At 74.5% G+C, this 57,671-nt stretch carries 46 protein-coding genes and 1 pseudogene (1 of these 47 running past the window's edge); 12 read left to right on the plus strand and 35 right to left on the minus strand.

The genetic code is table 11. The features are described from left to right. The first annotated feature begins 378 nt into the window (after nucleotides 1–378). Both QK440_RS07605 and QK440_RS07610 read left to right on the plus strand, forming a co-directional pair. Nucleotides 379–861: a universal stress protein gene (locus QK440_RS07605; protein ID WP_282792215.1), complete on the plus strand. Its 483-nt coding sequence runs from the start codon at nucleotides 379–381 to the stop codon at nucleotides 859–861. Nucleotides 862–952: 91 nt separating this feature from the next. Next, nucleotides 953–2,386, plus strand: a complete 1,434-nt coding sequence (locus tag QK440_RS07610) for an amino acid permease (protein WP_282792295.1) — start codon at nucleotides 953–955, stop codon at nucleotides 2,384–2,386. Nucleotides 2,387–2,401: 15 nt separating this feature from the next. Here the strand turns inward: QK440_RS07610 and QK440_RS07615 are convergent, their stop codons facing one another. Together QK440_RS07615 and QK440_RS07620 are read right to left on the minus strand one after the other, a co-directional pair. Further along, a complete protein-coding gene (locus tag QK440_RS07615) occupies nucleotides 2,402–2,614 on the minus strand; it encodes a hypothetical protein (RefSeq protein ID WP_282792216.1) in 213 nt (70 codons plus the stop codon). A gap of 314 nt (nucleotides 2,615–2,928) precedes the next feature. Next, nucleotides 2,929–4,215: a CapA family protein gene (locus tag QK440_RS07620; protein WP_282792217.1), complete on the minus strand. Its 1,287-nt coding sequence runs from the start codon at nucleotides 4,213–4,215 to the stop codon at nucleotides 2,929–2,931. 297 nt (nucleotides 4,216–4,512) lie between these two features. On the opposite strand from QK440_RS07620, the gene QK440_RS07625 reads away from it, so the two are divergent. Then, complete coding sequence (locus tag QK440_RS07625) at nucleotides 4,513–5,028, plus strand: hypothetical protein (RefSeq protein WP_282792218.1); 516 nt, start codon at nucleotides 4,513–4,515, stop codon at nucleotides 5,026–5,028. A gap of 167 nt (nucleotides 5,029–5,195) precedes the next feature. Then, nucleotides 5,196–5,825, plus strand: a complete 630-nt coding sequence (locus QK440_RS07630; protein WP_282792219.1) for a zf-HC2 domain-containing protein — start codon at nucleotides 5,196–5,198, stop codon at nucleotides 5,823–5,825. An 18-nt stretch (nucleotides 5,826–5,843) separates the two neighbouring features. Here QK440_RS07630 and QK440_RS07635 read toward each other — a convergent pair whose 3' ends face one another. Next, nucleotides 5,844–6,704 (minus strand): DNA-formamidopyrimidine glycosylase family protein, encoded by an 861-nt coding sequence (locus QK440_RS07635; protein WP_282792220.1) that lies wholly within the window; start codon nucleotides 6,702–6,704, stop codon nucleotides 5,844–5,846. A 177-nt stretch (nucleotides 6,705–6,881) separates the two neighbouring features. Here QK440_RS07635 and QK440_RS07640 point away from each other — a divergent pair, with 177 nt between their 5' ends. Further along, entirely contained in the window at nucleotides 6,882–7,067 is a 186-nt protein-coding gene (locus QK440_RS07640; RefSeq protein ID WP_282792221.1) for a hypothetical protein, read from the plus strand. Nucleotides 7,068–7,172: 105 nt separating this feature from the next. Here the strand turns inward: QK440_RS07640 and QK440_RS07645 are convergent, their stop codons facing one another. From QK440_RS07645 to QK440_RS07665, 5 genes are all read right to left on the minus strand, one after another. After that, nucleotides 7,173–8,063: an RNA polymerase sigma-70 factor gene (locus QK440_RS07645; protein WP_282792222.1), complete on the minus strand. Its 891-nt coding sequence runs from the start codon at nucleotides 8,061–8,063 to the stop codon at nucleotides 7,173–7,175. A 74-nt stretch (nucleotides 8,064–8,137) separates the two neighbouring features. Further along, nucleotides 8,138–10,246: a SpoIIE family protein phosphatase gene (locus tag QK440_RS07650; protein WP_282792223.1), complete on the minus strand. Its 2,109-nt coding sequence runs from the start codon at nucleotides 10,244–10,246 to the stop codon at nucleotides 8,138–8,140. A 65-nt stretch (nucleotides 10,247–10,311) separates the two neighbouring features. After that, entirely contained in the window at nucleotides 10,312–11,427 is a 1,116-nt protein-coding gene (locus QK440_RS07655; RefSeq protein WP_282792224.1) for a DUF6777 domain-containing protein, read from the minus strand. 218 nt (nucleotides 11,428–11,645) lie between these two features. Continuing rightward, nucleotides 11,646–12,563, minus strand: coding sequence for an ABC transporter permease subunit (locus QK440_RS07660; protein ID WP_282792225.1), 918 nt, complete (start codon nucleotides 12,561–12,563; stop codon nucleotides 11,646–11,648). Then, nucleotides 12,560–13,468 (minus strand): ATP-binding cassette domain-containing protein, encoded by a 909-nt coding sequence (locus QK440_RS07665; RefSeq protein WP_282792226.1) that lies wholly within the window; start codon nucleotides 13,466–13,468, stop codon nucleotides 12,560–12,562. Before QK440_RS07665 ends, QK440_RS07660 begins: the two co-directional genes overlap by 4 nt. A 134-nt stretch (nucleotides 13,469–13,602) precedes the next feature. On the opposite strand from QK440_RS07665, the gene QK440_RS07670 reads away from it, so the two are divergent. From QK440_RS07670 to QK440_RS07680, 3 genes are all read left to right on the plus strand, one after another. Then, complete coding sequence (locus QK440_RS07670; RefSeq protein WP_282792227.1) at nucleotides 13,603–14,814, plus strand: histidine kinase; 1,212 nt, start codon at nucleotides 13,603–13,605, stop codon at nucleotides 14,812–14,814. Between the two features lie 5 nt (nucleotides 14,815–14,819). Further along, nucleotides 14,820–15,512 (plus strand): response regulator transcription factor, encoded by a 693-nt coding sequence (locus QK440_RS07675; protein WP_282792296.1) that lies wholly within the window; start codon nucleotides 14,820–14,822, stop codon nucleotides 15,510–15,512. A 166-nt stretch (nucleotides 15,513–15,678) separates the two neighbouring features. Beyond that, complete coding sequence (locus QK440_RS07680) at nucleotides 15,679–17,121, plus strand: lipase maturation factor family protein (protein ID WP_282792228.1); 1,443 nt, start codon at nucleotides 15,679–15,681, stop codon at nucleotides 17,119–17,121. 75 nt (nucleotides 17,122–17,196) lie between these two features. Here QK440_RS07680 and QK440_RS07685 read toward each other — a convergent pair whose 3' ends face one another. Continuing rightward, nucleotides 17,197–17,610 (minus strand): MarR family transcriptional regulator, encoded by a 414-nt coding sequence (locus QK440_RS07685; protein ID WP_282792297.1) that lies wholly within the window; start codon nucleotides 17,608–17,610, stop codon nucleotides 17,197–17,199. 257 nt (nucleotides 17,611–17,867) lie between these two features. Here QK440_RS07685 and QK440_RS07690 point away from each other — a divergent pair, with 257 nt between their 5' ends. Next, complete coding sequence (locus QK440_RS07690) at nucleotides 17,868–18,692, plus strand: alpha/beta hydrolase (RefSeq protein ID WP_282792229.1); 825 nt, start codon at nucleotides 17,868–17,870, stop codon at nucleotides 18,690–18,692. A gap of 50 nt (nucleotides 18,693–18,742) precedes the next feature. Here the strand turns inward: QK440_RS07690 and QK440_RS07695 are convergent, their stop codons facing one another. The 5 genes from QK440_RS07695 to QK440_RS07715 all read right to left on the minus strand — a co-directional run bounded on the left by QK440_RS07695 (nucleotide 18,743) and on the right by QK440_RS07715 (nucleotide 26,684). Beyond that, nucleotides 18,743–21,760 (minus strand): glycoside hydrolase family 38 C-terminal domain-containing protein, encoded by a 3,018-nt coding sequence (locus tag QK440_RS07695; RefSeq protein ID WP_282792230.1) that lies wholly within the window; start codon nucleotides 21,758–21,760, stop codon nucleotides 18,743–18,745. A gap of 244 nt (nucleotides 21,761–22,004) precedes the next feature. Continuing rightward, nucleotides 22,005–23,276 (minus strand): glycosyl hydrolase, encoded by a 1,272-nt coding sequence (locus tag QK440_RS07700; RefSeq protein WP_282792231.1) that lies wholly within the window; start codon nucleotides 23,274–23,276, stop codon nucleotides 22,005–22,007. A gap of 159 nt (nucleotides 23,277–23,435) precedes the next feature. Next, the gene (locus tag QK440_RS07705) at nucleotides 23,436–24,365 is read right to left on the minus strand and encodes a carbohydrate ABC transporter permease (RefSeq protein ID WP_282792232.1); all 930 of its coding nucleotides are present in this window, start codon (nucleotides 24,363–24,365) and stop codon (nucleotides 23,436–23,438) included. After that, entirely contained in the window at nucleotides 24,362–25,339 is a 978-nt protein-coding gene (locus QK440_RS07710) for a sugar ABC transporter permease (RefSeq protein ID WP_282792233.1), read from the minus strand. The genes QK440_RS07705 and QK440_RS07710 overlap by 4 nt, the downstream gene beginning before the upstream one ends. 31 nt (nucleotides 25,340–25,370) lie before the next feature. Continuing rightward, nucleotides 25,371–26,684 (minus strand): extracellular solute-binding protein, encoded by a 1,314-nt coding sequence (locus tag QK440_RS07715; protein ID WP_282792234.1) that lies wholly within the window; start codon nucleotides 26,682–26,684, stop codon nucleotides 25,371–25,373. Nucleotides 26,685–27,016: 332 nt separating this feature from the next. Between QK440_RS07715 and QK440_RS07720 the strand changes: the two genes are divergently transcribed. After that, nucleotides 27,017–28,075 carry a LacI family DNA-binding transcriptional regulator gene (locus QK440_RS07720; RefSeq protein WP_282792235.1) on the plus strand — a complete coding sequence of 353 codons (1,059 nt, stop codon included), beginning with the start codon at nucleotides 27,017–27,019 and terminating at the stop codon, nucleotides 28,073–28,075. Between the two features lie 56 nt (nucleotides 28,076–28,131). Here QK440_RS07720 and QK440_RS07725 read toward each other — a convergent pair whose 3' ends face one another. The 13 genes and pseudogenes from QK440_RS07725 to QK440_RS07785 form a co-directional block, all read right to left on the minus strand. Next, a complete protein-coding gene (locus tag QK440_RS07725) occupies nucleotides 28,132–33,363 on the minus strand; it encodes a CHAT domain-containing tetratricopeptide repeat protein (RefSeq protein WP_282792236.1) in 5,232 nt (1,743 codons plus the stop codon). 653 nt (nucleotides 33,364–34,016) lie between these two features. Beyond that, nucleotides 34,017–35,366: an MFS transporter gene (locus QK440_RS07730; RefSeq protein ID WP_282792237.1), complete on the minus strand. Its 1,350-nt coding sequence runs from the start codon at nucleotides 35,364–35,366 to the stop codon at nucleotides 34,017–34,019. A 212-nt stretch (nucleotides 35,367–35,578) separates the two neighbouring features. Further along, a pseudogene (locus QK440_RS07735) lies at nucleotides 35,579–36,172 on the minus strand (helix-turn-helix domain-containing protein); the annotation flags it as partial. A 273-nt stretch (nucleotides 36,173–36,445) separates the two neighbouring features. After that, nucleotides 36,446–37,129 (minus strand): response regulator transcription factor, encoded by a 684-nt coding sequence (locus QK440_RS07740; RefSeq protein WP_282792238.1) that lies wholly within the window; start codon nucleotides 37,127–37,129, stop codon nucleotides 36,446–36,448. Next, nucleotides 37,126–38,364, minus strand: coding sequence for a sensor histidine kinase (locus tag QK440_RS07745; RefSeq protein ID WP_282792239.1), 1,239 nt, complete (start codon nucleotides 38,362–38,364; stop codon nucleotides 37,126–37,128). The genes QK440_RS07740 and QK440_RS07745 overlap by 4 nt, the downstream gene beginning before the upstream one ends. A gap of 23 nt (nucleotides 38,365–38,387) precedes the next feature. Further along, complete coding sequence (locus QK440_RS07750; protein WP_282792240.1) at nucleotides 38,388–39,119, minus strand: hypothetical protein; 732 nt, start codon at nucleotides 39,117–39,119, stop codon at nucleotides 38,388–38,390. Further along, complete coding sequence (locus QK440_RS07755) at nucleotides 39,116–39,619, minus strand: Tn3 family transposase (RefSeq protein ID WP_282792241.1); 504 nt, start codon at nucleotides 39,617–39,619, stop codon at nucleotides 39,116–39,118. Before QK440_RS07755 ends, QK440_RS07750 begins: the two co-directional genes overlap by 4 nt. A gap of 422 nt (nucleotides 39,620–40,041) precedes the next feature. After that, on the minus strand, nucleotides 40,042–40,215 hold the full coding sequence (locus QK440_RS07760; protein ID WP_282792242.1) for a hypothetical protein: 174 nt from the start codon (nucleotides 40,213–40,215) through the stop codon (nucleotides 40,042–40,044). A 443-nt stretch (nucleotides 40,216–40,658) separates the two neighbouring features. After that, nucleotides 40,659–42,167, minus strand: a complete 1,509-nt coding sequence (locus QK440_RS07765) for an SDR family NAD(P)-dependent oxidoreductase (RefSeq protein WP_282792243.1) — start codon at nucleotides 42,165–42,167, stop codon at nucleotides 40,659–40,661. Between the two features lie 75 nt (nucleotides 42,168–42,242). Beyond that, entirely contained in the window at nucleotides 42,243–43,877 is a 1,635-nt protein-coding gene (locus QK440_RS07770) for a wax ester/triacylglycerol synthase domain-containing protein (RefSeq protein WP_282792244.1), read from the minus strand. A 144-nt stretch (nucleotides 43,878–44,021) separates the two neighbouring features. Next, nucleotides 44,022–45,242, minus strand: coding sequence for a glucose-1-phosphate adenylyltransferase (gene glgC / locus QK440_RS07775; RefSeq protein WP_282792245.1), 1,221 nt, complete (start codon nucleotides 45,240–45,242; stop codon nucleotides 44,022–44,024). A 124-nt stretch (nucleotides 45,243–45,366) separates the two neighbouring features. Then, on the minus strand, nucleotides 45,367–46,575 hold the full coding sequence (gene glgA / locus QK440_RS07780; protein ID WP_282792246.1) for a glycogen synthase: 1,209 nt from the start codon (nucleotides 46,573–46,575) through the stop codon (nucleotides 45,367–45,369). Between the two features lie 37 nt (nucleotides 46,576–46,612). After that, nucleotides 46,613–47,263, minus strand: coding sequence for a (2Fe-2S)-binding protein (locus tag QK440_RS07785; protein ID WP_282792247.1), 651 nt, complete (start codon nucleotides 47,261–47,263; stop codon nucleotides 46,613–46,615). Nucleotides 47,264–47,592: 329 nt separating this feature from the next. Between QK440_RS07785 and QK440_RS07790 the strand changes: the two genes are divergently transcribed. Next, complete coding sequence (locus QK440_RS07790) at nucleotides 47,593–48,711, plus strand: DMT family transporter (protein WP_282792248.1); 1,119 nt, start codon at nucleotides 47,593–47,595, stop codon at nucleotides 48,709–48,711. A 141-nt stretch (nucleotides 48,712–48,852) separates the two neighbouring features. Here the strand turns inward: QK440_RS07790 and QK440_RS07795 are convergent, their stop codons facing one another. After that, nucleotides 48,853–50,205, minus strand: a complete 1,353-nt coding sequence (locus QK440_RS07795; RefSeq protein ID WP_282792249.1) for a transglycosylase family protein — start codon at nucleotides 50,203–50,205, stop codon at nucleotides 48,853–48,855. A 122-nt stretch (nucleotides 50,206–50,327) separates the two neighbouring features. Next, entirely contained in the window at nucleotides 50,328–51,299 is a 972-nt protein-coding gene (locus QK440_RS07800; protein ID WP_282792250.1) for an acetylxylan esterase, read from the minus strand. A gap of 386 nt (nucleotides 51,300–51,685) precedes the next feature. On the opposite strand from QK440_RS07800, the gene QK440_RS07805 reads away from it, so the two are divergent. After that, the gene (locus tag QK440_RS07805; RefSeq protein ID WP_282792251.1) at nucleotides 51,686–51,856 is read left to right on the plus strand and encodes a hypothetical protein; all 171 of its coding nucleotides are present in this window, start codon (nucleotides 51,686–51,688) and stop codon (nucleotides 51,854–51,856) included. A gap of 181 nt (nucleotides 51,857–52,037) precedes the next feature. Here the strand turns inward: QK440_RS07805 and QK440_RS07810 are convergent, their stop codons facing one another. The 6 genes from QK440_RS07810 to QK440_RS07835 form a co-directional block, all read right to left on the minus strand. Beyond that, a complete protein-coding gene (locus tag QK440_RS07810; protein WP_282792252.1) occupies nucleotides 52,038–52,643 on the minus strand; it encodes an HD domain-containing protein in 606 nt (201 codons plus the stop codon). Between the two features lie 704 nt (nucleotides 52,644–53,347). Continuing rightward, nucleotides 53,348–53,788 (minus strand): nitroreductase family deazaflavin-dependent oxidoreductase, encoded by a 441-nt coding sequence (locus QK440_RS07815; RefSeq protein ID WP_282792253.1) that lies wholly within the window; start codon nucleotides 53,786–53,788, stop codon nucleotides 53,348–53,350. Between the two features lie 33 nt (nucleotides 53,789–53,821). Continuing rightward, nucleotides 53,822–54,487: an aspartate/glutamate racemase family protein gene (locus tag QK440_RS07820; protein WP_282792254.1), complete on the minus strand. Its 666-nt coding sequence runs from the start codon at nucleotides 54,485–54,487 to the stop codon at nucleotides 53,822–53,824. A 17-nt stretch (nucleotides 54,488–54,504) separates the two neighbouring features. Next, a complete protein-coding gene (panD, locus tag QK440_RS07825) occupies nucleotides 54,505–54,930 on the minus strand; it encodes an aspartate 1-decarboxylase (protein WP_282792255.1) in 426 nt (141 codons plus the stop codon). A gap of 353 nt (nucleotides 54,931–55,283) precedes the next feature. After that, the gene (locus QK440_RS07830; RefSeq protein ID WP_282792256.1) at nucleotides 55,284–56,210 is read right to left on the minus strand and encodes an endonuclease/exonuclease/phosphatase family protein; all 927 of its coding nucleotides are present in this window, start codon (nucleotides 56,208–56,210) and stop codon (nucleotides 55,284–55,286) included. A gap of 284 nt (nucleotides 56,211–56,494) precedes the next feature. After that, nucleotides 56,495–57,671 carry the 3' portion of an ABC transporter ATP-binding protein gene (locus QK440_RS07835; RefSeq protein WP_282792257.1) on the minus strand. Its footprint extends 647 nt past the window's final position, so only the last 1,177 of its 1,824 coding nucleotides appear in the window; the start codon falls outside the window, past its right edge — the gene reads right to left on this strand; the stop codon is at nucleotides 56,495–56,497.

Consider the following 57,671-nt stretch of genomic DNA (forward strand, 5'->3'; position numbering starts at 1 on the left):
CGCAGCCGGTGGCCGCCGCGAGGCCGAGGGCGGCGGCCCCGCGGAGCAGCGCGCGGCGCCCCGGAGGCATCTGATCGTCTTTCATGACTAATGCCTCGCATGGCGGAAGGCCCGTGGGTCTCAGCAACACTGCGGGGGCGCGTGAATGCACCCGATGGGACCAGCGCGGATTTCGGGGCGGGTCCGCGGAGAGGTGCGGCGGTGGCGCGCGGGGCGCCCGGCGGGGACGGACCAGCGGCGGCGGACCAGCGGGGGCGGCGCGCAGCGGCCGCGCGGTGCGGCGGCGCCGCTGCTCGACGGGGTCCGTCAGGCACCGGGGGGCGTCGGGCCAGGAGGCCGCCGAAGTGCGGAACGGAGGGCTCCGATAGCCTCGGGAGCGTGACCGAAGAGCCCGCTCCGCACCCGTCCCCCGCGCCCCATCAGTTCGAACGCGGCACCGACGGCCCCAAGGTGATCGTCGTCGGCGTCGACGGTTCGGACCCCTCGCTGCGCGCCGCGGCCTACGCCGCGGGTCTGGCCCGGCGCCAGCGGGCGCTGCTCGCCGTCGTGTACGTGCAGCCGGTCCTCGCGGCGGGCGCCGCGCTCGGCGCGCCGGTCGCGGACACCACCGAGGCGATCGCGGAGAGCCTGATCGCCGAGATCCGGGACGCGGCGGAGCGCGTGAAGGACATATTCGACGTGCGCTGGGAGTTCCACACCTTCCGCGGCGACCCCTACAACGGCCTGGTCGCCGCCGCCGACGAGCTCACCGCGGACGCCGTGGTGGTGGGCGCCTCCGAGCAGGCCGGCCACCGCATCGTCGGCTCCGTGGCGGTGCGCCTGGTGAAGGCGGGGCGCTGGCCCGTCACGGTCGTGCCGTAAACCCGGGGCGCGTGGCGTCTTCCGCGCCCTCCGCGGCTGAGCCATCATGATCCGCCAGCAGCCGACCGTCAGCAGCGGAGAGGTGGGGCTCATGGCCGGACCAGGGGTGGGGCGGGGCGTGCTGCGCCGCAAGCCCATCGAGCACATCGAGGACACCGAGGCGGGCGGGGCGGGCACGGGGCTCACCCGCACCCTCGGCCTGTGGCAGCTCACCGCGATCGGGGTGGGCGGCATCATCGGCGCGGGGATCTTCACGCTGGCGGGCACCGTCGCCAACGAGAAGGCCGGGCCCGCGGTCCTGATCTCGTTCCTCGTCGCGGGCGTCGCGAGCGCCGCGGCGGCGTTCTCGTACGCGGAGTTCGCGGGCCTGATCCCGAAGGCCGGGTCGGCCTACACCTACGGCTACGCGGTGCTCGGCGAGCTCGCGGGCTGGTTCATCGGCTGGGACCTGCTCCTGGAGTACACGGCGATCGTGGCGGTGGTCGCGATCGGCATCTCCGGGTACTTCAACTTCCTCCTCGGCGAGATGGGCACCGAGCTGCCGACGTGGATGCTGGGCGCGCCGGGCACCGGCGACGGCCACAAGGTCGACCTGTTCGCGGCGCTGCTGTGCCTGTTCATCGCCTATCTGCTCACCCTGGGCATCAAGAACGCGGCGCGCTTCGAGATGGTCGTCGTGGTCCTGAAGGTCCTCGTGGTGCTCCTGGTCATCGGCGTCGGCTTCTTCCACGTCGAGACGGGCAACTACTCGCCGTTCCTCCCGTTCGGTGTCAGCGGCGCCTTCACGGGCGCGGCCACCGTCTTCTTCGCGGTCTTCGGCTACGACGCCATGTCCACCGCGGCCGAGGAGTCCAAGGACGCCCAGCGCCACATGCCGAAGGCGATCCTGTACTCGCTGGCGATCTCGATGGTGCTGTACGTGCTGGCCTGCCTGGTCCTGACGGGCATGCAGGACTACAAGGACATCGACCCGGAGAGCGGCTTCTCCTCGGCGTTCAAGGCGGCGGGGCTCGGCGGGCTCGCGGACGTGATCGCGGTGGGCGCGATCATCGGCATCCTCACGGTGATGTTCACGTTCATGCTGGGCTGCACGCGTGTGTGGTTCTCGATGAGCCGGGACGGGCTGCTGCCGAAGTGGTTCGCGAAGACCCACGCGACGCGGCACGTGCCGACCCGGGTGACGTGGATCGTCGGCGTCGCGTCGGCGCTGATCGCCGGGTTCCTGCCGATCGGCGAGGCGGCGGAGCTGACCAACATCGGCATCCTGCTGGCGTTCGTCGTGGTGTGCGTCGCGGTGATCGTCCTGCGTTACCGGCGTCCGGACCTGCCGCGCTCGTTCCGCTGCCCGGGGATGCCGGTGGTGCCCGCGATCGGGGTGGTCTTCTCGATCTGGCTCATCACGTTCCTGGAGTGGCAGACGTGGGCGCGGTTCGCGGTGTGGTTCGCGCTCGGTCTGGTCGTGTACTTCGGCTACTCGTACCGCAAGTCGGAGCTGGCGAAGGCGGCGCCGCCCGGCGACCGGTAGCCGTGGCGGGTGCGGTCAGGGGGTGAGGGCGTCCAGGACGCCGCTCACGAGGTCGCCCAGGGTGTCCAGGACCTCCCGCCCCAGGCCGGTCGGGGCGAGCATGACGGCCAGCACGAGCAGGATGAGGACGGTCAGCCGCTCGTCGGCCAGGCCGCGGAGCGACTTCCCGCGCAGGCGCAGCACGGCGATCACGACCAGCAGCAGCACCAGGTTGATGGTCAGGTCCACCGGCACGCCTCCCCTCGGGCGTGGCACCAGACGCCAGCCTTGCCCTTCCTGGATAGCCGAGATCCGGCGGGACGGCGGCGGGATTGCCGGTGATTGACGGGAAGTGCCCGTCGCTGGCCGGATATGCCCAGGAGTGCGCGGTTCCCGGTGGGCGTACGGCAGCGAGGGAGCGTGCGCGGCGCGGACCGCGCCGTGCGCCGTGTGCGCCGCGCGCCGTATACGCCGCGCGGCCGCGCGGCCGCGTCCCGGACACCGCCCCCCGGGCCCCATCCCTCAGGGGTGGCGGCCAGGGGGCGACGGGACGCGGCCCGGTGTCACTTGCCCATCACCAGGCCGTCCCCGGCCGCTCCGCGGCTGAGCGTGACGCGGCGGATGCGGTCGCGCACCTCCCGTACGTCGGCCCCGCGGTCCAGCGCGGCGTTGAGGTTGACGACCCGTCCGGCGCGCGTGTCGAACCAGTGCGGGACGAACTCGGCCTTCGCCACCTTCCAGCGGCCGCCGGGGGCCGCGGGCGGCGCGAAGGTGAAGCGGCCGACGGTGCCCTGGTTGCCGCGCGGGTCCTGGGCGCCCGCGTGGTTGATCATGTCGCCCGCGATCTGGTCGCCCATGCCGTAGACGATCCAGGTGCCGTTGACCTTCTCGTACGCCTGCGGGACGTGGGCGTGGGTGCCGAGGATCAGGTCGATGTCGGGCCGTCCGGCGGTGCGCGCGGAGGTGAGCTCCCGGCCGAGGCGCACCTGCTGGGCGTCCGGCTCGTCCTGCCACTCGGTGCCCCAGTGCAGCGAGACGACGACCACGTCGGCGCCCGCCGTGCGGGCCGCGCGGGCGTCGGCGAGGATGCGCGCGCGGTCGATGAGGTTCACCGACCACGGCTTGTCCGCGGGCAGCGGGATGCCGTTGGTGCCGTACGTGTAGGCGAGTTGGGCGACCTTGGCGCCGCCGGCGCGCAGCCATGCCGGGGAGCGGCCCTCGGTGGCGGTGCGGCCCGAACCGGCGTGCTTGATCCCGGCCTCGTCGAGCGCGGTCAGGGTGCGGTGGATGCCGGCCGTACCGGCGTCGAGGGTGTGGTTGGAGGCGGTGGAGCAGGCGTCGTAGCCCGTCGCCTTGAGGCCGGCGGCGACCTGCGGCGGGGACTTGAAGGTGGGGTAGCCGGTGTAGTCGCCGTTCGCGCCGTAGACCGTCTCCATGTGGCAGATCGCCAGGTCCGCGCGGGAGACGACGGGCTTGGCGCCCGCCAGCATCGGCGCGAAGTCGTACCCCTCGCCGCCCGCGTCGGCCTGCGCCTGGCGGATGATCGAGGCGTGCGGCAGGACGTCCCCGGAGGCGACGAGCGTGAAGGGGCGGCCCGCGCTCGTGCTGCCGCCCGCCGCGGACAGGGCCGGCGAGGCCCGCCGGTCGGTCCCCGGCTGCCGGGGCTCCGGTCCGCTGCCGCAGGCCGTGGCGGCGGCGGCCACCACGACAGCGAGGAGAACCAGGACGCGGCGCGGGGGCCGGGGGCCGGGGGCGGTGGACCGGGAGCGCCGCGCCGCGGGCCCGGCCCCCGGGGGAGCCGGCGGCGCGTCGTCGGATGGCGCCGTCGGCCCGTCGTGCAGTGGTGTCATCGCCCTGTCTTCCGTAGGTGAGGTAATCGGATAAACCGATACAGATACGGAGACAGGCGACAGTCAAGGAGCAAGGCCGCGGAGGTCACTGAATCGGGCCCTGCCATGGCGGGTGGTGAGCCGAAAAACACACGGCCGTCGACCTGCGACGAAACCGCACCACGGGTCAAGGCTCGGTAAAGCGCCTTGCCTCGGACCCCCATTGGGACATCGTGTTGGCTCATCCGTGTTCCGGGTGGGGGGCCAGAAGCCGGTGACGCGTACACGAAGCCTAGGAAGCTTGGAAGGCGGAGCGTGATGCTGCACGAGAGCACGGGCGGTATCGGCGGCCCCAGCGGCGACGAGCTGACGGTGCCCATGGCGTGGCTGTACGCCGAGTACATCGCCGACGAGGTGCTGCGCACCGGGGACCTGATGCCGCCGACGTCGTTCGAGTACCGGGCGGGGCGGGACGCGCTCGCGCTGACGGTCTTCCTGTCGGACACGCGCGGCGAGCTGTCCGGCATCCGCGTGGTCTCGCAGCTCGAGACGTGGCTGACCCTGACGGCCCACGACAGAGCCTGGCAGGACTGGGTGCGCGAGCGCCTGGACGGGCTCGCCGCCGACGCGGCGGCCGCGCGCGGGCCCGCGCCGGACCTGGTGCTCGCCGAGGCGGCGTGGCGCTGGCTCGAGGAGACCGAGCTGCTCGCCCCCGACCTGGACGCGGTGCCGGGAGGCGGGCCGGGGCCGGGCGAGGACGACGTACCGAAGGTGTGGACCCCGGCCTGGCAACTGGGCCTGCCGCTCGGCCACTTGGCAATCCAGCTCTTCTGAACCGGCCACGCCCGGACGCGCCCTGCGGCGTTCCGCCGCCCGCGTTGAGCGCGCGGGCGTTCGGCCGTCGGCGTGGAGCGCGGGAGCGTTCCGCCCTCCGCGTTGAGCGCGCGGGTGGCCGGATCCGTACGGGAGGGTGCGGAACACCCTCACCGACAAGGAACGCCATGAGGTCCCTGGAGCGGCACCACGACGCCGGAGCGTACGCGCTCGGCGTCCTCGACGCGGCGGACGCGTTCCGCTTCGAGGACCACCTCGTGGACTGCCCGGCCTGCCGCGCCCGCCTCGCCGAACTCGCCCCGCCCGTACGGCTGCTGCACGCGCACCGGTGCGCCCTCCCCGAACCCCCGGCCCCCGGCCCCGCCCTCCTCGGCCGGCTCCTCACCGCCGCCGCGCACGCCCGCCGGGTGCGCCGCAGGCAGTGGCTCGGTGCCCTCGCCGTCGGCGCGGTGCTCGCCGTCGCCGCGCCCGCGGCGGCCGTGCTGGCCCCGGACGGCGCCGCCCCCGCGCGCCTGGCCGCGGCCGGTTCCCGGGGCGGGATGTCCGCCGCGCTGACCGCGCGGGAGCGCGCCTGGGGCACGGAGGCCGTCCTGCGGGTGCGGGACCCGGCGCGGCGGGGGGTGTGCGTGCTCGTGGCCGTCGGCCGCGACGGTGCCGAGGAGACGGTGACGACGTGGCGGGCCCCGGGGCGGCCGCTGGCGACGCACGGGGGTACGGCGCTGCGCCCGGACCGCATCGACCGGTTCGAGGTACGCGGCGCGGGCGGCGCCCGCCTGCTCACGCTCCGCCCCCGGTGACCCCGGGGCGGCCCCGGGTCACTTCAGGAGCCGGGACAGGCGGCGGTCCGCGAGGGGTTTGCCGCCGGTCTGGCACGTCGGGCAGTACTGGAGGGAGGAGTCGGCGAAGGAGACCTCGCGGATGGTGTCGCCGCACACCGGGCACGGCTCGCCCGCGCGGCCGTGGACCCGCAGCCCCGACTTCTTCTCCGCCTTCAGGCGCGCGGCGGCCAGGCCGCGCGAGCGGGCCACGGCCTCGGTGAGGGTGGAGCGCAGCGCCGCGTACAGGCGGCCGGTCTCCTCGGGCGTGAGGCGGTGCGCGAGCTTGAACGGCGACATGCGGGCCGCGTGCAGGATCTCGTCGCTGTAGGCGTTGCCGATGCCCGCGATCAGGCTCTGGTCGCGCAACGCGCCCTTGAGCTGCCGCCGTTCCGCGCCGAGCAGCTCGGCGAGGCGCTCCTCGGTGAAGTCGGCCGCCAGCGGGTCGGGGCCCAGGCGGGCGATGCCGGGCAGCGCCGCGGGCTCGTCCGTCACGTACACCGCGAGGCGCTTCTGCGTGCCCGCCTCGGTGAGGTCGAAGCCCGCGCCGGTCTCCAGGGCCACGCGCAGCGCCAGCGGGCCCCTGCCGGGCCGGGGGACGCCGCCCGGCAGCGGGTCCTGCCAGCGCAGCCAGCCCGCCCGCGCCAGGTGGGTGACCAGCCACAGGCCTTCCGCGTCGACGGCGAGGAACTTGCCGTGCCGGGCCACGCCCGTCACCCGGCGGCCTTCGAGCGCCGTCACCGGGGGGTCGTACGTCTTCAGGACGCTCACGGCGACCGGCAGCACGCGGACGACCTCGTGCCCGACCAGTTCCCCGGCCAGGAACTCCCGTACCGCCTCCACCTCCGGCAGCTCCGGCATCACGCACCTCGCTTCGCGTCGGACCCCCGAGTGCATCCTGGCGCCACCGGCTGTCCACCGCATCCGCGATCACGGTCCCGACCTGCGGCGAACACGGTGCGTAAGCGTTCGGCATGCGCCCGGCGCCGCCGCGCGTGAACCTTGACGAGATCCCACCACCGACCGAAGGAGATCATCGTGGGCATCAAGGACCAGTTCCAGGGCAAGGCCGAGCAGCTCAAGGAGAAGGCGCGCAAGGGCGGTCAGAACGAGACCTCCGACCGCCGCCGCCAGGTCGAGGACCGCGCCCGGGAGCGCGGCCAGCAGGGCCGGGACCGGGCCCGCGACGCCGCGGACGACGCGCGGGACCGCCTCCAGTCCTGAAACGGTCTGTCCTGACGCACGCGAGTCTGTCTGTCTGTCTGTCCCACCGGAGCCCCGTACCGAGCCGGTTCGGTACGGGGCTCCGGCGCGCCCGGGGGCCGGCGTTCAGCGCGGTCGGCGCCCGCCCCGGTCGAGGGGCAGCACGTGCTCGGCGCGGTGCAGCTTGTCCGGGTTGCGGACGCCGTACAGGCCGGTGATCCGCCCGTCGTGGACCTCGAAGGCGACGAGCCAGTCGAGCGCGGCGCCGGTGACGAACCGGGCCGCGGGCATGCCGTTGTAGGTGGCGTACTCGATCCGGGTGTCCTCGGTGGTGGAGCGCAGCACGCGCAGGACGAAGCGGGCGATGTCGGCGCGGCCGGTGAGGGGGCGGCGCGCCGCGACGGCCTTCCCGCCGCCGTCGGAGAGCTGCACGGCGTCGGGCGCCAGCAGGTCCATCAGCGTCTGCACCTCGCCGGTGGCCGCCGCGTGCAGGAACCGCCGGACGACCTCGCGGCTCGCGGCGGAGTCGGGCGCGAAGCGGCGGCGCCGCGCGTGCACGTGCCGGCGCGCGCGGTGCGCGATCTGCCGTACGGCGGCCTCGTTCCTGCCGATCGAGGCGGCGATCTCCCCGTGGGTGTAGCCGAACACGTCGTGCAGCACGAACACGGCGCGCTCGGTGGGGTTCAGCGTCTCCAGGACGAGCAGCATGGCCATCGACACCGACTCGGCGAGGACCGCGTCGTCGCTCACGTCGGGCGCGGTGCGGATCGGCTCGGGCAGCCATGTGCCGACGTAGTCCTCGCGCCGGGCCCGGACCGCGCGCCGGTGGTTGAGGGCCTGCCGGGTCACCACGCGGACCAGGTAGGCCCGCGGGTGCTCGACCTCTTCCGGGTCGACGGCGCTCCAGCGCAGATAGCTCTCCTGGAGCACGTCCTCGGCGTCGGCGGCGCTGCCCAGCATCTCGTAGGCGATGGTGAACAGCAGCGGGCGGTGCTCGGTGAAGGCGTCCTCGGCCATGCGTCTCCTCTCCTGGACGCCCATGGAGACACCCCGCGCCGACGGACCGTGACAGCCGGGGGCTGTGATCCCGTTCACTCCGTGCCGCGCGTGGGGACGACGAACTCGCACCACACGCACTTGCCGCCGCCCCGCGAGTCCACGCCCCAGACGTCCGCGAGCCGGTCCACCAGCAGCAGGCCCCGCCCGGAGACGCCGTCCTCGGAGGCCTCGCGCAGCCGGGGCAGGGCGCTGGAGGCGTCCTCGACGTCGACGCGGAGGCGGCGGTCGGCGGCGCTGACGACGCGCAGGGTCACGATGGCGGGCCCGTCGGTGTGCATGAGGGCGTTGGTGATCAGCTCGTCGGCGGCCAGCTCGATCTCGTCGGCGCGGCCCCGGGCGCCCCAGGCGCGGACGGCCGCGCGGATCATGTGCCGGGCCTCGGTGAGCGCCTCGGGGTCGCCCGGCGCGACGTGCTGCTGGAGCCGTCCGCCGGAGCGCGGCGCGTCCATGGTGCGGCGGCGCAGCAGGAGCAGGGCCGCGTCGTCGTCGCCCCGGCCGTCGTCGGCGTGGCCGCACAGCAGGTCGGCGAGGCGCTCCAGGTCGTGCGGGCCGGTGCAGACGAGTTCGGACAGCGCCTGGGTGCCGTCGTCGAGGTCGGTGCCGGGTTCCTCGACGAGGCCGTCGGTGTAGAGGAGCAGGGTGTGGCCGGGGTCGAGTTCGAGGGTGGTGACGGGGTAGTCGAGGCGTCCGAACTCGTGGGACAGGCCGAGCGGGAGGCCGCCGTCGACGGGGACGCGGCGGCAGGAGCCGTCGGTGAGCCGCAGCAGCGGGTCGATGTGCCCGGCGCGCACGAGCTGGACCACGCCGGTGGTCAGGTCGGCCTCGGCGTACAGGCAGGTGGCGAAGCGGTCGGTGTCCAGCTCGTGCAGGAAGCCGGAGGCGCGGGCCATGACGGTGGCCGGGGTGTGGCCCTCGGCGGCGTAGGCGCGCAGCACGATGCGGAGCTGGCCCATGACGGCGGCGGCGTGCGTGTCGTGGCCCTGGACGTCGCCGATGACCGCCCCGACCCGGCCCGCGGGCAGCGGGATGACGTCGTACCAGTCGCCGCCGACGTCGCGGCCGAGCGCGGCGCTGCGGTAGCGCACGGCGATGTCGGCGCCGGGCACGCCGGGGATGGTGCGTGGCAGCATCGCCTGCTGGAGGCTCTGGGCGAGGTCCTTCTCCTGCTCGTAGAACATGGCGCGCTGGAGGCTCTGCGCGATGCCGCTGCCGAGCGCCAGGATGACGTTGCGCTCCTCCACCGTGAAGCCGGTCTTGTCCTGGTACAGCAGCCCGAGGGCGCCGATGGGGCGGGCCTGGGCGATCAGCGGCAGGTACGCGGCGGCCGTGATGCCCAGGTGCTCGATGTGCGGCCACAGGACGGGGTAGGACTCGGCGAACTCCCGCGGCGACTCGATGAAGCGCGGGGCGAGGGTGCGTACGGTCTCGCTCATCGGGTACGGCTCGTCGACGCGGGTCACGCGGGTGCCGGGCACGTAGCTGCCCGCGGGGCCCTCGGCGACCAGGCGGATCCGCCCGGACTCGACGAGGCCCATGACGATGTTGGAGGCCCCCAGGTTGGCCAGGCCGTGGGTGTCCTTGAGGACGTCGATGACGTCGGCGACGGTGCGGGCGTGGGCGAGTGCCGCCGTGGTGTTGCGCACGATGCTCGTGCGGCGGCGCCGGTCCACCTCGGCCTCGACGCGCTCGCGGTGCGCGGTGCTGTCGCTCAGCTCCCGGGTGGCGTCGCGCACGATGCCGACGATGCGCAGCGGCCGTCCGCCGGCGTCGCGCAGGATGTGGCCCTGGGTGTGGGTCCAGCGCAGCGTGCCGTCGCGGCGGCGGACGCGGAAGTACGTGCCGTAGGCGACGCTGCCGTCCTTCAGGGCGTGGGAGACCTGGCTGTCGATGCGGTGGGTCTCGACGGGCAGCACGCGGGGCGCGAGGCTCTCGGGCCGGTTGTCGAACTCCTCGGGCCGCAGGTCGAACAGTGCGAGGGCCTCGTCGTCCATGAGCAGCACCCGGGTCTCCAGGTCCCAGTCGAAGCTGCCCATGCCCAGGCCGGGCCCGTACGTGGCGAGGAAACAGCAGCCTGCGGCGGACGCGGAGCCGCCGCAGCAGCGCCGCATCGCCGCTTCGACACCTTCCGTGCCCGCGTCCATGGGCCCACGCTAGGCGCACCCCGCCGCGGTCGCACGTGGACGGCGTCGCCCCTGGCGGGAGGGGGTCACGGGCTCTCCGAGCGGTCCGTGGGGCAGCCGGACGGGGACGCGGTGGCGGTGTCCTCGGGGGACGCGGGGTCCGACGTGGGGCAGTCGCCGGACGTGGTGCCCTCGCCGGGCGTGTCCGTGTCCGTGTCCGTGCCGTCGTCGCCCCCGTCCGGCGTGTCCGTGCCGTCGCCGGACTCGGTGGTGCCGGACTCGCTGGTGCCGGACTCCGCGGTGTCCGGGTCGGCCGGGTCCGGTCCGTCGCCGGTCTCCTCGGGTGGCTCGTCCGGTGTGGTCCCGTCGGGGCTGCGCCGGTCCGGGGCGGGGGAATCCGTGGAGGGCGTGGGGTGCGGCTGCGGCGGCGGCACGGGGCGGTCGTCGCCGGCGTCGTGGTCGCCGGTCCTGCGCTCGATCCAGGTGTTGTCGACGATGTTGACGAGCGTGAGGTGCGTGACCGGGCGGGGCGCCGGGGTCACGACGACGACCTGCACGGGCCGGTAGCCGGTCCAGGGGTCGCCCCGGTGGCGCGGCGCGTGCCGGAACGCGACCGGCGGCCGCAGCGGGTTGCCGCAGGCGCAGCGCACCCGGGGCAGGCCGCGGTCGTCGACGAGGACGGCGGTGCCCGCCTGGAGCACGGCCTGGTAGCCGGTGGCGCGGCCGTCGCGGTAGCCGTGGTTGGTGACGCGGGTGTCGGCGCGCAGCACGACGGGGGTGAGGCCGCGCAGATACGCCGCCACGCCGTCCGGGGCGACGCCCGCGGCCCTGGCGAAGGCCCGGGCCTTGGCGCGGTCGGCGGTCAGGTACCGGACCTGGAGGCCGACGTCGCAGCTCCCGAGCCGGCGCGTGCCGCCGTACAGGCCGGGGGTGCCGCCCGCGAGGGAGCGCAGGCCCCGGCCGGTCGGGGAGGCCGGGCCGGTGGGCGACGGCTGCGGCGAACGGGTGACGGGCGCGGGGCTCGCCCCGGCCTCGGCCGTCGACGCGGTGAAGGGGTCGGGGCCCCGCGCGGCCACGGGCTGCAGGAACAGCTCGCGCCCGGCGTCGGCCTCGTCCTCGCCGCCGCCCGCCGAGCACCCGGCGGCCGTGAGGGCCGCGGACATCGCCAGGGCCGTCGCGTAGGTGCGGATCGGTGCGCGCACAGGTGCCTCCTGCCTCTCGCCGGGCGTGTGCCCTTCCTGTGTGGCGCGGGGCGCGGCGGGCCGCAAGCGGAGGGAGCGGCGGCGTGCCCCCCGGGGGGCGGAGGGAGCGCCGCCCCGCCCCCCCCGGAAGGGCAGGAAGCCCCCCCTCGCAAGCGGAAAGAGCAGCCTGCGGGCACGGGCCCGCGCCGACCGCGGCACCGGCCGCGGCACCCGTTTGTTCACGGATCCCGGTGCCGCGCCCCCACGACCGTCACCACGCAGGCCGTGAGGGCCCACGCCGCGTACACCGTCCACGCGCCGCCCGTCGACCACGGGTGGGGGGTGGTGAAGGTGGCGGGCTGGGTGAGCCGCAGCCACGCCTCGTACGGGAGCGTGTGGTCGACGAGCGCCGACCAGTAGCGGTCGGAGCTGAAGACCGCGGGCAGCAGGACGAGCGTGACCACGGTGAGCACGATCGTGGTGCCCAGGTGGTGCAGCAGCGTGCCGAGCGCCATGCCGGTGAGTGCCGCCACCGGCATGAGCAGCGCGGACGCCACGAGGAGGCGGGTCGCGCCCGGGTGGTCGAAGGGCAGCCCGACGCCCCGCCGGGACAGGATCGCCTGGGTCACGGCGTAGGACACCACCGCGGTCAGCGTGCCGACGGCCGTGGTGACCGCCGTGACCACGGCAGCCTTGGCGGCCATGACCGAGCCGCGCGCGGGCACGGCGGTGAACGTCGTGCGCATCAGCCCCGAGCCGTACTCCCCGGCCACGGCGGCGGCGCCCAGGGCACCGGCCGCGAGCACGAGCAGCATGGCGGCGTTGGCGGTGAAGGCCTCCGCCAGGGCGATGCCGTCCCGGACGAAGTCGGCCCGGCCGCGGTCGTCGTAGGACGTCCAGTAGCGGTAGGTGTCGTACGCGGTACCGGCGTTGAAGCCGACGACGGTGAGGACGGTGACCGCGTACGCCCACGGCGTGGACCGCAGCGACCACAGCTTCAGCCACTCGGCGGCCAGCAGGTCGCGGAAGCGGGGGCGGGGCTCGTCGGGTCCCTCGGCCGCGCGGGCGGCGGTGGCCCCTGGCGTGTGCGGTGCGTGCGGTGCGTGCTCTGAGTTCGGTGTGCTCGGTGTGTTCGGTGTGTGCGGGACGGTGGTCATCGGCCCTCCCCCGCGCGGTGGTCGACGCTGTCGGCGGTGAGTTCCATGAAGGCGTCCTCCAACGAGGCGGTACGGGTGGCGAGTTGGTGCAGCGGCAGGCCGTGGCGGCAGGCGAGGTCCCCGATCCGGGCGGCGTCGAGGCCGGTGACGGCGAGCCGGTCGCCGTGGCGCCGGACCGTCGCGCCCTCGGCGGTCAGGACGTCGGCGAGGGCGGCCGCCCCGGGCGAGCTGACGGTGACGCCCGCGCCGGTGCCCCGGGCGGCGAACGCGGCGAGGCTCTCCGCCGCGATCAGCCGCCCGCGGCCGATGACGACCAGTTCGTCGGCGGTGTTCTCCATCTCCGACATCAGATGGCTGGAGACGAACACGGTGCGCCCCTCGTCGGCCAGGCGCCGGAACAGGCCGCGCACCCACAACACCCCTTCCGGGTCGAGCCCGTTGAGGGGTTCGTCGAAGAGCAGCACGGGCGGGTCGCCGAGCAGCGCGGCGGCGATGCCCAGGCGCTGCTTCATGCCGAGCGAGAAGCCGGCGACGCGGCGCCGGGCCGCGGCGGCGAGCCCGACGTCGGCGAGGACCTCCGTGACGCGGCGGGGCGGGATGCGGTTGGAGCGGGCGAGCACGGACAGGTGCGCGGCGGCGGTGCGCCCGCCGTGCACGTCCGCCGCGTCGAGCAGCGCGCCGACGTGGCGCAGGCCGCGCGGCCGGTCGCGGAAGGGGCGGCCGCCGACGGTGACGGTGCCGCCGGTGGGGTCGTTGAGGCCGAGGATCAGGCGCAGGGTGGTGGACTTGCCCGCGCCGTTCGGGCCGAGGAAGCCGGTCACGCGGCCGGGCCGCACGGTGAAGGTCAGCGCGTCGACGGCCGTGGTGCCGCCGTACCGCTTCGTCAGGGCGTTGACGTCGATCATGCCGTCCACGGTGCCGGGGGCGGGGCGCCCCGGGCATCCGACCGGCGCCGACAGTTGCCGGGCCCCGGTGTCGACCGTGGGTGTACACCCCTGGTCCGATGCCCGACGCCGATCACCCCGCTACGCTTCCGGGCATGTCCGCGACACCGGCTCCGCCCCTGCTCAAGCGCCTGTCACCGGCCGCCTGGATGGCGCTCGCCTGGTGCGCGGGGTCGGCGCTCAGCCTGCTGTTCCGGTTCCGGCTGCCGGGCGAGTCGCAGCCCTCGGTGTGGCCGAGCGTGCTGCTGTTCCGGTGGGACGGCCTGCTGACGCTCGCCGCCGCCACGGCCGTGACCCTCCTGGGGTGCGTCCGCCTGGAGCGGCGGCCGCTGCCCGCGCTCGCGCTGCTGCTCGCCGGGGCCGCCCTGGGCTCGACGCCGCTGAGCGTGGCCGAGATCCCGCTGCTGCAGTTCCTCGCGGTCGACGTCGCCCTGTACTGCGTCGCGGCGTCCCGGCCGCGGCGGACCGGAGCCGCGGCGCTCGCGATGGCGCTGTCCACGCTGGCCGCGTATCTGACGGTGCGGCTCCTGAGCGGCTGGGTGGTCGGCACCTCCGCCGAGCTGACCGTCGCGCTCACCGCCGTCATCGCCTGGCTGCTCGGCCGGGCGACGCACGAGTCCCGGGCGCACGCCGGGCAACTGCGCGCCCAGGCGGCCGCGCAGGCGGTCACCGCCGAGCGGCTGCGGATCGCCCGCGAGCTGCACGACATGGTCGCGCACACCATCGGCATCGTCGCCCTCCAGGCCGGGGCCGCGCGCCGCGTCATCGACACCCGGCCCGAGCTGGCGCGCGACGCGCTCGGCGCGGTGGAGACGGCGAGCCGCGAGACCCTGTCGGGCCTGCGCCGGATGCTCGGCGCGCTCCGCGGGGCCGCGCCGGGCGAGGTCTCCGCGACGGCGCCGCCGCCCCCGAGCCCCGGCCTCGCGGACGTCAACCGGCTCGCCGCGCGGACGACGGCCGCCGGGGTACGCGTCCACGTGCGCTGGCTCGGGACGCCCGGGCCGCTGCCGCCGGAGGTGGACGTGTCCGCGTACCGGATCGTCCAGGAGGCGGTGACCAACGTGGTGCGGCACGCGGGCACCGACTCCTGCCAGGTCACGGTGGAGCGGCGCGGCAAGGAGCTGCGGATCGAGGTCCTCGACGAGGGGCGGCCCGGCGGCACGGGCGGGAGCCGGGGCACCGGGTACGGGCTGCTCGGCATGCGGGAGCGGGTGAGCCTGCTGCACGGCGAGTTCTCCGCCCGGCCCTGCCCGGGCGGCGGCTTCCGCGTCGCGGCCCGCCTGCCGGTCCCGGAGCCGGTCCGATGACCCCGATGACGGCGCCGGGTCCGGCGTCGGCTCCCGGGGGCGGCCCGCCGCCGGTCCGGGTGCTGCTCGCGGACGACCAGCCGCTGGTGCGGACGGCTCTGACCATGGTGATGGCGGAGACCGGGGACCTGGAGGTCGTCGGCGAGGCCGGGGACGGCGCCGAGGCGGTGCGGCTGGCGCGGGAACTGGCGCCGGACGTCGTGGTGATGGACATCCGCATGCCGGGCATGGACGGCATCGAGGCCACCCGCCGGCTCGTCGCCGACGGCGCCGCCGCCCGCGTGGTCGTCCTGACGACGTTCGATGACGACGACTACGTGTACGGGGCGCTGCGCGCCGGGGCGTCCGGGTTCCTGGTGAAGGACATGGCGCTCGACGACATCCTGGGCGCGGTGCGGGTCGTCGCGACAGGGGACGGGCTGCTCGCGCCGAGCGTCACAGGCCGCCTGATCAAGGAGTTCGCGGGCCGCCCGCGCCCGGCGGCGCCGTCGCGGGAGGTCACCGGCGTCACCGGGCGGGAGCGCGAGGTCCTCGCACTGGTCGGCGCCGGCCTGACCAACGCCGAGATCGCCGACCGGCTGACGATCAGCGTCGCCACCGCGAAGACGTACGTGACGCGGCTGCTGGCCAAGCTGGGGGCGCGCGACCGCGTGCAGCTGGTGATCATCGCGTACGAGGCGGGGCTTGTGACGCCCTAGCTCCGGGCGCGGCCGCTCGGCGGGTGGGCGGCTGCCGGGGCGGCGGGGCGTGCGGGGCGTGCGGTACTCCGCGACTGCCGTGGCGCGGTGCGGTGCCCGGCGGCTGCTCCGGCGCGGTGCGGTGCCCGGCGGGTCCGTGGGCGCGCCCGGCGTCACAATGGGGGGCGTGGAGTGGTTCACGGCGGACGGGTACTGGTTCAGCCGCCTGGTCTTCCAGCGCGGGCTCGCCGCGCTCTACCTCGTCGCCTTCCTCGGCGCGGCCCTCCAGTTCCGCCCGCTCATCGGTGAGCGCGGCATGCTGCCGGTGCCCCGGTACGTGGCGCGGGTGCCGTTCCGCGCGGCGCCGAGCCTGTTCCAGTGGCGCTACTCCGACCGGCTCTTCGCCGGGTGCGCCTGGGCGGGCTGCGCGGTGTCGACGGCGCTGCTCGCGGGCGTGGACGGGTGGCTGCCGCTGGGGGCGGCGATGGCGCTGTGGCTGGTGCCGTGGCTGCTGTACCAGTCCGTCGTGAACGTCGGCCAGACCTGGTACTCCTTCGGCTGGGAGTCGCTGCTCCTGGAGGTCGGCTTCCTCGCGGTGTTCCTCGCGGGCGACGACGTGGCGCCGCCCGTCCTGGTGCTGTTCCTGCTGCGCTGGGTGCTGTTCCGCGTCGAGTTCGGGGCGGGGCTGATCAAGATGCGCGGGGACGCCTGCTGGCGCTCGCTCACCTGCCTGTACTACCACCACGAGACCCAGCCGATGCCGGGGCCGCTGAGCTGGTACTTCCACCGGCTGCCGCGCCCGCTGCACCGCGTGGAGACGGCCGCCAACCACGTCACCCAACTCGCCGTCCCGTTCCTGCTCTTCACCCCGCAGCCCGTCGCCACCGGCGCGGCCTGCCTGATGGCCGTCACCCAGCTCTGGCTGGTCCTGTCCGGCAACTTCGCCTGGCTGAACTGGCTGACGATCCTGCTCGCGCTGTCGGCCGTCGACTTCCGGCTGCTGCTCGGCGACGCGGCGGACCCGCCGTCGCCGCTCGCCGCTCCCCCGCTGTGGTACGAGGTCCTGGTCGTCGCCGTCACGGTGCTGGTCCTCGTCCTGAGTTACCGGCCGGTGCGCAACATGCTGTCGCGGCGGCAGGTCATGAACACCTCCTTCGACGCGCTGCACCTGGTCAACACCTACGGCGCGTTCGGCAGCGTCAGCCGGGTCCGGCAGGAGGTGGTGATCGAGGGCACGGCCGACCCGGTGCCCCGGCAGGACTCCGTGTGGCGGGAGTACGCGTTCAAGGGCAAGCCCGGCGACCCGCGCCGCCGGCCGCGCCAGTTCGCCCCGTACCACCTGCGGCTCGACTGGCTGATGTGGTTCGCCGGGCTCTCCCCCGCCTACGCCCGCGCGTGGTTCGGCCCGCTGGTGGAGCGGCTCCTGGAGGGCGACCGGGACACGCTCCGGCTGCTGCGCCACTGCCCCTTCCCCGACGAGCCCCCGGCGTACGTGCGCGCCCGCCTGTACCGCTACCGCTTCACGACGTGGCGCGAGCGGCGCGAGACGGGCGCGTACTGGGAGCGGACGTACGTACGGGAGTTCCTGCCACCGACACGGCTCGACGCGGCCGGGCGGCGGGCGTCGTAGGCCCCCCGGGGGGACCGGCCGCGGTCACGCGCCGCTCGCGGGAGGGGGCGACGTCCCGCGCAGCCCCACCGGGCCTCAGTCGGCGTCGACGTCGACGCCGTCGAAGACCTCGAGCATCCGCGTCAGCACATGGAGGCACGCCGTGACGTCGGCGTCGGTGAGGTCGCCGCGCACCTGGCGCATGACGGCGTGTTCGCGGGCGGTGGCGGCGGCGATCGCCTCCTGGCCCGCCGGGGTGAGCCGGATCAGGGAGGACCGCCGGTGGGCGGGGTTCGGCGTGATCGCGACGAGGTCGCGCGCGGCCGCGTCGTTGACCATGCGCTGGACGAACTGACGGCTCAGCGACTGGGCGCGGCCCATCTGCGGGACCGTCATGGGCCCGTGCCGGTGCAGCAGGTCGAGGACCGCGCGCACGCCGACGGACAGGCCCTCGATCGGCTCGGCCTGCTCCACAGCGCGCTGCACGCGCCGGTACAGGGGGCCCACCAGGTCGAAGACCTCGGTGAGGCGGCGGGCGAGGTCGTCGGGGGCGAGCGGCCCGTCGGGGGCGGGCGGACGGTCAGGGGCGGTCGGATGGTTCGGGGTGAGCGGCCGGTCAGGGGTGGGTGGCCCGCCGGGGGTGGGCGGCCGGTCGGGGTCGCGCGGGTCGTCGTGCACCACCGCATCATGACACCTCGGTTGCCGTTCCGCGCGCGATATGACACCTCGGTTGCCATGTTGGCACTCGTTATGACACCTTGGTTGTCATGACTGGTGCTTCCGATGTGTACGAGTTCCCCACGGCCGACGGCTCCCTCGTCTACCGCGACACCGGCCCCGGCTCCGGCCCCCCGCTGGTCCTGCTGCACGGCGGTTTCCTCGACCACCGCATGTGGGACGACCAGGTGGCCTCCTTCGCCCGGCGCCACCGGGTGATCGCGCCGGACACGCGCGGCCACGGCGGGTCCGCCAACGCGAGCGTGCCGTTCCGCCAGACCGACGACCTCGCCGCGCTCCTGCGCCATCTGGACGTCGGCCCGGCGGTCGTCGTCGGCCTGTCGATGGGCGCGGGCATCGCCGTGGACACCGCCCTCGAACACCCCGGCCTCGTCGGCGCGCTCGTGGTCGTCGGCGCGGGCACCAGTGAACCCGCGTACGAGGACCCGTGGGCCCTGGCCGTCCAGGCCGAGTGGGCCCGCGCGGCCGCCGCCGGGGACGCCGCCGCGTTCGTCGACGCGACGATGCTGTACGCGGCGGGCCCGCACCGGACGCTCGACGAGGTCGACCCGGACGTCGTGCGCCGTCTGCGGGAGATGACGGAGCGCACGGTCGCCAAGCACGCCGGGGACGAACCGCAGCTCCTCGTGCCCGTGACCGACACCTGGGCGCGGGCGGCGCGGCTGCGCCTGCCCGTCCTGGCCGTCACCGGCGACCTGGACGGGCCCGACAACATCGCCATGGCCGAGCGCCTCGCCCGCTCCGTGCCCGGGTCCCGTACGGCGACGGTGGAGGGCACGGCCCACTACCCGAACATGGAGCGGCCGGAGGCCTTCGACGCGGTGCTGCGGGAGTTCGTCGAGTCGGTCCGCTGAGCCCCGCAGGGGGTGGACTCAGCGGACCGGGGGTGGGCGCGGGCCGGGCGTCAGGCCCGGCGCACCCGCAGCGTGACCAGCTCGAACGGGCGCAGCGACAGCGTGACGGCGCCGCCGTCCCGCTCGGGCGCCGGGGTGTCGGCCAGGGGTCGTTCCAGCAGGTCGGTCGCCACCACGTCGGCGGCCTCGAAGCCCAGGCGCAGGGTGGTGCGGGCGCGGCCGCCGCGGGCCTCGTGGAAGCGGACCACGACGTCGCCGCTGCCGTCGTCGGCGAGCTTGACGGCCGTGACGACCACGGCGTCGTCGTCGACCGCGACCAGCGGGGCGACCTCGGCCGCGCCGCCCGTGACCCGCCGCTCGGGCAGGTTGATCCGGTAGCCCTCGCGCACCGCGTCGACGATGTCGGCGCCGGGCACCAGCGCGTGCCGGAAGCGGTGGACGCCCTGGTCGGTCTCGGGGTCGGGGAAGCGCGGGGCGCGCAGCAGCGAGACCCGCACGGTCGTGGTCGTCCCGGAGTCGGCGTCCCGTACCGTGCGCGTCACGTCGTGGCCGTACGTGGAGTCGTTGACGAGGGCGACGCCCCAGCCGGGCTCCTCGACGTGCACGAAGCGGTGGTTGCACGCCTCGAACTTGGCTGCCTCCCAGCTCGTGTTGGTGTGGGTGGGCCGGTGGAAGTGGCCGAACTGCGTCTCGGACGCGTACCGCTCCGCGTGCACGTCCAGCGGGAAGGCCAGCTTGAGGAACTTCTCCGTCTCGTGCCAGTCGACCTCGGTGTCGATGTCGAGGCGCCGCTGCCCGGGGGCGAGGGTGAGGACCTGCGTCATCCGCGAGGCGCCGAACCGGCGCACGACCCGCACGGACGCGTCGCCCTCCACCGCGACCTCCTCGGCCTCGGACAGGTCGGTGACGGTGTGGCGGTAGAACGCGTCGACGTCCCAGGCGTCCCACATGTTGGGGAAGTCGGCGTGCAGTTGGGGCAGGTTGGCGGCCTGGCCCGGCGCGACCGCCTCCCGGCCGGAGACGAGGTCGTACGCGGAGACGACCAGGCCGCGCGCGTCGACCTCGACCCGCAGCAGGCCGTTGTCGAGGACGTGGCCGCCGTCCGCGCGGGCGGTGACCGCCGTCCGCCCGTCGGCCGCGGGGGCCTGGGCGCCGCCCGCGGGGACGCCGGCGCGGGCGTGCGGCGCCGCGTTGAAGACCAGCTCCCGGGTGCCGTCCCCGGCCAGGGCCTTCTGGGCGGCGCGGATGACGGCGTCCAGGTCCTCCGCCACGGCGGCGTACGTCGCGCGGACCTCGCGGTGCACCCACGCGATCGACGAGCCGGGCAGGATGTCGTGGAACTGGTGCAGCAGGACCGTCTTCCAGATGCGGTCCAACTCCCCGTACGGGTACGGGAACCCGGCCCGCACGGCGGCCGTCGCCGCCCACAGCTCCGCCTCCCGCAGCAGGTGCTCGCTGCGGCGGTTGCCCTGCTTGGTGCCGGCCTGGCTGGTCAGCGTGGCGCGGTGGAGCTCCAGGTACAGCTCGCCGACCCACACCGGCGCGTTCGGGTACTCGGCCTCGGCCTTCTCGAAGAACTCCGCCGGCCGCTCCCAGCGCACGGCCGGGGAGCCCTCCAGGTCCCGCAGCCGGGCGGCCTTCGCGATCATCTCGCGGGTGGTGCCGCCGCCCCCGTCGCCCCAGCCCACGGGCGCGAGGGAGTGCCGGGCCACGCCCTTGTCCTTGAAGTTCCGCGCGGCGTGCGCGATCTCGCTGCCCTTCACGGCGCAGTTGTACGTGTCCACGGGCGGGAAGTGGGTGAAGATGCGGGTCCCGTCGATGCCCTCCCAGCGGAAGGTGTGGTGCGGGAACTTGTTGGTCTGCGACCAGGAGATCTTCTGTGTCAGCAGCCACTTGGACCCGGCTGCCTTGATGATCTGCGGGAGCCCCGCCGCGAACCCGAAGGTGTCCGGCAGCCAGGCCTCGTCGTTCTCGACGCCGAACTCCTCCAGGAAGAAGCGCTTGCCGTGCACGAACTGCCGGGCCATCGCCTCCGAGCCCGGCATGTTGGTGTCCGACTCCACCCACATGCCGCCCGCCGGGACGAACCGGCCGTCGGCGACGGCCTTCTTCACCTTCGCCCACACCTCCGGCCGGTGCTCCTTGATCCACGCCCACTGCTGCGCCTGCGACATGGCGAAGACGAAGTCCGGGTCGTCGTCGAGCAGGGCGGTCATGTTGGAGGTGGTCCGGGCGACCTTGCGCACGGTCTCGCGCAGCGGCCACAGCCACGCCGAGTCGATGTGGGCGTGGCCGACGGCGCTGATCCGGTGCGCGGAGTCGTGCGCGGGCGCGGCGAGGACGCCTTCGAGCGCGGCGCGGGCGGCGGCCGCCGTGCCGTTGACGTCCTGGAGGTCCACCGCGTCCAGGGCGCGGTCGACCGCGCGCAGGATCTCGTGGCGGCGGCCGGAGTCCTCCGGCAGCTCCTGCATCAGCTCGCCGAGGACCTCCAGGTCCATCACGAGCTGCCACACCGTCTCGTCGAAGACGGCGAGGTCCATGCGCTCCAGGCGGTACTGCGGCTCGCTGCCCGCGGTGTCCTTGTCGCCGAGCCGGGTGGGCAGGAAGGGGTGGTAGTCGAGGATGACGGGGTTCGACGCGGCCTCGACGCGCAGGTCGACGCTCTCGCCGCCCTCGGCGGGGGCGGCGATCCGCACCCACTGGTTGCGCGGGTTGAGGCCCTTCACCGGGGTGCCGTCGGGGCGGTAGACGAGGCCCTCGCACTGGAAGCCGGGCATGTTCTCGTCGAAGCCGAGATCCAGGATCGCCTCGACGGTGCGGCCCGCCCAGGCGGCGGGGACCGTGCCCCGCACGTGGAACCAGCTCGTGCCCCAGGGCGCGCCCCAGCGGGCGCCGACCGCGATGGGCTCGGGGGTGGCGGCGAGGCCTTCGGCCACGGGGACCGGTTCGCCGGGGGCGGTCCAGACGGCCACGTCCAGGGGGACGGACTCGGGGTATACGGCCGGGCGGATGCGTTCGTCCAGGACGCGCTTGAGGCGGCCTTCGATGAGGGAGCGGTCGTCGTGCATGCGGTGTCCTTCGGGTTCGCGGGGGTGGGTGGCTGAGGCGGTGGCCCTGCCGGGGGCTCCCCACTGTGCTCATCAGCGCGCGGGCGCCCCTTTCCGGGGACCGGGGGCTCCGGCGAAGAATCCAGCCCGTCCGGCGTTTGAGGACGAGGCGCGCAGCGCCGAAGAAGCGGGGTCCAGGGGCGGCAGCCCCTGGTTTGGGAAAAGGGGCGGGACTGGGGCGCCCCCGCGAGGGCAACGGGAACGGTCAGAGGACGTCGGACGGGTGCACCACCTCCGTGATGCCGCGCCGCGCCAGGTGCCGCCCGTCGGCAGCCAGGTCCGCGAGGACCAGCGCGGGCCGCACCCCGTCCCCGGCCAGCCGGGCGAAGGCCTCGAAGACCGGCCCGCCGGGCCCGCAGGCGGAGCGCCGCCCCCCGTCGGGGCCGATGTCCACGACGAGCGCCGTCGTCCGGGGCGCGGGCGCCACCGCGCGGGCCTCCTTGGCGATCCGGGCCAGCGCGGCCCCGGCGGGCTTGACCTCGCCGTCGTTCGTCAGCAGACCGAGGCTGTACTCCAGCTCGGGGAAGTCCGCCAGGGACCGCGACACGTCGTGGGAGCACCACCACGTCACGCCCCACAGGCCCGCGCAGTCGAGCGCGGCGGTCACCGTGGTCTCGGTGAACGCGGCGGCGTCCGCGGCGGGGATGAGCGGCGCGGGCGCCCCGACCTCCTGGAGCCAGACGGGCCGGTGCGGGTCCAGGGCCCAGGCCTTGGACAGCTCGACGAGGTACGCGGCGTGCTGCCCGGTGGCGACGCCGTCGCGCCCGTGGCGCTGCGCGGTGCCGTTGAACACCCAGGAGTGCACGGCGGTGACGGCCCCGAGCCGCGCGGCGTGCGCGGGCGTGAACGGCTGGTCGTCCTGGTACCAGGCGGCGTCGTACTCGGCGTGCAGGTGCAGCCGCCCGGGCGCGCCTTCCTCGCACGCGTCGAGCACCTGCCGCAGCCACGCCTCGGCCTGGGCCTCGGTGATCCGGTCCGGGTCGGGGTGCGGCCCCGCCGCGAACTGGTTGATCTCGTTGCCGATGGTCATGCCGATGAAGTTGGGCCGGTCGGCGAGGGCCGCGGCGAGCGTGCGCAGGTACTCCCGCTGGCCGGAGATCACCTCGGGGTCGGTGAAGAGGTTGCGCCGGTGCCAGGTCTGCGTCCACGCGGGCAGGAAGTCGAAGCTCGACAGGTGGCCCTGGAGCCCGTCGACGTTGACGTCGAGCCCGCGCTCGGCGGCGGCGTCGGCGAGGGCGACGAGCTGCTCGACGGCGCGCGGCCGGATCAGGGTGCGGTTGGGCTGGAAGTACGGCCAGATCGGGAACACCCGGACGTGGTCCAGGCCGAGCGCGGCTACGGCGTCGAGGTCACGGCGTACGGCGTCCAGGTCGAAGTCGAGCCAGTGGTGGAACCACCCCTGGCTCGGGGTGTAGTTAACGCCGAAGCGGGGCGGCGCGGCGGGGGCGGCGGCGCCGGGCTGGTCGTCTGACGTCAAGGCGGTTCCTGGTTCTCGGGGGGGGCGTCGGTCGGTTCGGGCAGGGGGCGGGGCGGGCGCGGTGCGCCGCGGGCGCGCCGCAGGCACGGCGTGCGGCAGGCCCGGCGTGTGGCGGGCGACGTGCCGCGGGCGCGCCCGGCCCTCGGGAGGCGGAGGGCGTCAGCCCTTGACCGCGCCCTCGCCCACGCCGCGGAAGAAGTACCGCTGGAGGCAGGCGAAGAGGACGATCAGCGGCAGGACGGCGATGACGGTCCCCGCGGCGACGAGGCGCTCGTCGTTGGCGAAGGTGCCGTGCAGATAGTTGAGGCCGATGGTGAGGGTGAACTTGTCGGGGTCGCTGAGCACGATCAGGGGCCACAGGAAGTCGTCCCAGGCGCCCATGAAGGCGAAGATCGCGACGACGGCCAGGGTGCCCTTCACGGCGGGCAGCGCGATGCGCGTGAACCGCTGCCACACGTTGGCGCCGTCGACGAAGGCGGCCTCCTCGATCTCGTACGGCACGTTGAGGAAGGCGTTGCGCATCAGCAGGACGTTCAGGGCGGAGACGCAGCCGGGCAGCAGCACGCCGATGAGGGTGTTGTTGAGGCCGAGGTCCCGCATGGTGGTGAACTGGGCGATGATGATGCCCTCGACGGGGACGAGCATGGCGAGGATGAACACCAGCGTGGCCGCCCTGCGGCCGCGGTAGCGCAGCCGCGCGAGGGCGTAGCCGGCGAGGGCGGCGCCCACGCAGTTGGTGACGACGTTCGCGGCGGCGACCTTCAGGGAGTTGAGCGCGTAGTCCCACACGGGGATGGTGTCGGCGACGCGCTCGTAGTTGTGCAGGGTCGGGTCGGACGGCAGGAACTTCGGCGGGGAGCTGAAGATGTTCTCGTGCGGGCCCTTCAGGGACGTCGAGAGCTGCCACAGGAACGGGCCGATCATCAGGGCGAGGACGGCGAGCAGCAGGACGTAGCGCAGGACCAGCTCCCAGCCGCGCACGTGGCGCCCGTTCGCGTCCGTGGGCCGCCACGTCCGCCGCCGGGGGGCGGCGGAGGACCGGGGCGCGAGGGTCTGCGGGCGGGCCGCTTCGGTGTCCGGGGTCGTCATCGGTTCTCCTTCCGGTCCGCGCGCAGCACGAGCAGCATCAGCGCGACGGTGACGACGAAGATGACGACGGAGATCGCGGAGGCGTAGCCCACGCGGCCGGTCAGGCCGGTGCCGGTGCGCTGCACCAGCATCACGAGGGTGGTGTCCTCGCCCGCGGGTCCGCCGTTGGGGCCCGCCATCAGGTACACCTCGGAGAACACCTTGAACGCGGCCACGGAGGACAGCGCGGCGACGAGCACCATGGTGGAGCGCACGGCGGGCACGGTGACGCTGAGGAAGCGGCGCAGGGGCCCCGCGCCGTCCACGGCGGCGGCCTCGTGCAGCTCGCGCGGGACGTTCGCGAGCGCCGCCAGGTAGATGATCATGTAGTAGCCGAGGCCCTTCCAGACCGTGACGGCCATGGCGGAGAACAGCAGCAGCCACTGGTCGCTGAGGAAGCCGACCTTGTCCGCGCCCACCGCCTCCAGGACGGCGTTCACCAGGCCGCGCTCGTCGAGCATCCACACCCAGATCAGGCCGACGACGACGATCGAGGCGACCACGGGGGTGTAGAAGGCGGACCGGAAGAAGGTGATGCCGGGGATCTGCTTCTGTACGAGCAGCGCGAGCAGCAGCGGCAGGACGACCAGCGCGGGCACGACCACGAGGACGTAGAGGGTGCTGTTGCGCAGCCCGATCCAGAACATGTCGTCGTGCAGCAGCTCGCGGAAGTTGGCGAGGCCGACGTACTCGCCGTCGATCAACTGCCGTTTGTCGGTGAAGGCGTTGGCGACCGTGCTGACGAACGGGTAGAGGATGAACCAGCCGACGACCACGAGGCCGGGGGCGGCGAACAGCCAGGGGCTGGTCGGGAGTTGGCGCCGGACGCGGCGGCGGTCCGTGCGGCGGCCGGCGCGCGCCGCCCCGGCGGCGGGCGCCCGCCCGCCGGGCAGCGCCGGGGAGGCGGCGGGGCTCGGGCTCTTCATGGCTGACATGGCTGACGTTCCCTGGTCGAGGTTCAGAGGTTCAGCTCTGCTGGAGCAGCCGGTCGCAGGCCTTGACAGCGTTGTCAAGCGCTTCCTTGGGGCTCTGCTTGCCCTGGAGCGCCCTGGCGACGGCGTTACGCAGCTCGACCTTCATCTGCTCGCTGAAGAGCACGGGGGTGTAGTTCACCGCGGTCTTGAGGGACTTGGCGGCGGCGATCCGCACGCGCGTCTCGTCGGTGCCGTCGGGCTTGGTGAAGTACGGGTCGTCGAGGGAGCCCTTGGTGCTGGGGAAGATCGCGACCTTCTTGGCGAAGGACATCTGGCGCTGCGCGTCGGTGACGAAGTGCGCGAAGGCGACGGCGGCGGGCGTCTGCTTGGTGCGGGTGTTCACCATCACGCCCATGACGTACATGTTGTCCTTGCCGGTGTTGCTGATCTGCGGCGTGATGCCGATGTTCTTGTACAGGCCGGGGGCGTCCTTCTTGAACTTCTCCAGGTCCAGCGCGCTGCCCGGGTTCATGGCGACGGCCTCGGTGAGGAACTTCTTGCCGGTCGACTCCGGTGTGGCGGTCAGGGCCTGCGCGTCCAGGGCCTTGGCGTCGTACAGCTTCTTGTACCGCGTGAGCAGGTCGACGCCCTTCGCGTCGTTGAAGGTGAAGCCGGTGCCTTCCTCGTTCATGAGCGGTACGCCGTAGCGGCCGAAGTCCTCGATGGTGGGGACGTTGGCGAGGGTGGCGATGTCGCCCTTGCTCTTCTTGGCTATCTCCAGTGCGGCGTCGAAGAGTTCGCCGTACGTCTTCGGCGGCTTGTCGGCGTCGAGACCGGCCTCCTCGAAGAGCCGCTTGTTGTAGAACAGCGGGCCGGTGTTCAGGTACCAGGGGAAGGCGAAGGTGCCCTGCGTGCCCGGCACCTGGTGGCTCTTCCAGGCGCCCGGGAGGTACTCCTTCTCGTACTTCCCCGCCGCCTTGTCGAGGTCGAGCGCGAGGCCGGCCTTGGCGAGCGGCGCCACCAGGTCCGGGGAGACGTTGACGACGTCGGGGAGGGTGCCCGCGGCGGCGTCCGCGCTAATCTTGTCGGCGTAGCCCTCGCCGGGCTGGTCGACCCACCTGACCTCGGTCCCGGGGTACTTCTTCTCGAAGTCGTCGATGACGCCCTCGAAGTAGGACTTGAAGTTCGCCTTGAGGTTCCAGGTCTGGAAGGTGATCTTGCCCTCGACCTTGCCGGAGGCGTCGGCCGAGCCGCCGCCGTCACCGCCGCCGCAGGCGCTCAGGGGCAGCAGCACGGCGGCGGCCACGGCGGCCGTGACCGCTCTGCGGGGGCCGCGGGGGCTGCGGGATGTCCAGGAATGACGCACGGTGATCGGCTCCTTTGCTCGGCCGGCGGAGGGCGGGCGCGGGCCACCGGTGGCGGTGGCGACCGCGGGGAATCGCGCCGAGGCAGACCCTGCATGGAGTTCCGGTGAAAAGTCAATGGATTGGTGACGATTCGCCTTCCCCGACGCCTGGCCCGGCTCGAACTCCCTGGTCAGCGCCTTTGGTTGAAAGCCTTGCCAGCTTCAGCTAATGCGCTTTAGGGTGTGCTGGCTCAAGCGCTTTAGTACCGTACGGCGACACAAGGGCCGCACGGCCACCGAGCCGCGCGTGCGCCGCGGCGGACGCGCCTGCCGCAGGCGGAAAGGGGCAACGGGTGCAAGGCAAGCGGTCACCGGCGCGCCGGCCGACCATGAAGGACATCGCCCGGCGCGCCGGTGTCTCCGAGAGCGCCGTCTCCTTCGCGCTCAACGACCGGCCCGGGGTCTCCGAGGTGACCCGCGACCGGGTGCGCCGGGTCGCCGAGCAGCTCGGCTGGCGGCCCAGCACGGCGGCGCGCGCCCTGTCCGGCGAGGGCGCGGCGACGGTCGGCCTGGTCGTGGCCCGGCCCGCGGGCACGCTCGGCGTCGACTCGTTCTTCCTCCAGCTCATCTCCGGTGTCCAGGAGGTCCTGGCCGAGCGTCAGCTCGGGCTGCTCTTCCAGGTGGTGGAGGACGTGGACGCGGAGTGCGCGGCGTACCGGCGGTGGTGGGCCGAGCACCGGGTCGACGGCGTCCTGGTCGTGGACCCGCGCACGGACGACCCCCGGCCCGCGCTCCTGGAGGAGCTGGGCCTGCCCGCGGTGGTCACCGGGGGCGTGCCCGACCCCGAACGGCCGCCGCGGCCCGGCCTGTCGACGGTGTGGGCGGACGACGCGGGCGCGATGGCCGCCGTGGTCGGGCATCTGCACGCGCTCGGCCACCGGCGCATCGTCCACATCGCCGGGCTCCCCGGCCTCGCGCACACCGAGCGCCGCATCCGTACGCTGCGCGCGGAGGCCGAGCGCCGGGGCCTGAGCGGGGTGCGGTCGGTCACCACCGACTACTCGGACGCGGAGGGCGCGGCCGCGACCCGCCGGGTGCTGCGCTCCGCGTCCCCGCCGACGGCGCTCGTCTACGACAACGACGTGATGGCCGTGGCCGGGGTGGCCGCCGCGGCCTCCCTCGGCTTCGCCGTCCCCGCCGACGTGTCCGTGGTGGCCTGGGAGGACTCGGCCCTGTGCCGCATGGTGCACCCGTGGCTGACGGCCCTGTCCCGCGACACGGTGTCCTTCGGCCGCACGGCCGCGCGCGAACTCCTCGGCCTCCTCGACGACGGCCCGTCCGCGACGGTCCAGGTGCCGCTGCCCTCGCTCATCGAGCGGGAGAGCACCGGGGCGGTACGCGCGTCCGGGTGAGGCGGACGCGCGCGGTGCCCCGGGCCGAAGGGCGCCCCGGGGCGGGGGCGGGTGCGTCAGGCCCCGGGGTCGCCCGGGGCCGGTGGGTCGTCCGGGGCCGATAGGGCGCACGGGGCCAGTGGGACGCCCGGGGTCGGTGGAGCGTCCGGGGCGCGCCAGTCGCCGAGGAGGCGGAACGGCGCCCACGTGTCCAGGCGGTCGCCGCCCGGGAGGTCACGGGCCGCGAGCACGGCCGTGCGCAGGGCGCGCGCCGGGGCCTCGCCCGCGGCGACCAGGTCCTGGAAGTCCCCCAGGAGGGCCGCGGCGGTGTTCTCCGGGGCGGGCCACAGGCTCGTCACCAGGGACCGTACGCCCGCGTGCAGCAGCGCCCCGCTCAGGCCGAGGAGGTCGTCGCCGCGGCCGGTGCCGCCGGTACCGCCCCCGGTGAGCACGGCCAGCCGTACGCCGTGCCAGTCCTGGCGCAGGACGTCACGGGCCGTCAGGACGACGCCGTCGAGGACGAGCCCGGCGGACAAGGGGTCGGCGGGATCGACGGCGGCACGGCAGGCGGCGTGCACGACCGCCGTGCCGGGCGGGCCGCCCACCACCTGCTGGTGGTCCGCCGGCCCGCCGGGCAGCCGGGTGCGGCCGGGCCGCTCCCCCACGGCCGCGGACTCGCCGTGCGTCCGCGGCGGGGCGCCCTCGGGGTCGCCGGTCACGACGGTGCCGCCGCCGGGGCCGGGCGCGCGCCGGGCGAGCGTCCGCAGCGAGGTCACGGTGGGCAGGTACGCCACCGGGTTGCGGTCGATGAGCGTGCCCGTGCCGTCGGGGCGCAGGGCGTGGAAGGGGATGGCGCGCAGCGCGCCGGCCGGGCAGACGAGGACGGTGTCCCCGGGGCGGGTGAGCGCGGCCAGCGGCGCGACGAGCGGGTCCAGGACGCGGTGGAAGCGACCCGGCACGGCCTCGGCCATCGCCCGGACCCGCCCCGCGCTGCTGAGGTTGGCCTCGACGAAGCGCAGCACTGCCGTGCCGTCGATGTCGAGGGGGGTGACACGCAGGCCGCCGCCGTCGAGGGGCGGGACGCGTGTGCCGTCGGGGCCGAGGGGGGTGATGCGCGTGCCGTCGGGGCCGGGGAGGCCGTCCGCGTCGTGGGTGCCGCCGGGATCGCCTGTCCCGCCTGCCTCACTGGCCCTGCCCGCCTCACTCGTCCCACCCGTGCCCCCGTCGACGGTGAACAGGGCGATCTCGCCGGTGTCGAGCAGCGCGTACGAGGCCAGGACGGTGCGCTGCCCGGCGAGTGCGCGGCGCACCGCGGCCGGGTCGATGGCGGTGGCGCGGCGGACCGCGCCGTACTCCTCGGCGAGCGGACCGTACCCGGCGATCTCCCGCCACACAGTGTCCAGCCGCGCGGTGAGGTCGTGGAGGCGCCGCCGGTCCACCACGGGTGCCGCTGTCAGTGCCGTGCGCTCGCGGAGCAGTTCGGCCTCGTGGCGCAGCAGGGCGGGCGGTACGCCGTCGGGGGCGCGCAGCCGCGCACTGCTCATGGCGTCGAGCAGGGGCCGGGCGCGCAGCCGCTCCGAGGCGGCGAAGGCGGCGGTGACGTGGTGGCGGGCGTCCTCGCCCCGGACCGCACCCTCCGCCCGCCGCAGGTGGAAGCGGGTCAGCAGCGCGTACGCCGTCGCCACGTCGTCGTCGAGGCGCAGGCGCCGCTGGGGGTCGGGCTCGGCGGCGCGCACCAGGGCGGTCAGCTCCGCACCGCGTTCGAGGACGTCCGCAGCCGTGTCCTGCTCGCCGTACTCCCAGGCCGCGTGCGCCATGGGCAGGATCGCGGGCCAGGCGCGCCCGGGGGCGATCGTGGCCGGGAGCCCGCCGTGCGGCGCCCGGGACCGCGGGCCGCCCGCGCCGCCCGGCACGCCCGCCAGGCGCAGGACCCTCTCGTACGCCGGCACGGCGTGGCCGAGGTCGGGTCGGCGGCGCAGTACGGAGGCGGTGGCCAGCCAGTTCCGGGCGAGCCGGTCGGCGTCGCCGCAGGCGTGTCGGCGGGCCTCGGCGAGGTGGCGCAGCGCCGTGCGGGGCAGGCCCAACTCGCCGAGGGCAACGCCTACGTGGTGGTGGGCGGCGGCGAGGGCGACCCGCACCGGTGGGCGCGGCGCCTCGCGCCCGGCGAGCGCCAGGGCCTTGTGGAACCAGCTCAGGGCCCGTTCCCACTCGCCCAACCGCTGCCAGGCGAGGCCGAGTTCGACGAGCGCAAGGGCCCGGCCGGGGTCGGCCGAGAGGGTGTCGGCGGTGAGCTCGTCCAGCCTGTGCTGGTAGTCCTCGGCGGCGGCCGCGTCGTCGCAGCGCCGCGCCAGGCGGCCGAGCGCCGCGTACAGCGCAGCCCAGGAGTCGAGCGGGCCGACGTGGCCGGAACCGGCCCAGGGTTCGCGGCCCGCGCGCTCCCGCTCGTGCTCGTCGGCCTCCGTCCACCGCTCGGCCTGGCGCAGCAGGTCGTAGGCCTCACTGTGGCGGCCCATCGCTTCGAGGACGTCCGCGGCCCGGTGCAGGGCGTCGGCGAGCAGCCGCGCCCGGCCCGCCCCGGCGGGGTCACCCGTGGGCCACTGGGTGTCCAGGTGCTCCGCGAGCTGGACACCGCGCCGGGCGAGCAGCAAGGAGCGCTCGACGTCCTTCGCCCCGGTACCCCGGTGGACCACCATCTCCCGCAGCGCGTCGGCCGCCTCCGCCCAGTGGTGCGCCCCTTGCCGCCGCAGCCAGGCGTCGAAGCGGGCGTCGTCGCCCACGGCGTCGAACAGCGCCCGCAGCGCGGGGCCGCGCTCCCGCAGTGCCGCTTCACGGTCGGCGGGTTGGAGCGCTGGGGGCTGGGGGTTGGCTGCGGGAGCGGGGGTGGGGGCGACCGCGGGGTCGGGGGTGGGGCCGGGGACGAGGCTGGGGGTGGGCGGTTCGGGTGCCGCGCCGCTTTCGGCGGGGGCCGGTGGTGCAGTGGGGGCCGGTCGTGCGGCGGGGGCCGGTCGTGCGGCGGGGGCCGGTCGTGCGGTGGGGGCCGGTCGTGCGGTGGGGGCCGGTGGTGCGGTGGGAGCCTCGGTGCGCGGGGGCAGCGTCGCGAGCGCGTGGCGGGCTCCGCCGTGGCCGGGGTCGAGGGCCAGCGCGCGCTCGTAGCAACGCCGCGCCTCCTCCGTACCGTCGGGGGTCTCCCGGAAGGTGTCGCCGAGGAACCGCCAGGCCAGCGGCGTCTCCTCCACGGCGAGCGACTCCTGGAAGTGGACCCGCGCGAGCCCCGTCTCCCGGCGGACGAAGTGCACGTCACCGAGCATGAACAACGCGAGCGAGCTGTCCGGGTCGGCCTCCAGGGCCTGGCGGTAGCACCCCGCGGCGTCGGCGTACTCACCCCGGTGGAAGTGGCCCTCCCCGCGCGCGATGAGGTCGGCCGCCTCGCGCCCGGCGCGGGTCACGAGGGGCACGCCGAGCAGCTTGGCCGCCTTGGCCGCGCATCGGGGGTCGTCCTCCGCGAGCCGCAGCAATTCCCGGCGGCGGTCTGGGCTTCCCGCGATCAGAGCGGCACGGATGTGTGCGTCGGTGTCGCTTGGGGTGGTTGGTTGACCGGGTTCACAAGCTTTGCCGCGTTCGCCGCATCTGTCGCCTGCACCCCATGCGCCGACTTCACAGAACTCTGCGGCTCGCTCTGCGGATCCGATCGATTCATCGCGGTGAACGGGTTGACTGGGTTCACAAGACTCGCCAGGGCGTTGCGGTTCACTGGATCCAGTGGGTTGACCGCGTTCACCAAGTCCGCCGGTCCGTCGTAGAGTTCCGGGCTCGTCGGGTTGACTGGGTTCACCGGCTTCGCCGCGTTGGCCAAGCCCAACATGTTCGCCGCGTTGACTCGGTTCACCACCCTCACGCCGTACGCCCGCCGCGCCGGGCCGGTGCTCGTCGAGTTCGTCGAACCGGCCGCCGCCCTTCATGCATACGCCGGTCCGCGGGCCTCCCTCGAAGCGCGCGTATCCGGACGGTGGTGCGGCGTACGCGCGGACGTCGTCCGTCGTGGGTGGCAGCACGTGCGCGCGGCGACCGCTGATACGCGCCAGTTCCTCGTCCCACTTCCGGGCTTCGGGGTGCCCCCAGTGGGCGAGGAGCAGCGCGAGCAGTTCGACGAGGGGTGCGTCAGCCGGTACGGGCGGGTCGGTGACGCGGGAGCGGAGCAGCGCCACCCCCTCGGCGGGCCGGCCCGCCACGGCGTACGCGTGGGCGAGGGCCGTGACCGCCTGCTCGTCACCGGGGTCGTCGGCCAGGAGGGCGGTGAGGACGTGGATCTCCCGGGCCGTCGCGCCCTCGGCGCGCAGTCGGCGCGCGAGTGTCCGGCGGAAGCCGGCGGCCCGCGGGTACGCCGCGAGCACCTGGTCGCCCAGGGCCGCCCACGCGGGCAGCGCCTCGTCATCTCGTACGTGCGCCTCCGGCCCGGGGTGGAGGGGATGGTTCCATGCGATCCACAGCTCGACCTCGGCACCGCTCCCCCACCGCTCCAGCCAGCGCGCGAGGGCCTCGCGCCGCCCGCCCCGCCCCTTCGTCGCCGCACGCACCGCCGCGTACGCCGCGCACCGTACGGTGACCCCCGCGCGGAGGCCGGGGAGGGCACGGCCGCACAGGTCTTCGAGCGGGGCGAGCACGTCCCGGGCCGGGGGCGGGACTGCGGCGGGGGACGCGGGGGCGGCCGCCTCTTCGGTGGCAGGCGTGCGGATGGCCGCTTCGTTCATGCGGGGCGTGCGAGGGACTGTTGCCCGCGTGCGGTGTGCCGCCTCGTCCGTGAGGGCGGCCCCCATGGTGGCGAGCGCGTGGGCGACACCGTCGAGGCGGGCGGTGGCCGGGCGCGCGGCGAGTGTGAAGTACCGGTGTGCCCGCTGCCGTTGCCCGGCCGCGTCGGCGGCGATGCCGCGCAGCAGGTGCGTCTGCGCGGACAGCGTCCGCCCGGCGTGCCGCGCGTCGCCGCCGTACGGATCGCCGCCCGCAGCGAGGGCGGCGGCGACGGTTTCGAGTGCGTCCGCGAGGAGTTCGGCCTCCTCGTGTACCGCCCACGGGTCGTGGCAGGTGGCTCCGTACGCGACGATGTCCGCCAGCAGTGCCGCCGCCGCACCGGCCGACCTCGCCACCACGTTGTCGCGCCGACCCGGCGTCGGCCCGGCGACCAAGGCCCGCAACCGCCGTCCGACCGCGGCGCGGTCGATGCCCATGGCCGCGGTGCGGTCGATGCCCATGGCCGCGGCTGCGGGTTCGACGGCGGCCGGGTGCCGGGCCGGTACCGGAGTGGCTGCCGGCACCGAGTCGCCGGCCGCCACCGGGGCGGTTGCCGCTGCTGACCCGACGGCGACCCTCGGGGCGACTGCCGCCGTCGGGTCGACAGCGGCCCTCGGGTCGACTGCGGCTGTGTCGTCGACCGCCGCGAACGGGCCCGCTGCCGCTGCCGGTTGCGCCCTCGCTCCCTCGGAGGCCACCCCGTGGGCGGTGTCACCCGCTGTCGGGTCCGTCACCCGCGGCGGGACCGCCGCAGCCCCCGCAGCCGGGTCATCCGGCGTGGCCGGGGCGGCGGCCCGCACCTCGCCTGCCTCCGGCATCTGCGGCGTCTGCGAAGCCGCCGATTCCTCCCACGCCTCCGGCGCTCCCGGCGCTGCCGCCGCTGTTCCCGCTGTACCCGGCCCTCCCGACGCCTCTGCCCTTCTCGACGTCCCCGACGTCCCGGGCGCCCCCGGCACTCCCGGAGCCCCCGGCGCCCCCGGCGCCCCCGCCCTTCTCGACGTCCCCGGCGACCCGGGCACCCCCGTCACCCCCGTCACTGCCGACCCAAATCGATCGTGCATCGACCCGGCCCACGTGACCAGCATGTGCAGCCCCAGCACCGCGTCCCCCTCGTGCCGTCCCTCAGTTCATCCCCCAGGAACGCCATGGGTGAGGTCGCGGTTCCCGTGCGTAAACGTCAGCGTTCGGCCAGGTGCGCCGTGTTGACGGGCGGCTTCGGCTCACCGGCCCCGGCGGACCGGGGCCCGCGGCGTATCCACAGCGCGGCGCCCGCGAGCAGGACGGCGGCGCCGAGCAGCCAGCGTGCCGGGCCCGCCGGGAGAGCGCCCGCGGCCAGGCCCGTGACCGCGCCGACCAGTTGCAGCGCGAGGGACTGGACGGACAGCGCCGTGGCGCGGCCCTCGCTCGTCACCCGCCGGTGCAGCAGCTCGTTCTCGCTGGGTCCCGCGGCGCCGAGGCCGAGGTACACGAGGACGTAGCCGCCGATGGCGAGCAGCAGCGGTGCCGGGCCCGAGGCCGCCGCCGTGACGGCGAGCAGCAGCAGTCCGCCCCCCGCGGCGGCGAGGCAGACGAGGACGGCGCGTTCCCCGCTCCCGGCGAGCCGGGCCACGGGCGGCGCGAGCTGGCTGCCGAGGGCCGAGCACAGGTATCCGGCGCAGGCGAGCCCGGCGAAGACCACCGCGCCCGACTCCGCCGCGCCGGTCACGTCGGCGGCGCGGCCCGGCGTGAGGAGCTCCAGGGTGACCAGGGCGCTGCCCGCCGCACCCGCCGTGAGCACGACGCGGCGCACCAGGGCGTCGCGCCCGGCCAGGCGCACCCCGGCCACGACCGTGCCCGGCACGTCGCGCAGGACTCCGCGCAGGGTGGCGCGCGGCCGGGGCGGCTCGGGCAGGGCCGTCAGGACGTACACGACGAAGGCGACGGCCAGGGCCACGCCCAGCAGCGCCGGCACGGACAGCGGCAGGACGAGCCCCGAGGTGGCCTCGTCGAGCCGGTCGCCGAAGTCCGGGCCGAGTCCGAGGAGCCAGGGCAGCGTGCCACCGGCGAGCGTACCGACAGCGAGCGCGACGGCCGTGGCGGTGGAACCGCGCGCCAGGCCGGTGCGCAGGTCGGCGTCGGGCCCGGCGGCCGCGTGCACGGTGTCGACGTACCAGGCCTCGGCGGGTCCGCTGGACAGGGCGCGGCCGGCGCCCTTGAGGGCCATGGCGGCGGCGAGCACCCAGGCGGTGGTGCCGAGCGCGTGCAGCAGCAGCGCCACCGCGTCGAGTACGCCCGCGGCGGCGAGCACGGTCCGCCGCCCCAGGACGTCGGAGAGCCCGCCGGTCGGCAGCTCCAGCAGGGCGGCGGTCAGCGAGTGCGCGGCGACGCAGCCCGCGACGGCCGTCAGGGCGAGCCCACGCTCGGTCATGAGCGGCACCATCGGGGCGATGGCGAGGCCCAGGGGCAGCCAGAAGAGCCCGCAGGCGACGACGTAGCGCCGCCGGGCGGCACGGGGGTCGAGGACGCGCCGGGTCACGAGCTCGTCCACGTGACGGTGACGTTCCCGGGCTCCCCGGAACCACCGGGGTCCCCCACGGCGTCCCCTGCCCCGGCCGCCCGGCCCGCGCCCTGCGACTGCTCGGCCGTCGCCTCCGCGGCCGCGACCGCTTCGTCCGTACCGTGCGACTGCCCGGCCGTCGCCTCCGCCCCCGAAGCACCTTCGGCCTCGGCACCGGCGCTGCCCCCGGCATCAGCCCCGGCGTCGGCATCGGCCTCCGCCGGGTGCCCCGCCAGCGGCAGCGTCGCCGCCAGGACCACGACCTGTTCCGCCCGTGGGTCGTCGGCGTCGCGCGCGGTGAGCTCGGCGAGCTTGCCTTCGAAGACCTGCCACAGTTCGGCCAGCGACTCGGGTGTCAGGCGGGGCAGCAGGTCCGTGATCCCCGCGTGCTCGCGCCACGCGCGGTCGAGGCGCCCGGACTCCAGGTCCCGCTCGTGCCGGGCCAGCGCCGCGCTCAGGTGGTCGATCTGGCGCCGGGCCATGTGGCTCATGAAGGCGCGGCCCGCCGGGGAGGCGTCCATGTCGGCGTTGTCCCAGCTGGTGACGGCGTGGACCGACCGCCAGCGCCGCTCACGGCCGTCGCGGTGCTCGGCCTCGGTGACGAACCGGTACTTCGCCAGGACCCGCAGGTGGTAGCTGGTGGAGGCGGACGACTCGCCGGTACGGGCGGCGAGTTCGCTGGCCGTGGCCGGGCCGTCCGCGCGCAGCATGCCGAGCAGCCTGATGCGCAGGGGGTGGGTGAGGGCCTTGAGGGCGGCGGTGTCCTGCTCCGGGTCGAGAACGCGACGGTGCGACACGGCGTCACCGCGCTCCTCTCCCGCCGGGACGCCACCCGCCGGGGCACCGCTCGCCGAGGCCCCGCCCGCAGGGGCCGCTTCCGGGCTCTGTTCGTCAGCCATACGGGGAGGGTAGGCCGCCACACCCGTTCCCCAAAAGAGTTTTTGCAAAAATACTTTGGGAGAAAGGGAAAGGGAGGGAGTGCCGACGGGCGGCACCGAAACGGGGTGCCCTTCAGTTCGGGCACGTAGTAGTAGATGGCGTTGCGGGAGACGACTTACCGATCTTGCTCATCAATCGGTCGATTGCTGAGCGGCGCTGACGAGCCCTGACTCGTAGGCGCTGATCACCAGCTGCGCGCGGTCCCGGGCACGCAGCTTGTTCAGCAGCCGACCGATGTAGGTCTTGACGGTGCCGTTGCTGAGGTGGAGGTACTCGGAGATGTCGGCGTTGGAGAGGCCACGTGCCACGAGCACCAGGACCTCACGCTCGCGCTCCGTGAGGTCCTCGAGCGAGGAGCCCGGCGCATGGTGCGCATGGGGAAGACGGGCGAACTCGGCGATCAGGCGGCGGGTCACCGAAGGGGCGAGGAGGGACTCTCCGGCGGCGACAGTGCGGATGCCTGCCAGCAGCACCTCGGGAGACGTGTCCTTGAGGAGGAATCCCGCTGCCCCCGCACGCAACGCGCCGTACACGTACTCGTCGAGGTCGAAGGTGGTGAGCATGAGAACGCGTGTCCCGGCTGTCTCGGGGGAACCGGCTATGCGCCGTGTCGCTTCGATGCCGTCCATGCCGGGCATCCTGATGTCCATCAGCACCACGTCCGGGCAGAGCCGCTGCGCACCCTCGACAGCTTCGGCTCCGGTGCCGGCCTCGCCCACCGCCGCCAGGCCGGGGGCGGTGTCGATGAGCACCCGGAAGCTGCCTCGGAGCAGGGACTGGTCATCGGCGACGAGTACCCGGATCGGTTCGGTCACGCGGTCTTCTCCTTCCGGCTCGCAGCCGTGCAGTGAGTGGGTTCGGGCGGGAGACGAGCCGACACAGCGAACCCGCCGCCGGGCCGTGGCCCGGCGGCCAACGTCCCGCCATACAGCAACACGCGTTCACGCATCCCCACGAGTCCATGACCACCCCTGAGTTCCACCCGGTCGGTCGCGGCCGGGTTCCCGGCTCCGTCATCCGCCACCTCGATGCGCACTTCTCCTCGCGAGTCGACTGTGATCGTCACCTGGCAGCGCGTTCCGTCGCCGGCGTGCTTGACCACGTTCGTCAGAGCCTCCTGCACGATCCGGTAGACGGCCAGCGCCGTCCCCGCGGGGAGGCCGACGGCCAGCCGGGTGCGGAGTTCGGTACGAACCCCCGCTCGCTCGGCACGCTGGATGAGGGCCGGCAGGTCGTCCAGTCCGGGAGGGGGAGCCGTCTCCGCCGAACCGGGCTCTCGCGTGCGCCGACCAGCAGTGTCGCCGCGTAGCACTCCCAGGGCACGGCGCATCTCGGTGAGCGCCTCCCGGCCGGTCTGCTCGATCGCCTGGATGGCATCGCGCGTCTCCTGGGGGCGTGCCTCGGCCACATGGTTGGCCACCGCCGCTTTGACGACGATCACGCTGAGGCTGTGCGAGACGATGTCGTGCAGTTCTCTGGCGATGCGCAGGCGTTCTTCGGCCAGTGCCTCCTCCGCAAGGCGACGGTCCCTTCGGGCCGCTCGGCATCTCCGTTCGCGCACGACACGCCCTGCGGCCCACGCCGCCCCGATGACCAGCCAGACGAGGACGGCGGTGCCGACGGCTTCCGTCCACGGGCCGGAGGGCGTCAGGACCGCTTCACCGGTGATGACCGCGGCTGCCGAGACAACCAGGGTCAGGGCGAACGCTGCCGAAGCCCGGCGTGTCGGCTCAACGAGCGCCACCGCGTAGACGGCCAAGGCCGCAGAGATGTAAGGGTCACGGGTGATGTCGAGCAGTGTCGCCGTCGCCGAAGCACCCAGAACTACGGCCAGGGCAGGCAGGGGCCACAGGCGCCGAACGGCCAGCGGCACCCCCACACAGACGGCCACCAGCCAGCCCAGCCACCACGGGCCGGAGAACCGAGGCAGACCGTCCGAGGCATCCTGGTCGGCCAGTGCCACGTACCCGGCTGTCACCACGGCCGCCACGCAGGCGTCGATCGCCAGCAGATGCGCGCCGCTCCGCAGGCGCCGCCCCGTTCTGTGCATCGCTCGACAATACCGATGGGCGCTCATCCGACCTGCCCGAAGAGAAACATCGCGGTACCCACGCCGACCAACAGGAGAAGCCTTCCGGCGACCGTCGCCCGCGAGGTCGTCCCGCTGCGCAACGCGGCCACGCCCAAGGGGACGAGCGCGACACACAGTCCCGCAGCGGCCGCGACCGATAGAGGGGTCGTTCCCTTCAGCACCCCCAGCGGCATCGCCGATGCCGAAGCCAGGGCCGCCGCACGCAGCGGTCCTAGCACTTGGGAGCGGTAGGCGCCGATGGCCAGCAGGAGCCAGCCGCCCATGACGGCTGCGTTGAGTGAGCTGAAGATGTGGAACGCGCCGTAGGTTTCGCTCACCGTTCGCGTCGCCGATGCCGCCCCCTGCACGGCCACCAGTTGGAAGGCCAGGTGGTCCACACCGGCGTGAAACGCGCGGGCGAAGAGGCCGAGGACCGTGAGTGCGCCGCCCCACAGAGCGAGCTCCCGGGCCCTCTCGCCGATCGTGGCGGCGAGAAGCACGACTCCCGGCCAGAGCAGCACCCACCCGGCGGACACAAAGCTGTACGAGGCCGTCATGAAGCCCGGATGGTGCCCGTACGCACTCAGTTGCGCGGGGAAGAAGAAGTCGAAGCGCAGGCGCAGCAGTACGCCGGTGAGCAGCAGCAGAGGGCCGAGGACGAGGGAGGCGCCGCCCACCCAGCGTCCCGGAAAGACAGGATGGGGAACGGCGATTGACGCAGTCGTGACGGTCATGGGGCAACGATGCTGCCGCTGCACGTACCGCGTCGTCGGAGCATGGACCACACTTTCGGATCGGACCGTGGTCGTACCGCTTGCCTGTTGTCCGCTTCCGGTCCGATTCCCGGACCGGACACCATGCTGCTCGGCTCACGTGCGCCCGGCCGACCGGTGCTCGTCGACGCCCGCCGGTGCCCGAGGGCCTGGCAAGGCAACCACGGCAAGGTCCCGGTGGCGTTCGCGATCTCGACGGCGATCTGCTGGGCCGTCTCCGGGGTCAGATACCGGCGGCGCACGGAGCGCAGTTCGTCCTCGGTGTGACCGTGGCCACCGGAGGCGACGGCCTTGATCCCGGTGTTCGTGCCGTAGGCGTAGATCACGATGAGCGGCACGACGCCCCACCGGCGCTGTACCTCGCTCTTGATGCTGCGCAGGTTCTTCGGCTCGGGCTGGGCCTCGGCCGGGTCAGCCGGATCGCCCCCGGACTTCCGCTCGGCGATGTCCAGCCAGGCCATTTTCGGCATCCAGCCTGATGCGCAGGAGGTGGGTGAGGGCCTTGAGGGCGGCAGAGTCCCCGGTGGTACTCGATCATCCGGCCGGTCCACCCGTGGGCGTCCAGCTCGGATGCGGGCACCTGTACCTGCCGGGCGACGGACTCGACCGCCCCGCTCGGCAGCTCGAACCGGCCCCGAGGGACCGGCCGTACTGCGTGTAAAACCTCAGCAACACGGCAAAGCCCAGTCTCGTCGCACCGCGCTTGCCGGACACAAGCCCACGCTCGTCCCTCAGCGGCGTCCAGTGCTCGACCCGCTCATCCAGGTCCAGCGGAGTACGGGCCACGATCGTTGATCGTCCTCGCGAGGCTTCACACACCCGCCCCGCGACCGTACGGAGACGGTGCGGGGCGGGTGGTTCGTGCGTCGGGGGCTCGGCCAGGTCAGTCGATGCCCTGCAGGATGTGCGGCTCGGCGAGGTCGTCCTCGTAGCCGGCCAGGCGGATCGGGGCCGCCTTGGCCCAGGCCTCCAGGCCGCGGAGCTGCTGCGGGCGCGCCGCCCGCTCCCCCACGGAATCGGCCTGCCACTTCTCCTGCTGCGTCAGATCTGGTGTCACCGCGCACTCCTTAGTGTCGCGTAGCGGGCAAACGATGCCTTGCTGCCTTCGCTGTCGTCGCGGTCGCGGTGGCGCCGGTTCCGGGCGGGATCGCGGCCGTGGTGGCGAGCCTGTCCCCTGGGCGGCCGTGAGGCGGTGGTGGGTGCCTCCCGGCCGTCCGTTCGCACCAGCCTAACCAAATGAGCGGACGCTCGCTCGATAGGGCCGGAACAAGGGGTGAATTCCGGACATGTCCTCGTGCTCAAGTTCTCGTGCTAAAGATGTCCGTACGTGCGGCTGCTCGCCGACGCGGGCGGACGCCCCGTCATGCCCTGGCGGGACGCGCCTGCCGAGTCACCATCGCCAGGCACGTAATCCCTCAGGAGCGAGTCACCACTTGCCGGGCGCCTAACCCTCCGGGCACGGATTCACCACTTGCCGGCACCTGATCTTCCGACCGCGGATCACCACTTGCCGGGCGCGTAGTCCTTCAGGAAGACGCCGTACACGTCCTCGCCCGCCTCGCCGCGCACGACCGGGTCGTAGACGCGGGCCGCGCCGTCGACCAGGTCGAGCGGGGCGTGGAAGCCCTCCTCGGCCAGGCGCAGCTTGTCGTAGTGCGGGCGCTCGTCGGTGATCCAGCCGGTGTCGACGGAGGTCATGAGGATGCCGTCGGTCTGGAACATCTCCTGCGCGCTGGTCCGCGTCACCATGTTCATGGCGGCCTTGGCCGCGTTGGTGTTGGGGTGCCCGGCGCCCTTGTAGCCGCGGCCGAACACGCCCTCCATGGCCGAGACGTTGACGACGTACGACCGCTTGCTCGGGGCCTTGCGGGCGGCCTCGGCCATCACGGCGCGCAGTTTGCTGATGAGGATGAACGGCGCGGTGTAGTTGCAGAGCTGGGTCTCGAGGAGTTCCACGGGGGAGATCTGCTCGATGGACTGCACCCACGTGTTGGTGTCCACGACGTCCGGGACCAGGCCGCCCGCGTCGATGGCGGTGCCGTCGAGGTGCCGGGCCACGCTGGCGTTCCCGGCGACCAGGGCGAGGTCGGCGACCTTTTGCGCGTCCAGGCCCGCGACCCCGGCGGGCAGCGCGGTCAGGCCGTCGACGGCGCCGGAGTTGAAGGCGCCGATGACGTGGTGCGGAGGCAGCTCACCGGCGGGCAGCGGAGCGCTCTCGCCCTCGACGAGGGCGGCGTAGGCGGACGGCAGGCGGCGCACGGTCTGCGTGGCGTTGTTGATCAGGATGTCCAGGGGGCCCTGCTCGGCGACCTGCTCGGCCAGGGCCACGGCCTGGGCGGGGTCGCGCAGGTCGATGCCCACGACCTCCAGGCGGTGGATCCAGTCCGCCGAGTCCTCCATGGCCTTGAAGCGGCGGATGGCGTCCTTGGGGAACCGTGTGGTGATCGTGGTGTGGGCGCCGTCCCGCAGCAGCCGCAGCGCGATGTACATGCCGATCTTGGCGCGGCCGCCGGTGAGCAGCGCGCGCTTGCCGCGGAGGTCGGCGCGGGCGTCGCGCTTGGCGCGGTTCAGGCGGGCGCAGTCCGGACAGAGCTGGTGGTAGAAGTAGTCGACTTCCACGTACCGCGTCTTGCAGGTGTAGCAGGAGCGCGGGCGCTGGAGTATCCCCGCGATCCTGCCCTCCTCGGTGGCCGAGGAGGGCAGGAGGCCCTCGGTCTCGTCGTCGATGCGCTGCGCGGAGCCGGTGGCCGTGGCCTCGGTGACGGCCTTGTCGTGGGCGGTCTTCGCGGCCCGGCGCTCCTGGCGGCGGCGCTGCTTCACGGTGCGGTAGAGCCCGGCGGTGGCGCGGCGCACGGTGATCGCGTCCGGGTGGTCCACCTCCAGCTTGTCGAGCTCCTCCAGCACGCCGAGGCACACGGCGAGACGCTCGGGGTCGATGCCGGGGCCGTACGTCACGTCACTGGTGACGGCGTCGGCGCCTTCCTGCTGGCTCTCGTCTGTGACCGTCATCGCCGCTGTCGTTCCTCATCGCACTCGTGCCGCGGCTCGCCTCGGATCGGCCGCGGATACTCCAAAAGTGGAACTTTACGTAGCGGAGGCGCCCCGCACCAAACCCGTTCGGTCCGCGCAGGCGGCCACGAGTCCCGCGAGTTCCGCCCGTACGCAGGCCGCGAGCAGGTCCAGGTCGGGGACCGCGGCCGCGTCGGCGACGAGGCCGTAGTGCACGTGCCCGCGGTACGTCGACACCGCGACGGCGAGCGCCTGGCCGCGGGCGAGCGGGGCGAAGGGGTAGACCTCCGCGAGCGGGCAGCCGCCCAGGCGCAGGCCGGGGCTCGGCAGCGGCACGCTGGTGACGACGAGGTCGCACAGCAGCCGGGCGGCGCGGGCGACGGCCGGGCCGCCGACGCGCAGGCCCAGCGGCGGCACGTGGTCGGCGAGCAGCGCCACGGCGCCCGCGCCGCGCGTCGGGCCCGCCTCCTTGCCGCGGTCCATGGCGGCGCGCACCGCGCGCAGGCGCTCCAGCGGGTCGGGGGCGTCGACGGGCAGGCGGATCACGTAGCCGGAGAGGCTGTTGCCCGGCGGCCGGTCGGTGCGCGGGCGGCGGCGGGAGACGGGTATGAGGGCGCGCGGGGCGAAGCCCCCGCCGACCGGGCCCCCGTCAGCGCGGCCGACGCCGCCCTCCTCGGCCGCGCCGCCCTCCTCGGCCGCACCGCCCTCGTCAGCCGTGCCGCCTGCGCCGCCCTCGCCGCCCTCGTCGCCCGCGCCGCCCCCGTCGCCCGCACCGCCCTTGTCGGCCGCACCGCCCTCGTCAGCCGTGCCGCCTGCGCCGCCCTCGCCGCCCCCGTCGCCCGCGTCGCGCGCGTCGAGCCAGCGGCGCAGGGCCCCGGCGACCAGGGCGATCAGGACGTCGTTGACGGTGCCGCCCGCCGTCTTGCGCACGCGGTGCACCTCGTCGAGGTCGAGCAGGACACCCGCGGTGCGGCGGGTGCCGGTGGGGCGGGAGGTGAGGGCCGCCCGCGTCGCCTGAGCCCGGCCCCCCGTCCACGCCCACCGGGCGTCCCAGGCGCCGCGCGCCACCGCCGCGCCGATGCCGAGTGCCCTGGCGGCGTCCGCGGCGACGGCCCGCCCTGCCGAGGCGGCGCGGGCGGGCACCGCGGTCACGAGCCCGGGCAGCGCTCGCGGGTCCAGGGCGGGCCACCACGGCGTCCGCTCCCCGGCGGGCACCGGCCGCGGGGGCCGCGGCTCGGGGTGCGCGGGCGGGTCGAGGACCGCGGCGGCGAGCGTCAGCGCCCGCAGCCCGTCGGCGAGCGCGTGGTGGAACAGGAAGAGCACGGCGAAGGACGCGCCGTCCGCGCCCGGCAGCACGTGCGCCTCCCACGGCGGCCGGTCCCGGTCCAGGGGGCGCCGCATCAGCGCCCCCGCCGCCTCGTGGAAGTCCCGTACGGGCGCGGCGAGCCGTACGTGGTCCCGCGGGTCGAAGCCGGGCGCCGGGCGCCGCGCGGCGCCGCCCAGGGGCAGCAGGACGGGCCGGATGCGCAGCCGCAGGCCCGGCACGGCGGCGGCGCGGGCGGCGAGGAGGTCGGCGGCGTGCGCGGCGGACGAGGGCGAGGTGGCCGTGAAGACGCCCAGGGCCCCGAGGTGCATGGGGTGTTCGGGGGTCTCGATGCTCCAGAAGGCGAGATCGAGTGGTGCGAGCAGGTCTGAGCTCTCAGAGGTCATGGCTTGCTCTCGCGTCGATGACGGTGAGCCAGCAGACAACCACTCTCGAACAATTACGGTCAAGTACGATCTGGATACGTACAGTTAACACGCGGTCGAGCGACGGCCGGGCGGCGGCCGGGCGACAGTGGGGCGGCGCCGGCCTCACAGCGGCACGTGCTGCCCCTTGCCGAGGGCGATCACGCCGCCCGGCGAGACCGTGTACAGCTCCTCGTCCCGCTCCGGGTTCACGCCGATCGTGGCGCCCGGCGGGACGTCCACGTTCTTGTCCAGGACCGCGCCGCGCACCACCGCGCCCCGGCCCACGCGGACGTTGTGGTGCAGGACCGAGCCCTGCACCACCGCGCCCTCGGCGACCGTGACCCCGGGCGACAGGACGGACCGCGTGACCTGGCCGCGGATGACGCAGCCGGGGCCGACGACCGACTCCCCCGCGATGCCGCCCGCGCAGAACTTGGCGGGCGGCAGCGACCCGGAGTGGGTGTAGATGGGCCAGCGGCGGTTGTCGAGGCTGAAGGCGGGCTGGTCCGAGATCAGGTCCATGTGCGCCTCGTAGTACGCGTCGAGCGTGCCGACGTCGCGCCAGTAGCCGTGGTCCCGCACGGTCTCGCCGGGCACGTGGTTGTCGTCGAAGTCGTACACCTGCGCCAGGCCGCGCTCGGTCAGCATCGGCAGGATGGAGCCGCCCATGTCGTGCGCCGACTCCTCGTCCTCGGCATCGCGCTGGAGGGCGTCCACCAGCGCCTTCGTCGTGAAGACGTAGTTGCCCATGGAGGCGTACACCTGGCCCGGGGAGCCGGGCAGTCCCGGCGGGTCCTCGGGCTTCTCCAGGAAGCGCTCCACGCGGGTGCCGTCCCGGGCCGGGGTGATCACGCCGAACTGCCGGGCCTCCGCGCGCGGCACGCGGATCCCGGCGACGGTGACGCCCGCGCCGGAGTCGATGTGCTGCCGGAGCATCTGCCGCGGGTCCATGCGGTACACGTGGTCGGCGCCGAACACCACGATGTGGTCGGGCTGTTCGTCGTGCACCAGGTTCAGGGACTGGAGGATCGCGTCCGCGCTGCCCAGGTACCAGCGCGGGCCGAGGCGCTGCTGGGCCGGGACGGGGGTGACGTAGTTCCCGAGCAGGCTCGACATGCGCCACGTGGTCGACACGTGCCGGTCCAGGGAGTGCGACTTGTACTGCGTGAGTACGCAGATGCGCAGGATGTCGCCGTTGACGAGGTTCGACAGGACGAAGTCGACCAGGCGGTACGTGCCGCCGAACGTCACCGCCGGTTTGGCGCGGTCCGCGGTGAGCGGCATCAGCCGCTTGCCCGCACCGCCCGCGAGCACGATTCCGAGCACCGTAGGTCCGCCGCGCATCGCCGCCCCTCTCCCGCCCTGTCCGGGCTCCTGGTTGCCTCGTGTCTGCGCCGTCCGCCGCCGTCCGCCCTCGTCGCTCCATACGGGCGTACGGACGTACCGGCGTACGGCCCCGCGGCCGTGGTCACGCCGCCTTGAGGACGTCCTCGTACACCTCGACCGTGCGCCGGGCCACCGCCGTCCACGTGAACTCGCGCTCCGCGCGGTGGCGTCCGGCCGCGCCCATCGCCGCCGCGCGGCGCGGATCGCCCGCCAGGCGGTTCAGGAGCAGGCCGAGGTCGTGCTCGAAGCGCTCCTCGTCGCCCGGGTCGTAGGGCGCGAGCAGGCCCGTCGTGCCGTCCGCCACGACCTCGGGGATACCGCCGACCCGGGACGCGACCACGGCGGTGCCGCACGCCATCGCCTCCAGGTTGACGATGCCCAGCGGCTCGTACACCGACGGGCAGACGAACACCGCCGCGTGCGTGAGGAGTTGCACGACCTCGGCGCGCGGCAGCATGCGCGGGATCCAGTGCACGCCGTCGCGGGCGCGGCGCAGCTCCTCGAAGAGGGCGCGGAACTCCCGGTCGGTCTCCGGGGTGTCGGGGGCGCCCGCGCACAGCACGAGCTGGACGCCGCGCTCCAGGTTCCGGGCGGCGCGCAGCAGGTGGGGCACGCCCTTCTGGCGCGTGATGCGGCCGACGAAGAGGACGTACGGGCGGCGCGGGTCGACGCCGTGGCGGGCCAGGGCACCGGTGTCCGGGTCCGGCCGGTACAGCTCGGTGTCGATGCCGTTGTGGACGACGCGCACCTTCGCCGGGTCGACGGCCGGGTAGCAGGCGAGGATGTCCTCGCGCATGCCGGCCGAGACGGCGACGACGGCGTCGGCGGCCTCGACCGCGGTGCGCTCCGCCCAGCTCGACACGGCGTAGCCGCCGCCCAGTTGCTCGGCCTTCCAGGGGCGCAGCGGCTCCAGCGAGTGCGCGGTCACGACGTGCGGGACGCCGTGCAGGAGCTTGCCGAGGTGGCCGGCGAGGTTGGCGTACCAGGTGTGGGAGTGCACGAGGTCGCGGCCGGCGAGCGCGGCGGCCATGGACAGGTCCACGGACAGCGTGCGCAGCGCGTCGTTGGCGGCGTCGAGGGCGCCCCAGGCGCGGTGGCGCACGGCGTCGGCGGCGCCCGCGCTCCCCGTGGCGGCCCCCGGGGCACCGGAGCCCCCGGAGCCCCCGGAGCCCCAGCAGTGGACGTCGAGGTCGGTCAGCGCGCGCAGTTCCCGGGCGAGGAACTCGACGTGCACGCCGGCGCCGCCGTAGACGTCCGGCGGGTACTCACGGGTGAGCAGTCCCACTTTCACGAGCGGAGCCCCCCGTCGTCGGCCGGCCCCCTCATGGTCACCCGGCGGGCGCCCCGTGGGAAGACCGCTGCGGCGGCCGGTCGAAACAGCAGTCGCCGCACAGGCCGCCGTCCGGGCAGCGGTAGTACAGGCAGCAGCTGCGGCGCCGGAAGGAGGTGCCGGTCAGGGTGCCGGTGCCGCGCAACTCCGGGAGCGCGAACAGCTCTTGGGCGAGCGCGAGGGCGCGCCGGCCCACCTCGGGCCGGGACGTGCGCTCCGCCCAGGCGGCCAGCTCGCGCGCCGCGCCCGCGAGGGCCGAGCCCGCGTTGCCGCGCAGCAGCGCGGGGGATGTCCGGTAACGGGCGCGCAGGGCTTCGGCGAGGGGCACGAGGTGGCCGTGGTGCACGACGTCGAGGAGGCGCGCGGCGTCGGCCGGGAACGAGCGGTCGCCGCTCAGCCACAGGTCGTCCGGCGACGTGCCGTCGGGGTCCCAGCGCAGCAGCCGGGCGTCCAGGTCGGGGACGCGGCCGAACAGCGCGGCCGGACCGAGCGCGAGCGACCAGAGCCGGGCGGCCAGGCCGAGGTGCGCGATGGAGGCGGCGACGCGGGGCTCGGGAGCGGCGAGCCGGGCGGCGACCTTGCGCACGCGCAGGGCCAGCGGATCGTCCTCCGTTCCCGCGCTGCCGACGTCGTACACCCGTGGGACCATGGGGAGCGCGCCTCGGGGTGGCTCCCCCGTCCGCAGGGCGAAGAAGCCCCCGACGGATCCGACCACGTCCCAGGCTGTCCCGGAGCTGTGAGCTGTCACGGCAGCAGTACACCAGAACCCCCTGACTTCACGGGTAACCAGACCTGGGGAGGACATATGGGAGGTCGTACTCCATCGGCAGTAGGACGGATTGACTGCTCAGGGACGACGACGCGGCGCGCTGCGCGCGCCATGGTGGACACCATGGAAGCCGACCGCACGCCGCACCGGGAGCCCGCGTACCGCGCGCACCGGAACGACCGGCGACGCCGCCCGCAGCGGAGCACCCCATGAGTGCCCTCGCGCTGTCCGTCCTGCTCTCCCTCGTCTCGGCCGTGGCGTACGCGGGCGGGGCGATCCTCCAGGAGCGGGTGGCGGCGACGGGTACGGGCCGGCAGTACGCGCCGCTGCGCCGTGGCGTCTGGTGGGTCGCGGTCCTCCTGAACGGCCTCGGCGGGCTGCTGCACGTGGTGGCGCTCGCCTACGGCCCGCTGAGCCTGGTGCAGCCCCTGGGCGCCCTCACCATCGTGTTCGCGCTGCCCATGGCGGCGCTGTTCGTGCGCCGCAGGGCCGGTGCGACCGCCTGGCGCGGCGCCCTCATGGCGACCGTGGGGCTCGCGGGCCTGCTCTCGCTGACCCGGGCCGGCGGCTCCCGGTCCCTGGCCGACGCCGAGCGCGTCCTCCTCGCGGTCGGCACGGGCGGCGCGGTGGTCGTCCTGATGCTGCTCGCGCACGCCGCGCACCGGCACCCGGCGGTGCGCAGCGTGCTCCTCGCCACGGCGGGGGGCATCGCCTTCGGCATCTCCTCGGTGTTCACCAAGACCGTCGCGGTGGACTGGGACGCGCACGAGCCGCTCGCGCGCCAGGTGCCGAGCCTCGCGGTGATCGCGGTGCTCGCGGTCGGCGGCCTCCTGCTCTCGCAGGCCTCCTACCGGGGCGCGGGCCTCGCCGCGCCGCTGTCCACGGTGACGGTCGTGAACCCGGTGATAGCGGCCGCCGTCGGCCTCACCCTGTTCGAGGAGTCCTTCCGCTACGGCGCCACCGGCACGGCCGTGGCCCTGGCGTGCGGCGTGGTCGCGGCGGGCGGCCTGATCCTGCTGACGACCGAGCGCCTCGGCGCGGAGGCGGCGCGGCCGGAGCCCGCCACCGAGGCGCCCCCCGGCGCGGGCACACCCACCGCGCCGGTGCCGCGCCCCTCGGCCGAGCAGGCGGCCCCGGCGGACGGACGCGCCGAGCAGCGCGGACCCGGCCACGACGAGCGCCGCGCGGCCGACGCCTGCCTGCGCACCCGGCCGGGCACGCCGCCGGCGCCCGAGCAGCGGCTGCTGCGTGAGTCGCTCGCCGGGGTGCCGCCGCAGCCCGCGGTGAAGACGTTCCCGCGCGCGGACGCCGGGGCGGCGCGGGCGTAGCACCGGGCGCCGTGGGGTACCGGGCGGCGTGCGGCACCGCGTAGCACCGTGAGCGGGGGCCGCACGCGCGCCTGGCTCTCCTGGTCCCTGGATGCGGACTGATCCCTGGATGCGGACTGACCCCTGGGTGCAGACTGATCCCTAGATGCGGACGCCGCGTGCCCGCAGGTACGCCAGCGGGTCGATGTCCGAGCCGAAGCCCGGACCCGTGCGGATCTCGAAGTGCAGGTGCGGCCCCGAGCTGTTGCCGGTCGAGCCGGAGCGGCCGATGCGCTGCCCGGGGACGACCCGCTGCCCGGCCTTCACGGTGAGCGCCGACAGGTGGCCGTACTGCGAGTAGCGGCCGTCGCCGTGCCGGATCACGACCTGGTAGCCGTACGAGCCGCCCCAGCCGGACTCCACGACCGTGCCGGCCGCGACGGCCTGCACGGACGTGCCGGTCGGCACGGGGAAGTCGACGCCGGTGTGGTAGCCCTTCGACCACGAGCCGCCGGACGCGCGGTACGGCGTGCCGATGGACGCGGCCACGGGCACGGTCGCCCCGGACTGCGTGGCGGCCCTGGCCTTCTGGCGGCCCGCCGGCGCGGTGTCGCGCTTGGGCGCGGGCCGGGTCTCCTTGCGCGGGGCGTCCCTCTTGACGTCCCTGACGTCCTTCTTGGCTTCCTTCTGGGCGGGCGGGTGCGCGCGCTGCTTCTCCTGCTGGCGCACTTGCCGCTTCTCGGTCCGCTCGCCGCCGGGGCGCTCCGCGGGCCTTCGGCGCTCGGGCGGCCGCGCGGGCTGCTTCAGCTTGCCGTCGGCGCCGCGCAGCGACAGCCGCTGGCCGGGGGTGATGAGGTTCGGGTCGTCGCCGATGGTGCGGCGGTTGCTCTCGTAGAGCCGCGGCCAGCCGCCGGTGACGCGGCGCTCGTCGGCGATGCCGGAGAGGGTGTCGCCGCGTACGACCGTGTACATGCGGGCGGTGCCCGCGGTGGACTGCGGCGTCACCTCGGGCTTGACGTCCTTGACCGTACGCCGCGGGGCCTCGGGCGCCGTGCGTCCGCCGTCGGTCCTGGCGTCGTTGGCCGTGCCCGCGCGCTTCTGGGGCGCGGTGGCGGGCTTGAGGTCCGGGGCGTCGCCGCCCCGGGTGAGGCCCGCCCGCGCCGAGCACACGGGCCAGGCGCCGGGGCCCTGCCCGTCGAGGACCTTCTCGGCCACGGCGATCTGCTGGGCCTTGGTGGCGAGGTCGGCGCGCGCGGCGTAGGCCGTGCCGCCGTAGGCCTCCCAGGTGGACTGGGTGAACTGGAGGCCGCCGTAGAAGCCGTTGCCGGTGTTGATGCTCCAGTTGTTCGTGGACTCGCAGGCGGCGACCTTGTTCCAGGTCTCCACGTCCGCCGCGTGGCCCGTGCCCGCCGTCACCAGCGGCAGGGCGATACCCGCGCCGCCCGCGGTGACGGTGAGCGAGGCACGGTTGATCCGGCTCGGCTGGTACCGGCGGTGCCGGCCTCGTAAGGCCATGAAAGCCCCCTCAGACACGCGAATGTTCGCGAAGGTCACACGTCAGCCACGGACAAGCCCGCAAGCTAGCCGCTCCGCCATGGCCGTGACAAGAGCGGGCGGCGGAAAGGCCGGTGAACCGGTCAGTTCCTCAAATGCCCCGGAAGCCACCGCAGTTGTACATCCTGTTGGAATACGCCACCGCCTTCGTGGTCGTTGAAGCGGTACACCTCCATCGACCTTTCGCGCCCCGCGTAGGAATTGAACGCGGCGAAGACCGTGGACGGCGGGCACGTCTCGTCCTCGAGCGCCGCGGAGAACAGCGCGGGCGCCCGGCCGCGCGCCGCGAAGTGCACGCCGTCGAAATACGAGAGCGTCCGGAACACCCGCTCCTCCTGACCGCGCCGCGCCCGCAGATAGAGCGCTATTTCCTGGTACGGGGGGCGTGACGAGAGGGTCGCCGCGCGCGGGAAGTCGCACAGGAACGGCACGTTGGAGCAGATCGCGGCGAGGTCGGGCACGAGTCCGGCGACGGCGAGGGTGATGCCGCCGCCCTGGCTGTCGCCGACGGCGGCCACGCGCGCGGCGTCCACCAGGGGGTGGCTGCGGACCGCCTCGACGGCGCGCACGGCGTCGGTGAAGACGCGGCGGTAGAAGTAGCCGTGCGGGTCCTCGATCCCGCGCGTCACGAAGCCGGGGTACGCGGGCCCGCTCGCGCCCGGGTCCGGGGTGTCCCCGACCGAGCCGCCGCTGCCCTGGCCGCGCGTGTCCATGATGAAGTACGCGAACCCGGCCGCCGCCCACACCAGCCGCTCGTGCGGCAGCCCGCGCCCGCCGCCGTACCCGATGTACTCGACCACGGCGGGCAGCGGTTCGTCGGTCCCGGCCGGGAGCAGCAGCCAGCCCTTGACGGGGTGCCCCCCGAAACCCGCGAATGTCACGTCGAAAGCGTCAATCATCGCCAAAGGCACGTCGACGCGCTCGAACCGGGCATCGATGTCGTACGCACGCGCCGCCGAAAGGGTCTTCTCCCAGAAGGCGTCGAAATCCTCGGGTTCCGGCAATTCCGGGCGGTAGCGGCGCAGTTCCTCGAGCGGCAGGTCGAAATGGGGCACGGGTGACTCCTCCTCGGTACGTGGATTCCGAGATCACGGTACGCCGCGGTGCCCCACCGGCGACCGGACGCGTCGCTACCGCACCCGCGTGACCTGCGGTACCTACGGCGTACCTACGGCGTGGGCGGTACGCAGTGGGGTGAGACGCGTACGAGGGCGTGAGGCGCACGGCGGTGCGGCGCACGAGGCGCCCGAGGCACACGGCAGCGCGGCTTACGGCTGCGGCTGCGGCTGCGGCTGCGGCTGCGGCTGCGGCTGCGGCCGATCATGTCCGCGTAGCGCGCATGCGGGGCGGAATAGCGGGTAACGGAGCGCACGGCACGCCCGACGCGTGCGCGGCGGCGTGCCGCACCTGTGCCACACCTGAAGGAAACGGACTCCCCCACGTGAATGCCACCGATCAAGTCACCGCGCCGATCTACGACCGGCTGATAGCCGAGCACGGCGACGTGGTCGCCGACGTGGCCCGCGTCGCGGAGCAGACCCGGCGCCACGCCGCCGCGGTCCTGCACTTCGCCGGACCGGCGGCGGACGGCGAGGACACCGACGGGGAGTAGCCCCGGCCCGCCCGGCGGGGCGCTCCACCACACCGGCGGCACGCGCTACGACGCCGGCGGCACGCTGCAAAACACCGGCGGCACGCTCCCCGAGGCCGGCGGCACGCGCTAGGACACGGACGGCATGCGCCAGGACACCGGCGACGCTCTCGCGCGGCCCCGACGGGGAGGCGCACCCGGCTCAGGTCTGGTCGAGCGGGTGGGACCCCGCCCGTCCGGCCCACTCCCCCGCCACCAGCCGCGCCGCCGCGCAGTCCGGCTTGCGCGCAGCCTGTTCCTGGAAGAGGCGTACGAAGGACCGGGCGAAGTCCAGCCGCGGGTACGCCGCGACGAGGGCGTCCCGGAAGGACGGGGCGAAGGCGTCGAGGCCGGAGCCCGACACATCCGCGCTGGTTCCCACCTGCAACATCCGGCTCTCCACGTCCACGTCCGGTGCCACGTCGTCCCGCATGTGGAGCACGATCAGCTCGGCCGCCCGGTCGCGTCGCCGGGTCGGCCAGCCGAGGCCGGCGGTGAACACCCGGGCCAGGTGCCCGCCCGCCTCCTCGAACGGCAGCGTGTGGCTGTCGAAGGGCGCGACGAGAGCGAGGTCGTGCAGCAGCGCGGAGACGAAGAACAACTCGCGGTCGAAGTCCAGGCCCCGCTCCTCGGCCCAGACGGCGCCGAAGTAGTACGACCGCACCGAGTGGTGGTACAGCGCCGGGTCGGCGTACTCCTCGCACACCAGCCGCGCGGCCTCCGCCGCTTGCCCGCCCGGTGGGCGCACCCCTGCGACCTCGCCCAGCATTCCCTGTCTCCCTCCGCCGGACATCCTGAACCGTGCACGGCAGCACGGCCCGCTCCCGCGATCCGGTACCCCCCGGACCGCCATGGGCGGCGTACCAGCGGGGCGGCGGCCCGTGCGGACCCCTCGTACGGAGTGCGGGTGGTTGGAGTCTCCCTGGCGGACATGATCAGCGGCAGCGGCAAGGGTGCCAGCCCCCTGCGAATTCCTGCCAGCTTCGGGAGAGGGGACGCGGGGCGGGGGGCCGCTCCGGAGCCAGGACGCGGACCCGGCGAGGCGCGACCCGGAGGAGCGCGGGGCGGCGAGTGGCGGCCCCGCCGCCCCGCGTTCGGTCAGCTCATGGGCTCCGGTGTCGGGTCCGGGTCCGGCACGGGGTCCGGCCCCGGCGGCTTGGGCACCGGGGACGGCGGGGGCTCCGGTACGGGCCCGGGGGCCGGCGCGGGCCGCGGTGGCTGCCCCGGGTCGGGCGGCGGAGCGGGCGCCGGGTCCGGGAGGGGGCCCGGGGTCGGCCCGGGCGGGACGGGGTCGGGGAACGGGTTCGTCATGCTTCCTCCCATGGTGCGGAGGTGAGGGCCCAGTGCCTGCGCCTGGGCCCGTCGGCCGTATCCACTCTCTCCCGCCTCGCGTGCCCACGCCCGCGCAGTCCAGTCCTGCGCGCCGGGGCGGGGCCGTGGAACTGGGCCCGGCGACAGGCGGCAGCGGTGGGGTCAGCCCTCCGTGCGCCGGAGCCGCACCACCGGAATGTCTCGCTCCGTCTTCTCCTGGTACTCCGCGTACGGGGCGAAGATCTCCACCAGGCGCGGCCAGACGCGCGCCTTGTCCTCGGGCGGCAGGGTGTCGGCCCGGGCGGTGAAGCGCTCGGTGCCCACGCGCAGCCGGACGTCGGGCTCGTCCCGCAGGTTGCGGTACCACAGGGGGTGCTCGGCGGCGCCGCCGTTGGAGGCCACCACCAGGTAGTCGTCGCCGTCCCGGCCGTAGATGAGGACGGTGCGGCGCCACAGGCCGCTGCGGCGGCCGCGGTAGTCGAGGAGCAGGCAGGGCGCGCCCTGGACGGTCGTCCCCCTGGTGCCGCCCGACTCCTCGTAGAGGCGGGCCTGTTCGGCCACCCAGCCGGTGGGACTGATCACCACGTCGTTGTGTGAAGTCATGGCCAAACCCTAGGCCGGACAGGTGGCCGCCGCCTACGCCGTACCGGGATCCGGGCGCGGGAATCCGCACACCGCGGCGGCGGCGCGCAGCCCCGGACGGGGGCTGGAGAGCACCGGGACGGGCACGTCGGCGCGGGTCGCGGCGTCCGCCATGGAGGCCTGGGCGAGCACGACGACGTCGGCCCCGTCCGTCCCCACCCGCTCGACGGCGGCGGCGACGAGGCGCAGGTACCCGTCCCGGTCACCGGCGGCGAACCGCTCCCAGGCGTCCTCGACCAGGACGGCGCGTACGTCGACGCGCCGCCCGGCGCGGCCGGCCTCCTCCTCGACGAGGGCGACGGTCGGCCCCAGGGTGCTGGCGACCGAGGCGACGACCGCCACCGCGGGGCCCACCGCGACGGCGGCGGCCGCCATGGGCCGGTCGACCCGCAGCACGGGCACGCCGACGCCGGCGGCCAGGGGCTCGGCCACGCCGCCGAGCGTCGAGCAGGTGCACAGCACGGCGTCCGCCCCCTCGGCCACGGCATGCTCCAGGACGGCCCGCACGGCGCCCACGACGGCGTCGGGCCCCTCGCGGCGGGCCCGGTCCAGCAGGCCTTCGTCGACGTGGTGCCGCAGGGCGAGCCCCGGGTGGTGGGCGTCGCGCAGCGCGTCGAAGACCGGGACGTGGACGGGCGAGGTGTGCAGCAGCGCCAGCACGGGCGGCCCCGGCGTCCTCAGGCCCGCACCACGGCCTGCGGGGAGCGCGCCATGTCACCGGCACCGGGCACCGGCGCACCGGCGTCGGCCCCGAGGGCCACCACCCGATTGTCCGCGTCGACGTGCACGACCCGCGGCCGCAGCGCCCGCGCCTCGGCGTCGTCGACCTGCGCGTAACTGATGATGATCACCTTGTCCCCGGGGTGCACGAGATGGGCCGCCGCCCCATTGATCCCGATGACACCACTACCGCGCTCACCCTCGATGGTGTACGTCTCAAGACGCGCCCCGTTGGTGACGTCGACGATGTGCACGAGCTCACCGGGCAGCAGATCGGCGGCGTCGAGCAGATCCGCATCGATGGTGACGGACCCGACATAGTGCAGGTCGGCCTGGGTCACGGTGGCTCGGTGGATCTTGGACTTGAACATGGTGCGCAGCATCGGGAAACTCCCACTCCTCGGCTCCCTGCCCGCGTTTTTGCAGGTCAAGGGCTGTTTCACACCTTACAACGAGTCGTATGTCCGGACGGATCCCAGAAGGGGCGCGACTGCTCCCCCCGGACACCGCCGTGACGACGGCACCAGCCTACGCAGCACCCCCGTGGAGGCGTCCGTGACAACCGTCACCTGGGCGGCCTGGACGACGGTCAAGTGCGGAGCGAACGGGCAGGGCCATGAGCACCGTCCTGCGGTCCTACGGCGACCTCCCGGCCTCCCCGCTGGCACCTAGACGGAGCCGCTTCAGCAGTCGCCGGGGCGGCTGCTGAAGCGGTCCGTACGGGCGCTGACGCGGGTCAGAACACGACGCCCGCCCAGAGCGGGTCGTGGTCGGAGTGGGTCGCGTGGGTGGCGTCGGCCCAGTCGACGTGCGTCGACGGCGGCACGAGCAGGTAGTCGAGCTTCCCCGCGCCGTGGGTGGACTCCCCCGAACGGCACCAGATCCACGTCGGGGGCAACGACGGGATCAGGTAGCCGACCTTGATCTCGTTGCCGCACGGGCTGTCGACTTCCTTGAACTCACCGCGTGCGCCGCGCTGGTAGCCGGGGTCGTAGAAGTTGTCGAGCGCCCCGGAGAGCGGGTCGTCGTTGAGGTCCCCGCCGAGGAACTTGGTGTACCCGGCGTAGGTGGTGGCCAGGATCTGCCGCGCCACGGACGCCTCGTGGCGGCGGGCGTTCAGCGACTTGCTGTCGTCACCCACGGTCAGGTGGGTGCTGCAGGCGACGACCTTGCGGCTCTCGGCGCGTACGCAGACCATCTCGCGCTGCTCGTAGCCCGCCGGGGACTGGAGCGCGTGCGCCACCTTGGTGGCCGCGTCGAAGCCGAAGTCCTTGCGGAACAGCAGCGCGTTGCCGAACTCGGCAGTGTGCGGGGGCCAGCACGTGGCCGTCCTGCCGTCCCCGAGCGTCACGGGGTCGAACACGATGTCGTACGCGGGTGCCAGCCGCTCCACCAGCCGGTCGTTCCAGTCACGGCACGCCTCCTGCAGGGCCACGAACACCGGTTGGCGGTCCTGGACGCTGCGCACCAGGGCGTCAGGGGCCTCGTTGCCCTTGGGGCCGTGCTCCTTGTGGCCGCCTGCCATGTTGAACTGACCGATGGTGTAGTCGGCTCGGACGCGCGGTTCCGCTTCGCCGGCGGACGCCGGGGGCCCCAGGGCGGCACCGGTGCCGAGCAGGATGCCGCTCAGGACGAGCACGGCCTTCTTCCGTATCCGCCTCATGAACTGGGATCTCTTCACTCTTCCCTTCCCTCCTCTACGACGTCGGGGTCCAGGGTCCTGGGGAGCGGGCGAGGTCGTGGCCGGACGGGGCTCAGGGGTGGAACCGTCCGCAGGCCCCGGCGCCGGGCCGATCGACCGCCAGGTTCGCCCGCTGGCCCGTTCCTACCGCTCGCGGGGTTGTTCAGCAGGCCGGTCCGCGGCTTGGGACAAAACCGGGGCGTGGGTGACGGGTGGATGACCGGGCCGCACCGGCCGCCCGGCCCCTGGCCGCCCTCCGGTCCGGGTCACACCGCCTGCGGGTCCGCCGAGATGCGCAGGGCCTCCACCAGTTCCCGGTACAGCGCGTCGGTGGCGAGCAGTTCGTCGTGGCTGCCCTGTGCGCGCACCCGGCCTCCGTCCAGCACCACGATGGTGTCCGCGTCGATCACGGTGGAGAGCCGGTGGGCGATCGTGACGACGGCGCCGGTCCGTGCGCGGGCGCGGACGCACCTCTGGACCGCCGCCTCGGTCAACCCGTCGAGCTGGGCCGTCGCCTCGTCGAGGAGGAGCACGTCCGGGGCGCGCAGCAGTGCCCTGGCCAGCGCGATGCGCTGCCGCTCACCGCCCGAGACGGCCGTGCCGGACAGGGGCGTGCCGAGCCCCTCCTCCAGCGCGTCGACCTTCTCCCACAGCCGTACGTCCGCCAGTACCCGGCGCAGTTCCGCGTCGGTCGCGTCGGGGTGGGACAGCAGCAGATTGTCCCGGATCGTCCCGGGCACGATCGGGGTGTCCTGCTCGACGTACGCCAGGCGGGACCGGATCTCGTCATGGGTGTGGTCGCGGTAGGGCCGGCCGTCCAGGAGCAGCTCGCCCCCGGTCGGCTCCAGGAAGCGCAGCACCAGGGAGAACAGCGTGGTCTTGCCCGCTCCTGACGGTCCGACGACGGCGGTGTGCCCGCGCCGCGGTATCGCCAGGTCGATGCCGCGCACCGCCGGTGCGGCGTCGGGGCCGTAGGCCGCGGTGACGCCCCGCAGCTCCAGTACGGGGGTGTCCGGCCGGGCGTTGGCGCGTGCGGGGGACTGCCGCGGGGCCGGTGCCTCCGCCCCCTCCGTCCGCAGGTCCTCCGTCTCCCGGATCCGTTCCGCCGCGGCGATGCCCGACTGGAGCGCGGTGACGTTCCGGCCGAGTTCGCTGATCGGCTCCATCAGCCCGAACGCGTACAGCAGGAAGGCGATGAGGCTGGAGACCTCCAGCGCCCCCTCGGAGACCCGCCAGGCGCCCACGCCCAGGACCATGATGATCGCGAGCTCGATGCCGGACCCCGCGGCCGTCCAGGCCAGGGCCTCGCGGCGGACCGCGCGGATGCCGTGCTCGGCGGAGGCGCGCGCGTCGGCGGCGATGCGCTCGGCCGTGCGGTCCTCGGCCCGGCCCGCCTTCACGGTCCGGAGGGCGCGGAGCGCGCCCTCCAAGTTGCCGCCGAGC

Origin of the sequence: Streptomyces sp. CC224B, from assembly GCF_030010595.1 — a bacterium.
Taxonomy (GTDB): Bacteria; Actinomycetota; Actinomycetes; order Streptomycetales; family Streptomycetaceae; genus Streptomyces; species Streptomyces longispororuber.

Bases quoted from the DNA above. Each gene is read 5' to 3' on its own strand.
- QK440_RS07610 (WP_282792295.1), top strand. From the start codon at position 953: ATGGCCGGACCAGGGGTGGGGCGGGGCGTGCTGCGCCGCAAGCCCATC.
- QK440_RS07620 (WP_282792217.1), bottom strand. From the start codon at position 4,215: ATGACACCACTGCACGACGGGCCGACGGCGCCATCCGACGACGCGCCG.
- QK440_RS07625 (WP_282792218.1), top strand. From the start codon at position 4,513: ATGCTGCACGAGAGCACGGGCGGTATCGGCGGCCCCAGCGGCGACGAG.
- QK440_RS07630 (WP_282792219.1), top strand. From the start codon at position 5,196: ATGAGGTCCCTGGAGCGGCACCACGACGCCGGAGCGTACGCGCTCGGC.
- QK440_RS07635 (WP_282792220.1), bottom strand. From the start codon at position 6,704: ATGCCGGAGCTGCCGGAGGTGGAGGCGGTACGGGAGTTCCTGGCCGGG.
- QK440_RS07645 (WP_282792222.1), bottom strand. From the start codon at position 8,063: ATGGCCGAGGACGCCTTCACCGAGCACCGCCCGCTGCTGTTCACCATC.
- QK440_RS07650 (WP_282792223.1), bottom strand. From the start codon at position 10,246: ATGGACGCGGGCACGGAAGGTGTCGAAGCGGCGATGCGGCGCTGCTGC.
- QK440_RS07660 (WP_282792225.1), bottom strand. From the start codon at position 12,563: ATGACCACCGTCCCGCACACACCGAACACACCGAGCACACCGAACTCA.
- QK440_RS07665 (WP_282792226.1), bottom strand. From the start codon at position 13,468: ATGATCGACGTCAACGCCCTGACGAAGCGGTACGGCGGCACCACGGCC.
- QK440_RS07670 (WP_282792227.1), top strand. From the start codon at position 13,603: ATGTCCGCGACACCGGCTCCGCCCCTGCTCAAGCGCCTGTCACCGGCC.
- QK440_RS07675 (WP_282792296.1), top strand. From the start codon at position 14,820: ATGACGGCGCCGGGTCCGGCGTCGGCTCCCGGGGGCGGCCCGCCGCCG.
- QK440_RS07690 (WP_282792229.1), top strand. From the start codon at position 17,868: ATGACTGGTGCTTCCGATGTGTACGAGTTCCCCACGGCCGACGGCTCC.
- QK440_RS07695 (WP_282792230.1), bottom strand. From the start codon at position 21,760: ATGCACGACGACCGCTCCCTCATCGAAGGCCGCCTCAAGCGCGTCCTG.
- QK440_RS07705 (WP_282792232.1), bottom strand. From the start codon at position 24,365: ATGACGACCCCGGACACCGAAGCGGCCCGCCCGCAGACCCTCGCGCCC.
- QK440_RS07710 (WP_282792233.1), bottom strand. From the start codon at position 25,339: ATGTCAGCCATGAAGAGCCCGAGCCCCGCCGCCTCCCCGGCGCTGCCC.
- QK440_RS07745 (WP_282792239.1), bottom strand. From the start codon at position 38,364: ATGCACAGAACGGGGCGGCGCCTGCGGAGCGGCGCGCATCTGCTGGCG.
- QK440_RS07750 (WP_282792240.1), bottom strand. From the start codon at position 39,119: ATGACCGTCACGACTGCGTCAATCGCCGTTCCCCATCCTGTCTTTCCG.
- QK440_RS07755 (WP_282792241.1), bottom strand. From the start codon at position 39,619: ATGGCCTGGCTGGACATCGCCGAGCGGAAGTCCGGGGGCGATCCGGCT.
- QK440_RS07765 (WP_282792243.1), bottom strand. From the start codon at position 42,167: ATGACGGTCACAGACGAGAGCCAGCAGGAAGGCGCCGACGCCGTCACC.
- QK440_RS07770 (WP_282792244.1), bottom strand. From the start codon at position 43,877: ATGACCTCTGAGAGCTCAGACCTGCTCGCACCACTCGATCTCGCCTTC.
- glgC (WP_282792245.1), bottom strand. From the start codon at position 45,242: ATGCGCGGCGGACCTACGGTGCTCGGAATCGTGCTCGCGGGCGGTGCG.
- QK440_RS07785 (WP_282792247.1), bottom strand. From the start codon at position 47,263: ATGGTCCCACGGGTGTACGACGTCGGCAGCGCGGGAACGGAGGACGAT.
- QK440_RS07790 (WP_282792248.1), top strand. From the start codon at position 47,593: ATGAGTGCCCTCGCGCTGTCCGTCCTGCTCTCCCTCGTCTCGGCCGTG.
- QK440_RS07795 (WP_282792249.1), bottom strand. From the start codon at position 50,205: ATGGCCTTACGAGGCCGGCACCGCCGGTACCAGCCGAGCCGGATCAAC.
- QK440_RS07810 (WP_282792252.1), bottom strand. From the start codon at position 52,643: ATGCTGGGCGAGGTCGCAGGGGTGCGCCCACCGGGCGGGCAAGCGGCG.
- QK440_RS07815 (WP_282792253.1), bottom strand. From the start codon at position 53,788: ATGACTTCACACAACGACGTGGTGATCAGTCCCACCGGCTGGGTGGCC.
- panD (WP_282792255.1), bottom strand. From the start codon at position 54,930: ATGCTGCGCACCATGTTCAAGTCCAAGATCCACCGAGCCACCGTGACC.
- QK440_RS07830 (WP_282792256.1), bottom strand. From the start codon at position 56,210: ATGAGGCGGATACGGAAGAAGGCCGTGCTCGTCCTGAGCGGCATCCTG.